This window comes from Gibbsiella dentisursi (genome assembly GCF_039539505.1).
GTDB classification, from domain to species: Bacteria; Pseudomonadota; Gammaproteobacteria; order Enterobacterales; family Enterobacteriaceae; genus Gibbsiella; species Gibbsiella quercinecans.
The window spans coordinates 1,263,843-1,321,513 of record NZ_BAABDG010000002.1 but is presented as its reverse complement, the minus strand read 5'-3'; the positions used below and the strand labels follow the sequence as shown (position 1 = coordinate 1,321,513).

Annotated in this window: 51 protein-coding genes, 2 tRNA genes and 1 pseudogene (2 of these 54 cut by a window edge); 18 read left to right on the top strand and 36 right to left on the bottom strand. The window is 58.9% G+C overall.

The window, feature by feature from the left end:
• On the top strand, positions 1-501 hold the 3' portion of the coding sequence (locus ABFX35_RS06405) for a ClpP family protease (RefSeq protein WP_279027612.1). The gene continues 165 nt to the left of window position 1, outside the view; only the last 501 of its 666 coding nucleotides appear in the window; the start codon falls outside the window, past its left edge; the stop codon is at positions 499-501.
• Positions 502-704: 203 nt separating this feature from the next.
• On the opposite strand, the gene ABFX35_RS06400 is transcribed toward ABFX35_RS06405, so the two are convergent.
• Positions 705-790: transfer RNA gene (locus ABFX35_RS06400), tRNA-Leu, on the bottom strand.
• Between the two features lie 10 nt (positions 791-800).
• Positions 801-874, bottom strand: a tRNA-Cys gene (locus ABFX35_RS06395).
• Between the two features lie 671 nt (positions 875-1,545).
• Between ABFX35_RS06395 and ABFX35_RS06390 the strand changes: the two genes are divergently transcribed.
• The 6 genes from ABFX35_RS06390 to ABFX35_RS06365 all read left to right on the top strand — a co-directional run bounded on the left by ABFX35_RS06390 (position 1,546) and on the right by ABFX35_RS06365 (position 8,744).
• A complete protein-coding gene (locus tag ABFX35_RS06390; protein ID WP_346079910.1) occupies positions 1,546-3,516 on the top strand; it encodes a sigma-54-dependent Fis family transcriptional regulator in 1,971 nt (656 codons plus the stop codon).
• Positions 3,517-3,659: 143 nt separating this feature from the next.
• The gene (locus ABFX35_RS06385) at positions 3,660-4,739 is read left to right on the top strand and encodes an ATP-NAD kinase family protein (RefSeq protein WP_346079908.1); all 1,080 of its coding nucleotides are present in this window, start codon (positions 3,660-3,662) and stop codon (positions 4,737-4,739) included.
• 26 nt (positions 4,740-4,765) lie between these two features.
• Positions 4,766-5,770, top strand: a complete 1,005-nt coding sequence (locus ABFX35_RS06380) for a thiamine pyrophosphate-dependent dehydrogenase E1 component subunit alpha (RefSeq protein WP_279027619.1) — start codon at positions 4,766-4,768, stop codon at positions 5,768-5,770.
• A gap of 29 nt (positions 5,771-5,799) precedes the next feature.
• Positions 5,800-6,819, top strand: a complete 1,020-nt coding sequence (locus ABFX35_RS06375; RefSeq protein ID WP_095844693.1) for an alpha-ketoacid dehydrogenase subunit beta — start codon at positions 5,800-5,802, stop codon at positions 6,817-6,819.
• The gene (locus tag ABFX35_RS06370; RefSeq protein ID WP_346079905.1) at positions 6,819-7,940 is read left to right on the top strand and encodes an acetoin dehydrogenase dihydrolipoyllysine-residue acetyltransferase subunit; all 1,122 of its coding nucleotides are present in this window, start codon (positions 6,819-6,821) and stop codon (positions 7,938-7,940) included. Before ABFX35_RS06375 ends, ABFX35_RS06370 begins: the two co-directional genes overlap by 1 nt.
• 18 nt (positions 7,941-7,958) lie before the next feature.
• A complete protein-coding gene (locus ABFX35_RS06365) occupies positions 7,959-8,744 on the top strand; it encodes a lipoyl protein ligase domain-containing protein (RefSeq protein WP_095844695.1) in 786 nt (261 codons plus the stop codon).
• Positions 8,745-8,753: 9 nt separating this feature from the next.
• Here the strand turns inward: ABFX35_RS06365 and ABFX35_RS06360 are convergent, their stop codons facing one another.
• The 7 genes and pseudogenes from ABFX35_RS06360 to ABFX35_RS06330 form a co-directional block, all read right to left on the bottom strand.
• On the bottom strand, positions 8,754-9,533 hold the full coding sequence (locus ABFX35_RS06360) for an acetoin reductase (protein ID WP_346079903.1): 780 nt from the start codon (positions 9,531-9,533) through the stop codon (positions 8,754-8,756).
• A 130-nt stretch (positions 9,534-9,663) separates the two neighbouring features.
• Positions 9,664-10,719 carry a 2,3-butanediol dehydrogenase gene (locus ABFX35_RS06355; RefSeq protein WP_346079901.1) on the bottom strand — a complete coding sequence of 352 codons (1,056 nt, stop codon included), beginning with the start codon at positions 10,717-10,719 and terminating at the stop codon, positions 9,664-9,666.
• 556 nt (positions 10,720-11,275) lie between these two features.
• Positions 11,276-12,706 (bottom strand): 6-phospho-beta-glucosidase, encoded by a 1,431-nt coding sequence (locus ABFX35_RS06350; RefSeq protein WP_346079899.1) that lies wholly within the window; start codon positions 12,704-12,706, stop codon positions 11,276-11,278.
• Positions 12,707-12,873: 167 nt separating this feature from the next.
• Positions 12,874-13,041: pseudogene (locus ABFX35_RS06345) on the bottom strand (carbohydrate porin); the annotation flags it as partial.
• 83 nt (positions 13,042-13,124) lie between these two features.
• Positions 13,125-13,436 carry a PTS lactose/cellobiose transporter subunit IIA gene (locus ABFX35_RS06340; RefSeq protein WP_279029120.1) on the bottom strand — a complete coding sequence of 104 codons (312 nt, stop codon included), beginning with the start codon at positions 13,434-13,436 and terminating at the stop codon, positions 13,125-13,127.
• Positions 13,437-13,461: 25 nt separating this feature from the next.
• Positions 13,462-14,784: a PTS sugar transporter subunit IIC gene (locus ABFX35_RS06335; RefSeq protein ID WP_346079898.1), complete on the bottom strand. Its 1,323-nt coding sequence runs from the start codon at positions 14,782-14,784 to the stop codon at positions 13,462-13,464.
• Positions 14,785-14,893: 109 nt separating this feature from the next.
• Positions 14,894-15,208 (bottom strand): PTS sugar transporter subunit IIB, encoded by a 315-nt coding sequence (locus tag ABFX35_RS06330; RefSeq protein ID WP_346079897.1) that lies wholly within the window; start codon positions 15,206-15,208, stop codon positions 14,894-14,896.
• Positions 15,209-15,403: 195 nt separating this feature from the next.
• Here ABFX35_RS06330 and ABFX35_RS06325 point away from each other — a divergent pair, with 195 nt between their 5' ends.
• Positions 15,404-16,141: a GntR family transcriptional regulator gene (locus ABFX35_RS06325; protein WP_279029126.1), complete on the top strand. Its 738-nt coding sequence runs from the start codon at positions 15,404-15,406 to the stop codon at positions 16,139-16,141.
• A 236-nt stretch (positions 16,142-16,377) separates the two neighbouring features.
• Here the strand turns inward: ABFX35_RS06325 and ABFX35_RS06320 are convergent, their stop codons facing one another.
• The 6 genes from ABFX35_RS06320 to ABFX35_RS06295 all read right to left on the bottom strand — a co-directional run bounded on the left by ABFX35_RS06320 (position 16,378) and on the right by ABFX35_RS06295 (position 24,093).
• A complete protein-coding gene (locus ABFX35_RS06320; RefSeq protein ID WP_121554388.1) occupies positions 16,378-16,965 on the bottom strand; it encodes a nitroreductase family protein in 588 nt (195 codons plus the stop codon).
• A gap of 117 nt (positions 16,966-17,082) precedes the next feature.
• Positions 17,083-19,104: a CocE/NonD family hydrolase gene (locus ABFX35_RS06315; RefSeq protein WP_346079895.1), complete on the bottom strand. Its 2,022-nt coding sequence runs from the start codon at positions 19,102-19,104 to the stop codon at positions 17,083-17,085.
• Positions 19,101-20,723 carry an ABC transporter ATP-binding protein gene (locus ABFX35_RS06310; RefSeq protein ID WP_346079893.1) on the bottom strand — a complete coding sequence of 541 codons (1,623 nt, stop codon included), beginning with the start codon at positions 20,721-20,723 and terminating at the stop codon, positions 19,101-19,103. Before ABFX35_RS06310 ends, ABFX35_RS06315 begins: the two co-directional genes overlap by 4 nt.
• Positions 20,720-21,550, bottom strand: a complete 831-nt coding sequence (locus ABFX35_RS06305; RefSeq protein WP_279028787.1) for an ABC transporter permease — start codon at positions 21,548-21,550, stop codon at positions 20,720-20,722. The genes ABFX35_RS06310 and ABFX35_RS06305 overlap by 4 nt, the downstream gene beginning before the upstream one ends.
• Before the next feature lie 3 nt (positions 21,551-21,553).
• Positions 21,554-22,501: an ABC transporter permease gene (locus ABFX35_RS06300; RefSeq protein ID WP_346080867.1), complete on the bottom strand. Its 948-nt coding sequence runs from the start codon at positions 22,499-22,501 to the stop codon at positions 21,554-21,556.
• The gene (locus ABFX35_RS06295) at positions 22,501-24,093 is read right to left on the bottom strand and encodes an ABC transporter substrate-binding protein (RefSeq protein ID WP_346079890.1); all 1,593 of its coding nucleotides are present in this window, start codon (positions 24,091-24,093) and stop codon (positions 22,501-22,503) included. The genes ABFX35_RS06300 and ABFX35_RS06295 overlap by 1 nt, the downstream gene beginning before the upstream one ends.
• Positions 24,094-24,291: 198 nt before the next feature.
• On the opposite strand from ABFX35_RS06295, the gene ABFX35_RS06290 reads away from it, so the two are divergent.
• Entirely contained in the window at positions 24,292-24,558 is a 267-nt protein-coding gene (locus ABFX35_RS06290; RefSeq protein WP_121554393.1) for a CBU_0592 family membrane protein, read from the top strand.
• Positions 24,559-24,719: 161 nt separating this feature from the next.
• Here the strand turns inward: ABFX35_RS06290 and ABFX35_RS06285 are convergent, their stop codons facing one another.
• Together ABFX35_RS06285 and ABFX35_RS06280 are read right to left on the bottom strand one after the other, a co-directional pair.
• A complete protein-coding gene (locus tag ABFX35_RS06285) occupies positions 24,720-25,619 on the bottom strand; it encodes a LysR substrate-binding domain-containing protein (protein WP_279028796.1) in 900 nt (299 codons plus the stop codon).
• Between the two features lie 86 nt (positions 25,620-25,705).
• Positions 25,706-26,716 (bottom strand): GntR family transcriptional regulator, encoded by a 1,011-nt coding sequence (locus ABFX35_RS06280; RefSeq protein WP_346079888.1) that lies wholly within the window; start codon positions 26,714-26,716, stop codon positions 25,706-25,708.
• 446 nt (positions 26,717-27,162) lie between these two features.
• Between ABFX35_RS06280 and ABFX35_RS06275 the strand changes: the two genes are divergently transcribed.
• The 7 genes from ABFX35_RS06275 to ABFX35_RS06245 are packed head-to-tail and all read left to right on the top strand — an operon-like array spanning position 27,163 to position 33,549.
• On the top strand, positions 27,163-28,044 hold the full coding sequence (locus ABFX35_RS06275) for a polysaccharide deacetylase family protein (protein WP_095844703.1): 882 nt from the start codon (positions 27,163-27,165) through the stop codon (positions 28,042-28,044).
• Positions 28,045-28,079: 35 nt separating this feature from the next.
• The gene (locus ABFX35_RS06270; protein ID WP_346079886.1) at positions 28,080-29,420 is read left to right on the top strand and encodes an MFS transporter; all 1,341 of its coding nucleotides are present in this window, start codon (positions 28,080-28,082) and stop codon (positions 29,418-29,420) included.
• A gap of 40 nt (positions 29,421-29,460) precedes the next feature.
• A complete protein-coding gene (locus ABFX35_RS06265; protein WP_346079884.1) occupies positions 29,461-30,234 on the top strand; it encodes an SDR family NAD(P)-dependent oxidoreductase in 774 nt (257 codons plus the stop codon).
• Positions 30,235-30,255: 21 nt separating this feature from the next.
• Positions 30,256-31,002 carry an SDR family NAD(P)-dependent oxidoreductase gene (locus ABFX35_RS06260; RefSeq protein ID WP_346079882.1) on the top strand — a complete coding sequence of 249 codons (747 nt, stop codon included), beginning with the start codon at positions 30,256-30,258 and terminating at the stop codon, positions 31,000-31,002.
• A gap of 16 nt (positions 31,003-31,018) precedes the next feature.
• Positions 31,019-31,339, top strand: a complete 321-nt coding sequence (locus tag ABFX35_RS06255; protein WP_346079880.1) for a hypothetical protein — start codon at positions 31,019-31,021, stop codon at positions 31,337-31,339.
• Positions 31,323-32,351, top strand: coding sequence for a CobW family GTP-binding protein (locus ABFX35_RS06250; RefSeq protein WP_346079878.1), 1,029 nt, complete (start codon positions 31,323-31,325; stop codon positions 32,349-32,351). Before ABFX35_RS06255 ends, ABFX35_RS06250 begins: the two co-directional genes overlap by 17 nt.
• 4 nt (positions 32,352-32,355) lie before the next feature.
• Entirely contained in the window at positions 32,356-33,549 is a 1,194-nt protein-coding gene (locus ABFX35_RS06245; protein ID WP_346079876.1) for an ABC transporter substrate-binding protein, read from the top strand.
• A gap of 17 nt (positions 33,550-33,566) precedes the next feature.
• Here the strand turns inward: ABFX35_RS06245 and ABFX35_RS06240 are convergent, their stop codons facing one another.
• The 10 genes from ABFX35_RS06240 to ssuD form a co-directional block, all read right to left on the bottom strand.
• Positions 33,567-34,493: a sugar glycosyltransferase gene (locus ABFX35_RS06240; protein ID WP_279028574.1), complete on the bottom strand. Its 927-nt coding sequence runs from the start codon at positions 34,491-34,493 to the stop codon at positions 33,567-33,569.
• A gap of 350 nt (positions 34,494-34,843) precedes the next feature.
• The gene (locus ABFX35_RS06235; RefSeq protein ID WP_346079874.1) at positions 34,844-36,067 is read right to left on the bottom strand and encodes an acyl-CoA dehydrogenase family protein; all 1,224 of its coding nucleotides are present in this window, start codon (positions 36,065-36,067) and stop codon (positions 34,844-34,846) included.
• A gap of 10 nt (positions 36,068-36,077) precedes the next feature.
• The gene (locus ABFX35_RS06230) at positions 36,078-37,532 is read right to left on the bottom strand and encodes an MFS transporter (RefSeq protein WP_095844712.1); all 1,455 of its coding nucleotides are present in this window, start codon (positions 37,530-37,532) and stop codon (positions 36,078-36,080) included.
• 264 nt (positions 37,533-37,796) lie between these two features.
• Complete coding sequence (locus ABFX35_RS06225) at positions 37,797-38,672, bottom strand: MetQ/NlpA family ABC transporter substrate-binding protein (RefSeq protein WP_346079871.1); 876 nt, start codon at positions 38,670-38,672, stop codon at positions 37,797-37,799.
• A gap of 2 nt (positions 38,673-38,674) precedes the next feature.
• A complete protein-coding gene (locus tag ABFX35_RS06220) occupies positions 38,675-39,379 on the bottom strand; it encodes a methionine ABC transporter permease (protein WP_279022455.1) in 705 nt (234 codons plus the stop codon).
• Positions 39,376-40,395, bottom strand: coding sequence for a methionine ABC transporter ATP-binding protein (locus ABFX35_RS06215; protein ID WP_346079869.1), 1,020 nt, complete (start codon positions 40,393-40,395; stop codon positions 39,376-39,378). The genes ABFX35_RS06220 and ABFX35_RS06215 overlap by 4 nt, the downstream gene beginning before the upstream one ends.
• A gap of 7 nt (positions 40,396-40,402) precedes the next feature.
• Positions 40,403-41,809, bottom strand: a complete 1,407-nt coding sequence (locus ABFX35_RS06210; RefSeq protein ID WP_346079867.1) for an LLM class flavin-dependent oxidoreductase — start codon at positions 41,807-41,809, stop codon at positions 40,403-40,405.
• A gap of 111 nt (positions 41,810-41,920) precedes the next feature.
• Positions 41,921-43,357 (bottom strand): FAD/NAD(P)-binding protein, encoded by a 1,437-nt coding sequence (locus ABFX35_RS06205; RefSeq protein WP_346079865.1) that lies wholly within the window; start codon positions 43,355-43,357, stop codon positions 41,921-41,923.
• The gene (sfnG, locus tag ABFX35_RS06200) at positions 43,350-44,453 is read right to left on the bottom strand and encodes a dimethylsulfone monooxygenase SfnG (protein ID WP_279022461.1); all 1,104 of its coding nucleotides are present in this window, start codon (positions 44,451-44,453) and stop codon (positions 43,350-43,352) included. Before sfnG ends, ABFX35_RS06205 begins: the two co-directional genes overlap by 8 nt.
• 24 nt (positions 44,454-44,477) lie before the next feature.
• Entirely contained in the window at positions 44,478-45,650 is a 1,173-nt protein-coding gene (gene ssuD / locus ABFX35_RS06195) for an FMNH2-dependent alkanesulfonate monooxygenase (protein WP_346079863.1), read from the bottom strand.
• Between the two features lie 285 nt (positions 45,651-45,935).
• On the opposite strand from ssuD, the gene ABFX35_RS06190 reads away from it, so the two are divergent.
• Positions 45,936-47,846 (top strand): aliphatic sulfonate ABC transporter substrate-binding protein, encoded by a 1,911-nt coding sequence (locus ABFX35_RS06190; protein ID WP_279022463.1) that lies wholly within the window; start codon positions 45,936-45,938, stop codon positions 47,844-47,846.
• Between the two features lie 14 nt (positions 47,847-47,860).
• Here ABFX35_RS06190 and ABFX35_RS06185 read toward each other — a convergent pair whose 3' ends face one another.
• The gene (locus ABFX35_RS06185) at positions 47,861-48,493 is read right to left on the bottom strand and encodes an alanyl-tRNA editing protein (RefSeq protein WP_346079861.1); all 633 of its coding nucleotides are present in this window, start codon (positions 48,491-48,493) and stop codon (positions 47,861-47,863) included.
• Between the two features lie 74 nt (positions 48,494-48,567).
• Here ABFX35_RS06185 and ABFX35_RS06180 point away from each other — a divergent pair, with 74 nt between their 5' ends.
• Entirely contained in the window at positions 48,568-49,524 is a 957-nt protein-coding gene (locus tag ABFX35_RS06180) for a LysR family transcriptional regulator (protein ID WP_346079859.1), read from the top strand.
• Here the strand turns inward: ABFX35_RS06180 and alkB are convergent.
• The 8 genes from alkB to citE all read right to left on the bottom strand — a co-directional run.
• A complete protein-coding gene (gene alkB, locus ABFX35_RS06175; protein ID WP_279022575.1) occupies positions 49,502-50,149 on the bottom strand; it encodes a DNA oxidative demethylase AlkB in 648 nt (215 codons plus the stop codon). The two genes, ABFX35_RS06180 and alkB, sit on opposite strands and share 23 nt — an antisense overlap.
• Positions 50,150-50,239: 90 nt before the next feature.
• Entirely contained in the window at positions 50,240-50,935 is a 696-nt protein-coding gene (locus ABFX35_RS06170) for a 4'-phosphopantetheinyl transferase family protein (RefSeq protein ID WP_279022467.1), read from the bottom strand.
• Positions 50,936-51,049: 114 nt separating this feature from the next.
• Complete coding sequence (gene agp, locus ABFX35_RS06165) at positions 51,050-52,276, bottom strand: bifunctional glucose-1-phosphatase/inositol phosphatase (RefSeq protein WP_279022468.1); 1,227 nt, start codon at positions 52,274-52,276, stop codon at positions 51,050-51,052.
• Between the two features lie 150 nt (positions 52,277-52,426).
• Positions 52,427-53,890, bottom strand: a complete 1,464-nt coding sequence (locus ABFX35_RS06160) for an anion permease (protein WP_279022469.1) — start codon at positions 53,888-53,890, stop codon at positions 52,427-52,429.
• A gap of 25 nt (positions 53,891-53,915) precedes the next feature.
• Positions 53,916-54,812, bottom strand: a complete 897-nt coding sequence (citG, locus tag ABFX35_RS06155; RefSeq protein WP_346079856.1) for a triphosphoribosyl-dephospho-CoA synthase CitG — start codon at positions 54,810-54,812, stop codon at positions 53,916-53,918.
• On the bottom strand, positions 54,790-55,338 hold the full coding sequence (gene citX / locus ABFX35_RS06150) for a citrate lyase holo-[acyl-carrier protein] synthase (RefSeq protein WP_346079854.1): 549 nt from the start codon (positions 55,336-55,338) through the stop codon (positions 54,790-54,792). The genes citG and citX overlap by 23 nt, the downstream gene beginning before the upstream one ends.
• A 2-nt stretch (positions 55,339-55,340) precedes the next feature.
• On the bottom strand, positions 55,341-56,846 hold the full coding sequence (citF, locus tag ABFX35_RS06145; protein WP_346079852.1) for a citrate lyase subunit alpha: 1,506 nt from the start codon (positions 56,844-56,846) through the stop codon (positions 55,341-55,343).
• Positions 56,843-57,671, bottom strand: the 3' portion of a protein-coding gene (gene citE / locus ABFX35_RS06140; RefSeq protein WP_095844727.1) for a citrate (pro-3S)-lyase subunit beta. It continues 92 nt past the right edge of the window; 829 of the gene's 921 nt are visible here — the last part of the coding sequence; its start codon lies beyond the right edge, outside the window; it ends in the stop codon at positions 56,843-56,845. Before citE ends, citF begins: the two co-directional genes overlap by 4 nt.

The following is a 57,671-nucleotide window of genomic DNA, read 5'->3' as shown; positions in this document are numbered from 1 at the left end:
GTAACCGAGATCGCCGATACCTTCCCACACGCAGAGAAAGTGGTGCTCTACATTAACAGCAGTGGCGGCGACATGGATGCCGGCTATACGATTTACGCCGCGCTCAAAAATTCACCGATAAAGCTTGAAACCGTTAATGCCGCCATGACGGGCTCTGCCGCCACCATGATCTATTGTGCGGCTGATGCGCGCTATGCAACCCCGCTCTCGCATTTTCTTCTTCACCCATCAGCCGCGGCAAATATTGGTAAAGACTACGTCAAACCAGACGAAGCAAGATTACTGGCTGAACAGAACGATATGTATAACCAGTTATTTTTCGATATCTATCGCAGTTGCACCCGGCTCCCAGCCTCCCAGATAAAAAACATCCTGTCGGCCGAAAACAACAGGCTGATGCCTGACGTTGTGAAAGCCACAGAGTATGGCCTTGTTACCAAAGGGATAAAAGAAAAGGAACGCTATGATGTCAGCTACTTCATTAGCGGCAAGGGAAACTAGTTCGGTTAGCAACCCATAATGGCGATAAAGCACGGCGGCTGCCAGCCTGGGCCGAGAACCGGCCCCGGTATCTTCATTGAAGAAAGCCGTTAACTGAACGCCGTCAACAGGGCCGGCACGCCAAATTCCAGGCATAAAAAAACCGCCTTGCGGCGGTTCAAACATTGCTTACATCGTTATGATTTTAATAAGCTTTTATTCCCTGGTACCCGGAGCGGGACTTGAACCCGCACAGCCATAAGCCGAGGGATTTTAAATCCCTTGTGTCTACCGATTCCACCACCCGGGCTCGGGAAAATTGGAGGCGCGTTCCGGAGTCGAACCGGACTAGACGGATTTGCAATCCGCTACATAACCGCTTTGTTAACGCGCCGTAATTCTGTTTGCCTTTCGGCTTAAAGCCGGTACAACCCGCTTTAATGTGATTCTCTTAGGACATTCGGCTAAGAACTTTAACGCCTAACCATTTGATTTAAATGATTTTTTGTCCGTTCCGTTTCAGGAATGGTCGCTATTATGTACCGGTTCGTGGTGCATGGCAAGCCCTTTCTGCCCCTTCCTGGCTCAACTGGTTACAATTGCCTCAAAGGCGTTAAAATCCGTTGAACAATTGAACTTAATGCACAAATTTTATCATACAACATTCACTTAGCGCTTGAAAAGCCGCCAAAAAAACTATGCTTTCCCACCCTGCTACTAACCTATTGCTTTAGTATTGTGCTGGTTTTGGCGTCAAACTGCGATTTACCGGCCGAAACGCCCCACACAGCCTGCACGGAGTGCTTCACCAGCCCCGCGCACGCGGTTAATCGTAGCATCCGCTTACCTGATTGCGTCAGGCGGAAAGCCCGGCGTAACGCCCTGCCCCCCAGTTCAATAGCCGCCTTTTGCATTCGATCACAGAAAAAACGGCGGCCATCTGCAATACTCGCAATGTTAATTTATTGTTAATAAAAAATAGATAAAGAGCAGCCACCAAGGACTGTTCGTCTTGCTAACCGTTTCTGGGCTTTGAGCAAAATGTCAATTCAGGAGTACACGACTGTGAATCAACACCAGCGCGACCACATTGACACGGTAGTCGAAACCATTAACGGAACCCCCGCCTCAGCCACCCTGCAGAGCTACGATCGGCTTATCCGCGATTCCTGGCAACGCTGCGTTAACGATCACGGGCTTGATCCCAGCCGCATGCAAGACGCGCGCATCCTCACCTGGCACGAACTGCGCGAACACCAGGAAAACCTGGAAGAGTTCAGGCGTATCGCCCATCAGGGCATGGAGCGCCTGTTTCAACACATTGCACCGGCGGGCTATGTGGTGCTGCTGAATAACGCCAAAGGCATTACCGTTGATTATCTGGGCGACGCCAATGCTGAAATCAGCCTGCGGCGCGCCGGGCTATTCCTAGGCGCCGAATGGTCAGAGGCCTGTGCCGGCACATGCGCCGTAGGCACCGCCCTGGCAACCGGTGAAGCGCTCACGGTGCACCAGGGCGATCACTTCGACGCCACTCACATCCCGCTGACCTGTACCGCCGTCCCGCTGTTCGATCCGCAAGGGCAACTGCACGCGATATTGGATATCTCCGCACTTAACTCGCCACAGCCCAAATCCAGCCAGCAGTTAGCGCTGCAAATCGCCCGCATTTATGCCAGCCAGATTGAAAACGCCTATTTTGAACACCTGCACCGCGGCGACTGGATGCTCAAGCTTAGCGCGTCATACCCGTTAGTTAACGTCAACCCGGACTATCTGCTGGCCTTTGACGCCGGCGGTAAAATCGTGGGGCATAACCACCCGGCCTTGCGCCTGTTGCAAAATGAACTTGGCCTGCCGGCGCCAACGCAGCATGCGGCCAGCCCGCTGTTAGGGCTGCGCTTTGAGCAGGTTTTCAACGCCAGCTTCGATAAACTGCCGAACTACCTGCATACCGAGGGCCTGCGGCCATGCACCATTAATCTGGCGAACAGCGATAACACGCTATTCGTTACCGCCCAACAGCCGATCAACCGCCGCGGCCGGCGTATGGCGGGCGCATCAGCCATCTTGCCCACCCCGTTAAAAGCCATCAGCGGCGGCGATCCGGCGTTACAGGTGCAGCTACAGCGCGCAATGAAGCTGGTGAATACCCCGGTGAACCTGTTTATCCACGGCGAAACCGGCTGTGGCAAGGAGTTCTTTGCCCGGGCGTTACACCAGGCGGGCAACCGCTGCCAGCGGCCGTTTATCGCCGTTAACTGCGCGGCGATCCCGCCCTCGCTGATTGAAAGCGAACTGTTCGGCGCCATGCCGGGCAGCTTTTCCGGCGCCGGTAATAAACCACGCCGCGGGCTCATTCAGGAAGCCGATGGCGGCAGCCTATTCCTGGATGAAATTGGCGATATGCCGCTGGAAATGCAGACGCGCCTGCTGCGCGTGCTGGCGGAGCGCGAAGTGTTGCCGGTGGGCGCCACCCGCCCGATACCGGTTGATATCCGGGTCATCTCTGCTTCCCACCGGTCGCTGGAACGGCTGATCGCCGCAGGCGCATTCCGTGAGGATCTCTATTACCGCCTGCTTGGCGCTCGTATCAGCCTGCCGCCATTGCGTGAGCGCAGCGATCTGGACTGGCTGATCGACAATATGCTGGCGGGCAAGCGTTGCACGCTCACCGCCAAAGCCAGGGCGCACCTGCACCGCCACCGCTGGCCGGGCAACCTGCGCGAACTGCGCAATGCGCTGGAATACGCCTGCGCCATCTGCGAAAACGCCTGTATTCACCCCGATGATCTGCCCGAAGAACTGCAACAGCCGGCCGCAGCACCGCCTGCCGAAACGGCTACGCCGGCCCGCCCAAACACTACCACCTCCGCCACCTGCCCCGAAGGCCAGGCGCTGATACAGCACCTGCGGGCGGCGCAGTGGAACCATAGCGCGGTCGCCCGCCAACTGGGGATCAGCCGCATGACGCTTTACCGCCGCATGCAGCGCTTGGGGATCCGCTCGCCAAACCAAACCGATACCCGCTGCTGATCTGTCTCAATTGGCCGGTGACACCTGTATCACACTCGCCGGCAACCGTCGAAAAAAACCAATAACACGCTGATTTTAAATCACAATAAAACCTGGCCCGGAATTTGCGATAGCGATTTGAGTTGATGACGAGAGGCGCTCCCATGTCTGATCCTGCAAATAGCTTCATTCGCCGCCGTGCCGTACCCGCCCCCTGGGTTGGCATTATCGCCAATCCGGTTTCGGCCCGTGATATCCGCCGTGTGGTCGGCCATGCCGGCAGCCTGACGTTGGCCGAACGCGCCAACCTGATTTTTCGGCTGCTGGCGGCGCTGGGCGCCGCGGGCATCGCCGATGTGCGCATGATGCCGGATCGTGAAGGGCTACAGGCGATCCTGACCCGTATGCTGGCACAGCGTCACGATATTCCCCTTCCACAACTAAGCTGGCTACCGCTTAGCGTCAGCGCCACGGTTAACGATAGCGTGCAGGCGGCACGCATGATGCAGGCCGACGGCGCCCGCGTCATCGTGGTGCTTGGCGGCGACGGCACCCATCGGGCGGTAGCAAAAGCATGCGGCACGGTGCCGATCGTCGGTATCTCCACCGGCACCAATAACGCCTGGCCGGAACTGCGCGAACCCACCATCGTTGGGCTGGCGGTGGGGCTGTATGCCAATGGTAAAGTCCCCGGCGCGCAGGCGCTTCAATGGAACAAACGGCTGGATATCGCCATCAATGTCGGCCGCCCACATGCCCGCCAGGATATTGCCATTGTTGACGCAGCCATCCTGGCCGAGCGGTTTGTCGGCGCCCGCTCGGTGTGGCGCCCCGAACAGTTGTCACAGCTCTACCTGTGCTTTGCCGAACCCCATACCGTGGGCCTGTCTTCTATCGGCGGCTTATTGATGCCGATCGGCCGCCATACGCCCGGCGGGCTGGGGGTTACTTTCGGCAACGGCGGCGGCACGCTACTGGCACCGCTGGCGCCAGGACTGGTACAGCGCATCCCTATCGCCCGTTGGCAACGCATCGAACACGGCGCCGCCAGCACCCCACACCTGCGCCAGGGCGTCATCGCCCTGGATGGCGAACGCGAAATAACGTTCGGCCCGCAGGACAGTGTGCAGATCACGCTGTGCGAGCACGCTTTTCGCTCACTCGATATCAACGCCTGCCTGCATTGCGCCGCGGAAAACCAATTATTGCGGGCCGCCACCAGTGGTAGCGGCGGCCTACTTTAATCACCACTCACTGTCTGGAGATGGCTATGAACAATACCGATAACAATCCACACTCTGCTTCCCTGCCGCTCACCCGCGAAGCTTTGCTGAGCGCCTATCGCAGTATGCGCACCATCCGTGATTTTGAAGAACGGCTACACGTCGATTTTTCACGCGGCGATATTCCCGGCTTTGTTCATCTATACGCCGGCGAGGAGGCGACGGCGGTCGGCATTTTATCCCACCTCACCGATGGCGATCGCATCGCCAGCACCCACCGCGGGCACGGGCACTGCATTGCCAAAGGCGTCGACGTTATCGCCATGATGAAAGAAATCTACGGTAAAACCGGCGGTGCCTGTAACGGCAAGGGCGGCTCAATGCACATCGCCGATCTGAGCAAAGGCATGATGGGCGCCAACGGCATTTTGGGGGCGGGCGCGCCGCTGGTGTGCGGCGCGGCGCTGGCGGCCAAATTCCGCGGCAAGGGTGAAATCGGCATTACCTTCGCCGGCGACGGCGCCGCCAACCAGGGCACGTTTCTCGAAAGCCTGAACCTGGCCGCGGTCTGGAACCTGCCGGTTCTGTTCGTAATTGAAAACAACGGCTACGCCGAAGCCACCTCGCGCCAGTATGCCACCGCGGTAGACAGCTATGTCGATCGCGCCGCCGGCTTTGGCATCCCCGGCGTGACCGTCGATGGCACCGACTTTTTCGCCGTCTATGAAACCGCCGGCGAACTGATCCGCCATGCCCGCGCCGGCGGCGGCCCCGCGCTGCTCGAATGCAAAATGGTGCGCTTCTACGGGCATTTTGAAGGGGACGCGCAAACCTACCGCGCCCCGGACGAACTGGAATCGATCCGCGAACACCAAGACTGCCTGAAGCACTTTATCAATCATGTGCAACAAAGCGGCGTCATTCATCTTGATGAGTTCCAGGCCATCGACCGCGAAGTGGCGGCGCTGATCGAGCAGGCGGTACAAGAAGCCAAAGCCGCGCCCGAACCCAGCGCCGATGATTTGTTAACCGACGTTTATGTCAGCTACTAGCGACAACTTCACCCGAAAGGAGAATGGACATGGCTCGTAAACTTAGTATGAAGCTCGCCATCAATGAAGCGATAGACCAGGAAATGGCACGCGATCCCAGTGTGATTATGCTCGGTGAGGATATCGTCGGTGGAATGGGCGCCGACGGGGAAAAAGACGCCTGGGGCGGCGTGCTGGGTGTCACTAAAGGGCTATACGCCAAGCATGGCGATCGCCTGCTGGACACCCCGCTATCGGAATCGGCCTACGTCGGCGCAGCCATCGGCGCCGCGGCCTGCGGTATGCGCCCGATCGCCGAACTGATGTTTATCGATTTCATGGGCGTCTGTTTCGATCAAATCTTCAACCAGGCCGCCAAGTTCCGCTATATGTTCGGCGGCAAGGCGCAAACGCCGGTGGTGATCCGCGCGATGGTCGGCGCCGGCTTCCGCGCCGCCGCACAGCACTCCCAAATGTTGACGCCGCTGTTTACCCATATTCCCGGGTTGAAGGTCGTCTGCCCCAGCACCCCATACGATACCAAGGGGCTGCTGATCCAGGCCATCCGCGATAACGATCCGGTGATCTTCTGCGAGCACAAAAACCTGTACGGCATCGAAGGCGATGTGCCCGAAAAGCCGTATGCCATCCCGTTTGGCGAAGCCAGCATCGTGCGCGACGGCAGCGATGTCTCCATCATCAGCTACGGGCTGATGGTGCACCGCGCTCTCGACGCCGCGGCGCAGTTGGCGAAACAGGGCATCAGCGTGGAGGTGGTTGATTTGCGTTCGCTGTCACCGCTGGATCTCGACACCGTTATCGAAACGGTAGAAAACACCGGCCGCCTGGTCGTGGTGGATGAAGCGCACCCCCGCTGCAACATTGCCACCGATATTATCGCCCAAGTGGTGCAGCATGCGTTCGGCGCGCTGAAAGCGCCGCCGCAGATGATCAGCGCGCCCCATACCCCCGTCCCCTTCTCGCCCGCGCTGGAAGACCGCTATCTGCCAAGCGTAGACAGCATTATCAGCGCCGTACAACGCACGCTCGGCCATAAGGGGGCACACTGATGAGCGATAACACCATTATTCCCGTTGTTATGCCCAAGTGGGGGCTGTCGATGCGTGAAGGCACAGTCAATGAGTGGCTGGTTGAGGAAGGCAGCGAGATCGCGCCGGGCATGGCAATTCTGAATGTGGAAACCGATAAAATTGCCAACGCGGTTGAAGCCACCGATGCCGGTATCCTGCGGCGCAAGGTCGCACAAGCGGGCGATATTCTGCCGGTGAAAGCTCTGCTGGGCGTGCTGGCACCGCCAGCGATTAGCGAAGCGGAGATAGATGCCTTTATCAGCGCCTGGGAAACCCCGGCCGACAGCGACGAAGAGAACGAAGACGAGCAGGCAAGCACCGCCTGGCTGACGGTGGACGGCCTGCAAATTCGCTACACCAGCCGCGGCGCCGGCGAAGAAACCGTGCTGTTTATCCACGGCTTCGGCGGCGATCTGGACAACTGGCTGTTCAATCTGGACGCGCTGGCCGAACGTTACCGGGTGGTGGCGCTCGATCTGCCCGGGCACGGGCAATCCGCCACCCCGTTGCCGGGCGCCCGCTTGAGCGATCTGGCGGATTTCATCGCCGCCTTTATGGATGTTCTCTCGCTGCCTGCCGCCCACCTGATCGGCCACTCACTGGGCGGCGCTGTCGCCGCCGAACTGGCGCTGCGCCAACCTGGGCGCGTGCGCTCACTGGCGCTGATCGGCAGCGCCGGCTTCGGCCAGGAGATCAATCAGCGCTATATCGAAGGCTTTATCAACGCCCAGGCGCGCAGGGAGTTGAAACCGGTGGTTGAGTTGCTGTTTGCCGATCCCGCCCTGGTCAGCCGGCAAATGCTCGACGATCTGCTCAGGTACAAACGGCTGGATGGCGTGGACGATGCACTCACGGCCCTGCAAAATAGCCTGTTTGCCGGAGGCGAGCAAAGCACGCTGCCGGGCCTGCAGTTGCATGATGCCGGCATACCGCTGCTGTTGATTTGGGGCGCGGAAGATCAGATTATCCCTGTTCAACACGCACAACAGGCGCCGGCGCATGCCCAGGTGGAAATCCTCAGCGCTGCCGGCCATATGCCGCAGATGGAAAAGGCCGCGGAAGTTAACTCGCTACTGCAGCAGCATCTGGGCGCCGTTTAACCGCTGGATGGTGAACACATGCCGCACACATCGGCCGCAACCGCGCGTTGCGGCCTGTTTCACTGGTTACACAACCAATTACAGCACTGCGACGATCCGACAACCGCCGAGGACGAGCTGTTTGGCTATGCCGCGGCGGGCACGGCGGTGGCGAAAATCTGGCAGGCGCCGCAAGCGCTGGTCGCCCCGCGAACTTACACACGCCATGCGCCCCTGGAACAGGTGCGCCAACGCTTTAGCGCTCAGGGTTGCCCGGTGTTCCTGCGCAAATCCGGCGGCGGCCTGGTGCCGCAGGGGCCGGGCATCATCAATCTTAGCCTGGCCTATCCGCTGCAACAAAGCCTGGGGGACGCGGCAACGCCGGTTTACCTGCATCTGTGCGAAATACTGCGCGACACGCTGCAAACATTCGGCATTGCCAGCCGCTTTCAGGCGGTGAGCGGCTCCTTTTGCGATGGCCGCTTTAACCTGGCCTGCGGCAACCCTGACGATGCGCGCAAGATCGCTGGCACGGCACAGTACTGGCAGCCACTGCCCGGCCAGACGGACGGCCAAGCCCGGCGCCACATCGTGCTGGCGCACGCGGTGCTGCTGGTGGCGGTGGATTTGCCACGGGTGCATCAGTGGGCGAATTCGTTTGAACAGCAGATTGGCAGCGGCCGCCATTACGATGCGGCGAAAACCGTGGATATGGCGGCGTTGATGAATGCCGGCCCCGAACGGCAGCAGGCGTTATGCCAGCAGGTAAGCACGGCGCTGGGGGAAAGTGTGCGCCAGCGGGCAGCGCCGTTTGCCACCCGCTAGCGCCTTGTTTTAACGGTAAACCAGCCCGCCGTCGGTCAGGATCGACTGGCCGGTGATGTAATCCGAATCTTCACTGGCGAGGAACGTCACCAGTGCGGCCACGTCCTCTGGCGTTTGCGCGCGGCCGAGCGCAATACCGTCGACGAATTTCTTATAGGTTTCGCCCACCGGCGTGCCGGTCAGATCGGCAAAACGCTGGTCGATCTCAACCCACATATCGGTGCCGACCACCCCCGGGCAATAAGCATTCACCGTAATGCCCGCGCTGGCATATTCTTTGGCCGCCGCCTGCGTGAGTGCGCGCACGGCAAACTTGGTGGCGGAATACACCCCGAGCATAGCGAAGCCTTCATGCCCGGCGATGGAAGAGGCGCTGATGATTTTGCCCTTATGCCCCAGCGCCTTGAATTTAGCCGCCGCGGCCTGAATGCCCCACAGCACGCCGTTAACGTTGATACTGAAAATGCGCGCCACTTCGGCTTCGCTGACATCGGCCAGTGGGTTAACCTGCGCGATGCCGGCATTGTTCACCATGATATCAAACCCACCCAGTTCACCTGCGGCATGTTCGATGGCGGCATACACCTCGTCACGGCGGCTGATATCGGCAACAAAGGTTGTGGCTTCACGCCCTAAAGCCCGGATTTCGCCGGCAACTTGCGCCAATTTTTCTTCATTAAGGTCCACCAGGGCGATATTGGCGCCGTCAGTTGCCAACCGCAGGGCGATGGCCCGGCCAATCCCTTGTGCACCACCCGTAACCAAAGCCACTTTCTGTTGTAATTTCACTTGAACAACCTCCTGATTTGAGTTTCGACATCCAACAACACATCAGGCACCGCCGGCGGCGGTGCGCACATCAATAGCGCTTATGATTAAGCATAGGTAATGCAGCCCGCAGCGAGGGCTAAAACGTGCGCTATACCGGCGGCTGCACCAGAATTTTGACCTGTTGCTTTTCGCGCACTAGCGTTTCAAACCCCTGCTCGACAATGTCGTCTAACAGGATCTTCTTGCTCACCAGCTTATCGGCCTGAAAATAGCCGCGGGTCATCAGTTCCATTACCGCCGGGAATATATGCCGATAGGCGATGATGCCTTTCACCGAGCGCTCATGCAGCACCAGCGTATTGGGCTGAAACGAGGCTTCTTTTTCCCAGATGGAAACCACAACGGTTTCCCCTTCGTAATGGGTGCTGCTGATACACTGCGCCAGCACCGCCGGCACGCCGGTGACTTCAAACGCCACATCCACCCCGCCGTCGCTCAGCGCCTGTAAGCGGGCAACCGCATCTTCTTTGCCGGGATCGAACACTGCCCTGGCGCCCAATTCCGTTGCTTTGGCCGCCCGCTGCGGAGAAAGCTCAACGGCATAGATCTCACTGGCGCCCGCCGCACGCAGCGCCTCAATAATCAGCAGGCCGATTGGCCCGGCACCAAACACCGCCGCCTTGTCGCCGGCCTTCAACCGGCTCATGCGCACCGCATGCAGCGCCACCGCCGCCGGTTCCACCAGCGCCCCTTGTTCAAAGGACAGCGCATCCGGCATCTTGTGCACCCGCTGCTCCTGCACCACGGTATAGCTGGCAAACCCGCCGCCGCCGCCCGACAGGCCGTGGAAGCCAAGCTGGCTGCACAGATTGTACTTATCTTGCTTGCAGGCGGCGCAGTGGCCGCAGGCCAGAATCGGTTCCACCACCACCCGATCGCCCGGTTGGCAGTGCGTCACGCCGCTGCCCACGGCCACCACCTCACCGGAAAACTCATGGCCAAGCACGATCGGCGCGCGATCGTGGCTGAGCGGGTGTGGCGCATTAACCGGAATAAAAATCGGCCCGGCGATGTATTCGTGCAGATCGCTACCGCAAATGCCAGTCCACGCCACTTTGATCTTCACCTGCCCGGCAGAGACGGTAGGTTCTGCAATGTCTTCAACCCGGATATCGCGGGCCTTGTACCAACGCGCTGCTTTCACAAATACCTCCAGTCAAGAGTCGGAAGAATGAACCCCAGTTCACCGGTTTATACCGTGCGAGATCTCAGCCTGCGGCCGACCGCCGAGAGCTGAAAACACCGAGAGCTTGCCGAAGCGGCATGCCAGCAGATAAGCGAAAGCCGTGCCAACGGCTGAAAATAATTAATGGTTGTTAAATCAAGGTGATAAAAAGCGAAGGATGTCATTGAGGAAAAAGGACGAGGGAAGATGCTACAGGTGTCACAGGTGACAACCGCAACGGGAATGTCAAAAAAGCGATGATCCGCCGTCTGCTGATGGATGAGAGATAACCAGCAGGTATTTTTTATCAGGCCAACTGCCGAATTTGAGTTGCAGCGCTTCGAACATATCATCAATACCACAATGAAACGCTGCCACGTTGCAGCGAAACCGACCGCAAATATAATTGAATGGCGGCGACGAGGCCGCCGACAGCGTGAGATTTTACTGGTGGCAAGACAAATAGCGGATTATTCCCACGCTGAACATCCGCTGGAGCAAGCTGCAAGCAGGCATAAACGTGCCGTTTTAATCTTTACAGCGTGTCGCCATTACTCGCGATAACGTTCTGGAACCAGGTAAAAGATTTCTTAGGGCTACGCGCCAAGGAGCCATTGCCTTCATTATCTTTATCGACATAAATAAAACCATAGCGCTTTTTCATTTCGCCGGTGCCAGCGGAAACAAGGTCGATGCAGCCCCATGGGGTGTAACCCATCAGATCGACACCGTCTTCCACCACCGCTTTTTTCATTTCCGCAATATGCGCAGAGAGATAATCGATACGGTACTGGTCGTTCACCATACCGTCGTTCTCCAACACATCAATAGCACCAAAACCATTCTCTACGATAAACATCGGCAGTTGATAGTGATCCCAAAACCAGTTCAGGGAATAACGCAGCCCCACCGGATCAATCTGCCAGCCCCACTGCGACTTCTGCACATAGGGGTTAGAAACCAGGCTCTTCGTTTCATGGTAATCCAACTGCGGATTGTCATCGGTGGCTTTAGTGGCAAACGACATATAGTAGCTAAAACCGATATAGTCGACGCGCCCCTGGCCCAGCGCTTGACAGTCGTCTGCCGTAATATCCAAAGCAAAACCGCGACGTTTAAAGTAGTTCAGCAGATGCGGGGGATACTTGCCGCGCACATGAACATCGGTAAACCAATAACGACGGTGCATAGCGTTCATCGCCATCATCATGTCATTCGGCGCACAGCTCAACGGGTAAATCGGGCACATCGCTATCATACAACCTACCCGTAGCGACGAATTAATTTCGCGAGCAACTTTCACCGCTAACGCGCTGGCAACCAGCTCATAATGCGCAGCCTGGTACATTAGCCGCTCGCGATCCTCACCTGGTTGGTATTTCAAACCGGAGTTAGTGAACGGCGCAAAATCCTCATGGAAATTCGCCTGGTTGTTAATCTCGTTAAAGGTCATCCAGTATTTCACTTTGTGCTGATAACGGGTAAATACCACCTGGGCAAAACGCACAAAGAAGTCGATCAGTTTACGGTTACGCCAGCCACCATATTCAGTAACCAGATAGTAAGGCATTTCGAAGTGAGAGAGGGTTATCACAGGTTCAATGCCGAACTTCAGGCATTCATCAAACAGGTCATCATAGAACTGCAGGCCGGCTTCGTTGGGTTCCAGTTCGTCGCCCAATGGGAAAATACGCGCCCAGGCAATCGAAGTGCGGAAACATTTAAACCCCATCTCGGCGAAAAGCTGAATGTCATCCTTATAACGGTGATAAAAATCAATGGCTTCATGGTTAGGATAATTTTTACCCGGCAGCACGCCGTCGGTGATTTCGCGCGGCATGCCATGCGCGCCAGCCGTCATCACATCGGCGATGCTCACTCCCTTACCGCCTTCTTTCCAACCGCCTTCTAACTGATGTGCAGCGACCGCTCCGCCCCACAGAAAACCTTCTTTAAATCCAGACATACTTTCTCCTCATAAGCGCTCGCTTATTCAGCGAGCTATATTTTTTATTGACGTGATAAACCGCACTAATAATCTCGGACGTTCGACGATATCGCAGCCAATTAATATCGACAGCAGTTCGAATATATTGACATGTTTATAAATGCAGGCACCGAAAGGGATAACAGTTACCACCAGACCTCTGCCTGCACGCAAAGCATAAATTCATCTTTGCTATCCTGACTAAAATTAAACCGGGACAATTCGTTGTCGAGAATATTAATATACGTTCCGTAAAAACGAATTTCAGGACGAGATTCTAATAAGGTTTCCCCAACTTTTAGCGCATGTAATCCAACCTTTAATTTATTTGGATTCATAGGGTATCTTTACGTATTATTATAATTTTCGTTCAGCCGTGAGGCCAAAGCAAATAGCTTCAGGTAGTCATTTCTTTACGTAGGGCAATAATTTCTTTGGCTAAATCCTGGCACAGCATAGCGGTCATTAAATGATCCTGTGCATGAACAAGGATCAGGTTAACATTAATTTTTCCGCATCCTTCATCCTGCCCGATAAGTATCGTTTGTATACGATGCGCTTCGCGGCAAGCGGCTTCTGAACTGGCCATCAACGCCTCCGCGCGCGGCCACTCATGGCAACGCGAAGCGGCTATCGCCTCCATTGCATCCGAGCGCGCCTGCCCCGCATGGATAAGCAGTTCCATAATCGTGCTTTCATCAGCAAACATATTCATCTCTCCTGGAAATATTGAATTATTCAGTGGCCACAGCGGCATTCACCTTATTAGCGGCAATCACAAACGGTAAATAAATCAGGGTAGAAACACCCAGGCATAGGAAACCGACACACAGCGCTAACCAGTTGCCGCCGGTGCCGAAGAAGGCGATAAGTGGGCCCGGCGTCGTCCACGGCACGGCATAAGCGACAGGTGGAATAAACTCCATGCTGATAAAGAAATAACCGATCAGTGCGTTAACAAAAGGCACTAAGATAAACGGAATAACCAGAATCGGGTTCAGCACAATCGGCAGACCAAACATCACGGGTTCATTAATATTAAACAGGCCGGGTACGAAAGACATTTTCGCCAGGCTACGGTAATCTTGGCGCCGGGAGGCGATAAAGATCGCCAGCAACAGGCCCAGCGTCATTCCCGACCCGCCGCAGTTGGCGAAGGCATCGTTGATACTACTCCAGGTTATCGGATACGGCGCTCCCCAGGTGGTGCCGTGCGAAGCGGTGTAGGCGAGGTTTTCCAGGTTAGCTTCCGAGAAAATCATTTCACGAATTGTGGCAATCGTATTTGGCCCATGAATTCCCAGGATCCAAAGGAAGTTAGTCACTACACCAAGAATCAATACCGTGACGATATTGGTTCCCATCTCTTTTAACGGCGCCTGGATCAAGGAGTAGATCAGATCGTTAAGCCCATTAGGTGAAATCTTCGTCAACAGGTAGTTGGCGATAGAAAAGAAAACCATCACACAGAAAATCGGCAAAAGCACTTTGAACGACCGCGTCACCGCAGGTGGCACTGCGGCCGGCATGTTAATCGTAACCCTTGGATTACGTGCCAGGCGGCAAAAGACTTCGCTGGCGATCAGCGCGACGATGATGGCAACAAACAGCCCTTGTGGCCCAAGGTATTTGGTGGTCAGATAGGCTTGGCCGTCAATAATGGTGTAAGGCGTATACACCACGAAGAATGCGCCAATCGCCGTCAGGCCGCAGAGCAAATCGTCTTGCTGATAGCTAATCGCGATATTTCGCGCCACCAGGAAAGCAATTAATAGCGCCATGATATTGACTGAACCGTTCATTACCGGGGTAAAAACTTGCTGCGCATCGGCCAGATGCGGAAATATCTCCCCTAAATGTAGGATACTGGCGATAAAACCATCAGGGGATAAAATAGCAAAATTGATGAGAATAATCAGAGAACTGGCCATGACAATCGGAAAAGATAAAATAAACGCATCCCGAATTGCCGATACATGGATCTGCGAATTTAATTTTATTGCGATGGGAACAAGGATTTTTTCCATGCCTCGTTCAAAAGCGCCCATAAAACTCATGATAAATCCCTATATTCAATCATTAAATATAATTTATTCAGGAAACGTACATAGACTAATAGCGCCAGCAATAAGACCTTTCATTGCAACCTGAAAATCAATTGAAGGATTATTTTTTCGCCAGTAACGCCAGCGCAAATTCCAACACTGCCTTGCCATTCATTTCTCCATAAGACTTCATATCAATAACCGCTACTGGCAGCAAACCTTGCGCCACATCCTCTATTTCTTTTTTCTGAAAACGCACCTGTGGCCCAAGCAGAACAACATCAACTTCATTTTTTTTGATTTTTTCCTTGGCTTCCGAAATAGCCAGCGCATTGATATTCACCGAAATATTTTCACCTTGAGCGTACACTTTCATTCGATTAACCAGCATGCTGGTCGACATCCCAGCCGCACATACTAATAATATAGTAGTCACGCCATTCATCCTTTTCATTTAACGACATTAATTGACAGGTACTTTAATAAGTATAAATATGTGCAACTGTGAAGCAGATCACAGTTAGAAATTGTAAAGTCGTTCAAAAAAAGCCTAAAATATGAACCTATTTTTTTAGAAATTAATGGATTAATGATAACATCATGTTCTATAAAGCCCCCAAGAGGTTCATAAATGATCTATAAGAACATAATCAATATGCTTAAAATAGAAATCAATGGTTCTAATTATAACATTGGGGATTTCCTTCCATCGGAGAAAGAGCTGGCCAAGCAGTACACCATCTCACGTAACACGCTACGTAAGGCACTGAAAGAATTAGAAGATGATGGATGGATTGAACGACGTCATGGTTCAGGAAGCCGGATCAAGAAAAAATACTTTCAGACAGCAACCAACCGTTCAGATAGCTTTAGCTTTACACAGATCGTTAATAGTGAAAATAAAACGCCGTCTAGCCAGGTGCTTAAATTCGAGTTACAGCATGCCTCTGAGGAAATCTCGAAGATGCTTCAACTTCTCCCTGGGGAACCGGTCTACTACGTGAAAAGATTACGGCTGATCAACAATATTCCCATACAGTTAGAAGAAAGCTGGATGTCAGCAACCCGTTTTCCTGAACTGTCATTTTCGCATGTCTTACAATCAAAATATTCATACATAGAGGATAAATGCGGGGTAAAAATAAAAGGGAGTTATCAATCTGTGTTAGCCATCAATCCTTCTGTAGAATTAGCCACTATTTTAAGGACTAGCACGCAAGATCCGATTATAAAAATGTATACTCAAGCCGTTGATGAGGAAGACCACCCCATTGACTACTCAATTCTTTATACCAATATGTATGAATTCCAGATAAAATATTACTTCCCACGAAACTTTAGCGCTGTGGGGAATACCTTCATAGAATGACATGTTGAGACTGTTTCCTTTATTTATACGGTTTGCATCCACAACGATAAAAGCCAAGCGGGCTTAACCTTCGCGCCCAAACGGCCTCTGCTACAGTTTTTTGTCGTTTACCGGGGCTCATCGTGCTGTTTCGCCATATTTATTCCCCAACAGTGTAAAAAGCAGCAGGCCGGGCATCATCCCCTGCCCGGCCTGCTGGTCGTTAATACCATTGCGCCGCGCAAACGCGGCATGGCTTACAGCTTAACGTTCAACCCTTCGGCGACCGTATCCCCCACCGCCAGGCGGCCGCTTTGGGCTTCCTTCTGCTGCAGGAAGTCCGGCAGCAGCCCCTTATCGCCGGGCTTGCCGATGGCGATCATGCCGTGCACCGCATAGTTGTCCGGCAGCTTTAACGCCGCTTTGATCTTGTCATGGTGCACACCGCCCATGCAGTGGGTCTGCCAGCCTTTGAGATGCGCCTGCAGCGCCAGGTTGGCCCAGGCGGCGCCGGTATCAAACGCATGGCTCGGGTTGCTGACTTCGCGCTCGCCATTTTGGCTGGTGGTCTTCGACACCACCACCACCAGCGCCGAGGCGTGCTGCGCCCAGCCCCGATTGAAATCAATCAGAAAATCCAGGTAATCGCCCCAGCTGGCGGAGCCGTTTTTGCTATAGCTAAAGCGCCAAGGCTGCAGATTGTAAGCGGAAGGCGCCCAGCGCGCGGCTTCAAACAGACTCAGCAGGGTTTCATCATCGATCGCATCATTCTTCAACGCGCGCGGCGACCAACGTTCAACAAACTGTGCATCTATCGGGTAATCCGGGATTCTTGTCTGGCTCATAAGCATCTCTCATGATGTAAACAGAAGGTAAACCGCTTGATATTCCCATATGTCAGGTGAAAAAAATTTCGATTTTGTGCCATCCCGCACAAAACAGGATGGCACACCGGCAACGGATCAGCGTGGGATGCGCCGCTGCCAGTTCTTGTCGGCCACAGGCTGGCCGTTAAACGTTACCGCCATCCTGGCGTCCAGGATGAAATGCGTCAGATCGCTGCGCAACTCCAGCACCACGTCCGCCTCAGTCCACCAGCCCTCGCGGCCGATTTTCATCGTTTGCGTCAGCAGGTAATGCGCGGAAAGCGGATCGCGGCTGCGGATCGTCAGTTGGCGACGCAGGCTATGATCGACCACGGTACCGATATCGTCAAAGCGGTACACGCCTTCACCGAATACCCCGCCGATGCCTTCGGTTACGCTGGTCCAGGTATCCGTCAGGACATCGTAATGCAGATGACGCTCCACACGCCCGGGCGAAAGTACGGTCAACGGAGTGTCGGCAGCCGTCATCGGCTGTGGCGCTGGGCCAGCGATCGGCAGCGGCTTGTCGCAAACCGGCAGAGCCAGGCGTGCGCTGGCCAGATCCAGCGAGAGCGTCGCCTCTTCCGCCATCGGCCAGATCATCGGCCAGAAGGTGGTGGCCAGCGAAACACGGATCCGGTGCCCGGCGGCAAATCGCCAGGCGATGGCGTCAAGTTGCACATCTACCGTCACCGGTTCCCCCGGCGTCAACGGCACGTGCCGATCCTGGCCCTGCAAATGAGCCAGGTTTACCCAGCCGTGCGTAACCCGATTGACGGCGCCATCGGGCGCCACGTCCGAGAGGCGCACATACAACATCGCCGCCGGTTTATCACTTTTGAGCACCACGGAAAACACCGGGAAGCCAAACAGGGCCAGCGGCTCCGCCAAAGGCTCGCCGTCAAAAACCACCGCCTGGCCATCGTCAATCCGCTGATCCGCCGGGCTTTCCCCCAGCACCCCGGCCCCCATCCATTCGCCGCCCATCAGGCCATGGGTTTGCGGCGAACAGACATCGATCCAGCCGGCAGAGCCTTTCGGTTGCGTATTCAACTGGCCGCGCGCCAGATACCACGTGCGCGCGTCCACGTTATCCGCCGTGCCGCTGTTGAAGCCGACCCACTCGCCTTTGGCCGCCGGGCGTTGTGATGATGGCGGCTGGCTGTCGCAAAGCCAGGCCTGCACGCGAGGCCCGGCCATCACATCGTTGTCTTCGCCTTTCAACCAGTGATCCCACCAGCGCATGCCCTCTTGCAAAAAGCCGATGGCCGGCGCCGGCGTACCGTCCTGTGGGTAGACATGCGCCCACGGGCCGAGAATGGCGCGGCTTGGCACCTGCAGGTTATCCATCAGGCGGAAAACGGCGTTACTGTAGGAGTCCGCCCAGCCGCCCACCGCCATCACCGGGCACTGGATCGCCGCCCAGTCCTCACACACAGAACCATGCCGCCAGTAGTCGTCACGCAGGGGGTGCTCCATCCAGAGCGCGGGGAACAGCGGCATGTTTTCCAACCGCGCCAGCCACGCCTGGTGGCCCTCTTCCCCCACTAATTCGGGATCCAGCGGCCGGCTCTGGTAGGCCATCATAATGCCGCCCCACCACAGGTTGTCGTTGAGTAGGCAGCCGCCCTTATAGTGGATATCGTCATTGTAGCGATCGTCGGTTGAACACACGGTAATGATCGCCTTCAGCGCCGGCGGCCGACGAGCGGCCAACTGCAGACAGTTGAAGCCCCCCCAGGATTTGCCCATCATGCCTACCGCGCCGCTGCACCAGGGTTGGCGGCTAATCCAATCGATCACCTCGAGCGCGTCTTCCTGTTCCTGCAACAGATATTCATCCGCCAGATGGCCGTCGGAATCGCCGCTGCCGCGCATATCCACCCGTAAAACGGCATAGCCGTGGCCGGAAAAATAGCCGTGCATCGGTTCATCACGGGTTCGGGTGCCGTCACGTTTGCGGTAGGGAATGTATTCCAGGATCGCCGGCACCGGCGCTTGCGCCGCCGAATCCGGCAGCCACATGCGTGCGGCAAGGCGGGTGCCGTCGCGAAGTGGGATCCACAGGTGTTCGGTTACGGTCACCGCATGGGGAAAATCACAGACGATCTGTTTCATATAGCTCCTGTTGATAAGGTTTGTTCCCGTTTGCCCAGCACCTCATCCAGCCAGGATGTGCGCATTTCCGGCACGGAATTGAGCAGCGCCTCGGTATAGCTGTGCATCGGCGGGCTGAACACCTGTTCGGTCGCCCCCTGCGCGACGATATCGCCACGGTACATCACCGCCACATCGTGTGCGATGCGCCGCACGGTGCCAAGATCGTGGGTGATGAACAGGTAGGAAAGCCCCAGTCGCTGCTGCAGGCGGCGCAACAGGTTCAACACCCCTTCCGCCACCAGTGGGTCAAGCGCCGACGTCGCCTCGTCGCAGATGATCAGATCCGGGTTGGCGGCCAGCGCACGGGCGATGCAAACACGCTGTTTTTGGCCGCCGGACAGTTCGCCGGGATAACGGTCCATCAGGCTAAGCGGCAATTCGGTTAACTGCAGCAGTTCCTCCACCCGCTGCCGTACCTGTTGCCGCCCAAGGCCGAAGTAAAACGCCACCGGGCGCCCAATCAGTTCCAACAGCGTCTGGCGCGGATTGAGGGCCACATCCGGTAACTGATAAATCATTTGCATGCGGCGCAGCGTTTCCTTGCCGCGCCGTTGATAGCGGTTGTCCAACGGTTGCCCATCAAACACAACGTCACCCTCGGTATCGGGCAACAGGCCGGTCAGCGCCCTGGCCAACGTGCTTTTCCCACTGCCGGATTCGCCGATCACCGCCAGCGTTTGGCCGCGGCGCAGCGCCAGACTCACGCCATGCACCACGCGCTGGCCGTTATAGCCGGTCGAGAGATTTTTCACCGTCAGCAGCGCTTCGCCATCCTCTGCGCTCTGCTCATCCCGTGCGAAGAGATGGGAACGCTCGGCAACCAGGCGGCAGGTGTAATCTTGCTGAGGGTTCTGCAAGATGGCCTGTGTGGTGCCGGTTTCCACCTCCCGGCCCTGGCGCAGCACCATGATCCGATCGGCAATCTGCGCGACCACGGCCAGATCGTGGGTGATATACAGCGCGGCGGTATTGAATTCACGCACCAGATTGCGCAGCATCACCAGCACTTCGATCTGGGTCGTCACGTCAAGCGCGGTGGTCGGCTCATCCATCACCAGCAAATCCGGCCGGCAAGACATCGCCATCGCCGCCATCGCGCGCTGCAACTGGCCGCCGGAGAGCTGATGCGGATAGCGCTTACCGATATTTTCCGGATCCGGCAGATCCAGCGCTTTAAACAGCGTCACCGCCCAGGCATGGGCCTGCGCCTTGTTCATCAAGCCATGGCGCAACGGCCCTTCACAAACCTGTTTGCCGATGGTCAACGCGGGGTTGAAGGCCGCCGCGGCGCTTTGCGCCACGTAAGCGACCCGTTTGCCGCGTAAATCACGCCGCTGCGCCGCCGGTAACCGCAGAATATCCTCGCCCGCCAGCAACACTTCGCCGGCGCTGAAACGGCAGCCCTGGCGCGCATAGCCGAGCGCCGCCAGGCCGATGGTCGATTTACCGGCGCCGGATTCGCCGATCAGCCCCAGCACTTCTCCCCGCCGCAGCGTCAAAGAAATGTCTTGCACCAGAGGCATACCATTGACGGTTTCAATGCCCAGATGACGCATTTCAAGAATGTTGTCGCTCATGCTCCGTCCCCCAATGACACGTTATTGCGCGCCAATAGCCAATCCACCACCAGGTTCACACCGATGGTCAGCAGGGCAATGGCCGCCGCCGGGTACAACGGCGCCAGTTGGCCAAAATTAATCGCCTGCGCATTGTCGCGCACCATACTGCCCCAGTCGGCATAAGGCGGTTGGATACCAAGGCCAAGGAAACTCAGGCCGGCAATAAACAGGAAGGTAAAGCAGAAGCGCATGCCAAACTCCGCTAACAGCGGGGGAATGGCATTGGGCAGGATCTCTTTGCGCAGCACCCAAAACAGCCCTTCGCCGCGCAGGCGTGCCACCTCGACGTACTCCTGGCAAACAATCCCCTGCGCCACCAGGCGGGCCAGACGAAACACCCGCGTGGCGTCCAACAAGGCGATGGTCGCCACCAGCACCGGAATTGACGTCCCCATCACCGAGAGCACGATCAGCGCCAAAATCAGCACCGGGATCGACATCAGGGTATCCACAACGCGCGTCAGCACCATATCCACCCATTTCCCGCAAATCGCCGCCATAAAGCCGGTAATGATACCGATCACAAATGAGCTGAAGGTAATCGCCAGCGCAATGGCGATGGTGGTACGGGCGCCGAACAGAATACGCGACAGCATGTCACGCCCCAGATTATCGGTGCCCAGCGGCATCTGCAGCGAAGGCAGCATCCAAATATCCCCGATCGAATCGGTTTCCGTATGCGGCGCAATCCAGGGCGCAAACAACGCGCCGAAGAGATTAACCCCAATGATAAACAAGCCGATCATAGCCGAGAGCGGCAGCGATATTCCTTTGATTCGTTTCATGATTTACCTCGCATGCCGCAACCGCGGATTACACCAGATCGCCAACAGATCGGCGGCGGTATTCAACAGGATATAAGTGCCGCCAAACAACAGGCCGCAGGCCTGCACTACCGGCAAATCCCGTTTGGTCACGGCATCGACCATCAGTTGCCCAATCCCCGGATAGACGAACACCACCTCGACCAATATCACCCCGACGATCAGATAAGCCAGGTTGAAGGCGATAACGTTGATGATCGGCGCCAACGCATTCGGCAACGCGTGGCCCAGCACGATGCGCCAGCGCGGAATGCCTTTCAGCACCGCCGTTTCGATATAGCTGCTGGACATCACCGCCCCCACCGACGCGCGCGTCATGCGCAGCATATGGGCCAACACCACCAGCACCAGCGTCAACATCGGCAACGTGCAGGTATACAGCCGCTCCCACAAGGTGGCGTCGGGATCCACCATCGCCAGGCTAGGGAACCAGGCCAGCCGAATAGCGAAAAAAATCACCAACAGGTAACCGACGAAAAACTCTGGCACCGAAATGCTGAGCAGCGTCAACGTGTTGGCCAGCCGATCGAACCAGGAACCGCGCCAAATGGCGGAGGCAATGCCCAGCATCACCGCCAGCGGGATGGCGATCAGCGCCGCATACGCCGCCAGGAACAGGGTATTACCCAGGCGCGGCAGCAACTCTTCGCTAATCGGCCGGCCATTGGTGAGCGAATGCCCCAGATCGCCGTGCAATACGCCAAACAGCCAGTGTAAATAACGCTGTAGCGCCGGCTGATCCAGCCCTAACTGGTGCCGTAATGCGGCGATGGTTTCCGGCGTGCCGTTTTGCCCAAGGATCGCGCTGGCGACATCGCCAGGCAGCATTTCTGTCCCGGCAAAAATCAGCAGCGACACCAGGAATAACGTCAGCAGCCCCAACAACAGGCGATGCAGGATATGTTTTCTCATCATGACGTCAACCAGACACGCTCAGCCAGGCGCCCCCCCATGAAGTTAAACAGCGGATGGGGTTTGATACCGCCAACCTTGTTGCTGGCGGCATCCAGATAATCGCCAAACAGTGGGATCATGGCGCCGCCATCGTCGCGGACGATGCTCTGCATTTCGCCGTAGAGCTGCGCGCGTTGGTTTTCATCCAACAACGAGCGGGCCTGCAGCAGCAACGCATCGAATTTGTCGTTTTTCCAATGGGTGTCGTTCCATTTGGCGCTGGACATATAAGTGGTTGAGAACATCTGGTCCGCCGTCGGCCGGCCGCCCCAGTAGCCCATACAGAACGGGGCTTTCATCCACACGTCTTCCCAGTAGCTGTCCGCCGGCTGGCGTTTGATATTGACCTGCATCCCCGCATTGCCGGCCTGGCCCTGATACAGCGCGGCCGCGTCCAGCGCGCCGGTGAACGCCGCATCGGAAGAAGCCAGCTCCAGCGACAGTTTTTCCAGGCCGGCTTTCTTCAGATAGAAACGGGCCTTATCGGGATCGTACATGCGCTGCGGCAGATCATGATTGAAGAACCGGTCGGTTTTCGGGATCGGATGATCGTTGCCCAGGGAGCCGTAGCCGCGCAGCACCGTGTTCAGGATTTTCTCGCGATCGATGCCATGTTTGATCGCCATCCGAACATCGTTGTTGTTGAACGGGGCGACGCGGCAGTCCATCAGGAAGGTAAAGTGCTGGCCGCCCGAAGCGCGGATAATCTGTAGCATCGGGCTGCGTTTGAGGAAATCGACGGTTTTGAAATCCACCCGGTTGATGGCGTGTACCTGGCCGGATATCAATGCATTCGTGCGGGCGGTCGGATCGTTGATGACCAGGACTTCCACCGCATCGACCCAGGCGCTATCCGGCTTCCAATAATGGGGGTTGCGTTTAAACAGCGAACGCACGCCGGGCTCATAGCGTTCGAACACAAAACCGCCGGTGCCGATCGGATGTGCCCAATCGGTAAAGCCGTTCGGCACCACGACCAGGTGATAATCCGCCAGCAGATAAGGCAAGTCTGCATTGCCGCTGTCGAGGGTCAGCGTGATCTGATCTGCACCGGTTTTTTCCAACGCCGTGATGCTGGCAAGCTGGGTTTTTATCGCGCTGCGGGATTGCTCGCCGCGGTGCAGATTAATGGAGTAGATAATATCGTCGGCATCCAGCGTTTTGCCGTTATGGAAGGTCACGCCCTGGCGAACTTTCAGCACCCACTCTTTCGCGCCCGGCCGTGCTTCCCAGCTTTCCAGCAGTTCAGGCACCGCCTTATTGTGTTCATCGATCTCCACCAGGCCGTTCATCAGCATATAGGCCTGATTAAGCGATACCCAATCGCTGAACAAGGTGGGGTCCAATGTGTCGCTGGTGTTGCCGCCGGACATGCCAAGGCGCAGCGTCCCCCCTTTTTTCGGGGCTGGGGCCGGCGCCGCCAGCGCAGAAAATGGTGATAATGATACGGCAGAGGAAATACCTAATAACGCCGCAGAACTGATAAACCCACGCCGACTCAGTTGCGCCCCCTGGAATAATACTCTATCTGGTGCTTTATCATTTTTCATATATTTCTCCATAGTGTCAGACCTGCTTTTGGCAGGTAATTCACAGGCATACCGCAGCACGATGAACCTGATTTATATCAAAACAATTTGTTGTGTTTGTATGAATATTTAGCATGCTAGTATGCAAAAAAAGCGTGGGTAAAACAGCCCTGAAAGCGATATTTTCCCCTATATCAACTTTCAGCAAGGAAATAACGCGTGGAATTGCACACTTTTGTGGGCTTAATTGGCGTGTTCTGCTACCTGTTGGCCTATGCTCTGGTGCAGGTAAGAAAACTATTAATAAGCTCAAATACTTATGCCATCCTTAATATTATTGGGGGGGCATGTAGCCTATATTCTCTTAGCCACGATTTCAACCTGGCCGCTTTTGTTTCACAAACGATGTGGTTGCTTTTTACCCTGTTGGGGATGCATAGCTCCAGAAAACGCCGTTATTCTGAGAAAAACACCCCTTATCTTTAAATGGATAAATGCGCATGAATAAGCGGCCTGCCACGACCATAAATACGATATTCTTATTACCCAGCGAATAAGAATATCTTTATATTATGATAGGAATATAGGATCACGCCACATTGACAATCGGTAATAAACGACTTTTCCAGCAGAATACACCACAAAACTCATTCAATGACAGATAACTGCAGCCATTGGATCACGCGGCGAATCACCGGGCGGATAAAGCGATCCTGCGGAATTAATAAATAACACTTTCCCGCAACCGCCAGCTTGCCGACATGCGCAGGCACCAGTTCCCCTCGGTTAAGATGATCCTGCACCAGCCCTTCCCAACCGAGCAAAATGCCATCGCCCTGTAGCGCCGCCTGTACTAAAAATGGGTAATTATTCGCTCGCCACGTGGCCTGCGGGGAAAAACCGGCGACGCCCTGCGCGGCAAACCAATCGCGCCAGCCGGTCCACTCGCGCTGCGGATCGTCTTGTATCAGCAACGTATGCGCCAACAGCTGCTCCGCCGTCTGGCACGCCCCCATGCGGGCAAGATAGTCCGGCGAACACATCGGGTAACAGATTTCATCGAAAAGCGGGATCGCCTGATAATCCGGCGGCGTTTCCCGCAGGTAGTAGATGGCCAAATCAAACTCGGAAGGCTTCAGATGCGCAAAACCGTCGGAAATCTTCATCCTGATTTGCAAACCGGGCATTTGCTGGCGCAAAGCGGATAAACGCCGGGACAACCACAACGATCCCATAGCGCTGGTGCAGGCCAGGGTCACCTGCGGCAGGCCGTTCCACCCCATCACCTCGGCGGTAGCCTGCGACATCTCCGCCAGCTGTTTGCGGATCTGTTCGGCGTAAATTTCTCCGCGCGGCGTCAGTATCACCCGGCGCTGTTCCCGCAAGAACAGTTTGCAGCCCAACATCGCCTCTAACTGAATGATCTGGCGGCTGACCGCGCTTTGGGTCAGGCTAAGCTCGTCGGCGGCCTGCGAGAAACTGCAATAGCGAGCGACACTTTCAAATGCAATCAGGGTGTTCAACGGCGGCAACGGTTCTATCGGCATGAATGTGGCACTCTGGCGGCAAACGATTGGGCAGACATCATGGCGCGAGCCGAACGAGGTTGACAAGCCCCAACGCTCAACATTGTCTAGCTCAGGCGCAGCAGGTAAGGCGGTAGATCCGGCTCGGGCAGGACGGAAAGCACCTTCAGGCGCTGCAAGGTTCGTGTCTGGGCACGATTGAGGTGTTCCTGCAGGCCAAGCGCGGCGGAGTCATACGCCCCCTGCAGCAACAGTTGCAGCACCAGCAGGTGCTCATTGAGCATCGCCGCCTCCACGTTAACCCCGAGCGTGTCATAGAAGATACGCGTGACGATCAGCGGTGATTGGCTTTGGCGCAACATCGCCAGCAGGGTTTTGTTGCCGGCCGGCGCCAGGCAAAGAATATGCAGATCCTCTTCTACCTGTTCCAGCAGCGCCAGGCTAAAACGGCCCTGCTCTAGCTGTTCCAGGCGCGCTAGCGCCGCCAGCAGTTGCTCGCGCGCCACGCCCGGAGCGGCTTTGCGCAGCGCAATTGGCTCCAGGCTGGCGCGAATTTCATAGTGATCGGCGATCTGGCGCGCCGTCAACGGCCCGACCAGCCACTGCGAGTAGGGTTCCTTTTCCACCAGGCCGCGATCGCGCAGCCGCATCAGCGCTTCACGGATAATGCTGCGGCTGACGTTGTAAAACGCCGCGGCGTGCCCTTCATTCACCTGATAATGGCCAAACACCATACAGGTAGAGAGCGCTTCTTGCAGATCGCTAAACACCTTTTCACCGGTGCTGCGCGTATCCACCAGGGCTTCCTGTTGATCCAGCCCCAGCACGGCGCGGTTAAGCGGCAAGCGCTGCGGCTCCACCGTTTGCCCAGCGCCGGCGACCATAAAGCCACGCCCTTCAAACCGGGTTATCAGCCCTTCTTCATGCAGCAGCCCCAGCGCACGGCGCACCGGCACCCGGCTGGTGCCGAAGACCTCCGCCAGCGGCCCTTCCAGCAGCACCAGCCCGGCCGGCACCGCACCACTGCGGATTGCGTCATCCAGCACCTGACGGATCGTCTCATAACGCGCCGCCGCCCGCGTTTCCCCGCCGTTTTTTTCCGCTATGGCTTTTTCCATCCGTTTGTAACCCAGCAACCGTCCTCAGGTGAATGACAGGCATTATGGCACACTCCTGCCGCCAGTTGGCGCGCCCGATACCTTGCCCCCGGATCGCACAACGCTCTCATGCCGCGCACAATAATGGATCGTTAATGCAAACATTCATTTTATCACCATGGGTCGTCAGGTGCCGGCTCACGCTTGGAACAGACAAATCGTCGAATTTTAACGCCATAAATAACATTAGGTTAGCCACTATCCCGGCGCTCAGCGCCATTTTTAGCCCTTTGTTCCGCCGACTTGGCATTTTGCTTGCTTGCATAAAATGTACATTTATATAAAAGATACATTTTAAAGATCATTAAATGAACAATTTTCTGCCGCAGGCGGCGTGAGCAACGATTTTCAACCGGCGGCCACGGCTGCCGATACCCGCGATAACTCGCAAACCAGGAGAAAACACCATGGCTAAAGACATACTGTGTGCATTTGGCGTTGACGTGGATGCCGTCGCCGGCTGGCTGGGCTCTTACGGTGGGGAAGACTCCCCGGATGATATCTCACGCGGCTTGTTTGCCGGGGAAGTGGGCGCCCCGCGCCTGCTGAAGTTGTTTGCCGATCACAATCTGCGCACCACTTGGTTTATCCCAGGGCATTCCATCGAAACCTTCCCGCAACAAATGAAAGCGGTGGCGGAGGCCGGGCACGAAATCGGCGTGCATGGCTACAGCCATGAAAACCCGATCGCCATGACGCCGGTGCAAGAAGAAGCCGTGCTGGATCGCTGTATCGAGTTGGTGACGCAACTGGCCGGCAAACGCCCGACCGGCTACGTCGCCCCGTGGTGGGAATTTAGCAACGTCACCAACGAACTGCTGCTCAAAAAGGGCATCAAGTACGATCACAGCCTGATGCACAACGATTTCCACCCTTATTATGTGCGCGTAGGCGACAGTTGGACACGCATCGACTATAGCCAGCAGCCCGACAGTTGGATGAAACCGCTCCAGCGCGGCGAGGAAACCGATCTGGTCGAGATCCCCGCCAATTGGTACCTGGACGATCTGCCGCCGATGATGTTCATCAAGAAATCCCCCAACAGCCACGGCTTCGTCAACCCGCGCCACCTGGAAGAAATGTGGCGCGATCAGTTCGACTGGGTGTACCGCGAAAATGACTACGCGGTGTTCACCATGACGATCCACCCCGACGTTTCCGGCCGCCCGCAGGTGCTGCTGATGCTGGAACGGCTGATCAAGCACATCCAGAGCCATGAAGGCGTGCGCTTCGTGACCTTCGATGAAATTGCCGATGACTTCCTGCGCCGCAAACCGCGCACGGTCTGAGCCTGATTCACCCTATTGAATGAGTGACAGCAAACATGAACATCTACACAAAAACCACGGTCAACGGCTGGCAACCCCAGCAACTCACCATCAGGGATGTCAAATTCGCCACCTGGATCGCGTTCTTTGCCTGGGTATTCGCCGTCTATGATTTTATTCTGTTCGGCACCCTGCTGCCGGAAATCGGCGCGCATTTCGGCTGGAACGAAGTGGAACAGGCAGAGCTGGCCACCTGGGTCGCGGTGGGCGGTGCGGTGATCGCGCTGGCTATCGGCCCATTGGTCGACAGGCTTGGGCGGCGGCTGGGCATTGTCTTCACCGTCGGCGGCGCCGCCGTATGTTCGTTGCTGACCGCCTTCGGCGGCGGCTGGAGCAAAGGCGCGCTGATCGGCATCCGCTCGGTCGCCGGGCTGGGCTATGCCGAACAGACGGTAAATGCCACTTACCTTACCGAAATGTATGCTGCCATCAACGATCCAAAACTGAACCGCCGCAAAGGCTTTATCTACAGCCTGGTGCAGGGCGGCTGGCCCATTGGCGCGTTGGTCGCTTCAGCATTGACGGCGCTGTTGATGCCGCTCATTGGCTGGCAGGGCAGCTTTATCTTCGCCGCCCTGCCGTCGTTTGTCATCGCGTTGCTAGCGCTGAAGCTGAAAGAAACCCCACAGTTCCAAATCCACCGCCATATCCACCAGTTGCACAAGGCCGGCGAGGCGCAACAGGCCCGGCAGGTCGCCGACGACTACCAGGTGGATTACGACACCCACCAGAACGCCGGCCTGGCCGCCGCGTTCCGTGGGGCATCGCTGCGCGCCACGTTGGTGCTGGGCGGCGCATTTCTTCTCAACTGGTTTGCCATTCAGATCTTCAGCGTGCTGGGCACCACGGTGATCACCAAGGTGCATAACGTCTCGTTCGCCAACTCGCTGCTGATTTTGGTGCTCTCCAATCTGGTGGGCTATTGCGGCTACCTGACGCACGGCTGGCTGGGCGATCGCTTCGGGCGCCGCAACACCATCGCCGTCGGTTGGATGCTCGGCGGGCTGGCGTTTACCGCCATGCTCTATTGCCCAAGCGATTTCACCACCATCGTTGCGCTGTACAGCGTCGGCCTGTTCTTCCTGATCGGCCCTTATGCCGCCGCGCTGTTTTTCATCAGCGAAAGCTTCCCCACCGCCATTCGCGCCACCGCCGGCGCGTTGATCGCCGCGATGGGGCCGGTCGGGGCGATCATTGCCGGCATTGGCGCCACCACCGTACTTGGCGACGGCGGCCACTGGCAAACGGCGGCGCTGCTGTTTGGCGCGATACCCTGTTTTATCTCCGGCATCATTATGCTGTTCGCCCGCCACGTGGCCCCGCACAGCGTGAAATAAACCGCGCCGGGGCAACCCCGGCGCCAGGAGAATCGAGCTTATGACTGAATTCAACGGTTCACCGGTCGCGCTGATCAGCGGCGCGGCCAGCGGCATCGGGCTGGCGCTGGCGCAGGCCTATGCCCGCAACGGCGTACGCGTCGCCGGCGGCTATTATCCGGCCGATCCGCACGATCCGCGCCAGGCGGCCGCGTTGGTTGATGCCGCCGGCGGCGGCGCGCTATGGCTGGAACTTGACGTCACCGCGACGGCGTCGGTAGACGCCTTCGCCCAGCGCGCGCTGGAACATTTCGGCCGGATTGATTACGTGGTGGCCAACGCCGGCCTGCTGTACCGCTCGCCCATCGGCGAAATGAGCGATGCCGAGTGGCACAAAATGCTGGATGTCGATCTTAGCGGGGTGATGCGCCTGTTTCGCGCGGCGGCCAATCGTATGACGGGCCCCGGCAGTATGGTGGCGATTTCGTCGATCGCCGGCGCGTTCTACGGCTGGCAGGAGCACGCGCATTACGCGGCGGCCAAGGCCGGGGTACCCGGCATCTGCCGTTCAATGGCCGTGGAGCTGGCGCCGCGGGGGATTCGCTGCAACGCGGTGATCCCAGGGCTTATCGAAACCCCGCAGTCGCTGGATAAGGTCAATTCGCTGGGGCCAGAAGGGCTGTCGAAGGCGGCGCGCGCTATCCCGTTGGGGCGCGTGGGCCAGCCGCAAGACGTCGCCGGCCTGATTCGTTTCCTCACCAGCGATGACGCGGCCTACATCACCGGGCAAAGCATCATCATTGACGGCGGGCTGACGGTCCGCTGGCCTGATTAACCGCCATCAAGGAGCTACGCTATGTTATTGCAACACCGCCGCGCGCTGGTTACCGGCGCGGCCAGCGGCATCGGCGCCGCCATCGCCAGTGCCTTCGCCGCTGAAGCCGCCGCGCTGGTGCTCAGCGATCGTAACCCTGCCGGGCTTGCGGCAACGGTTGAGCATTGCCGTGCGCTGGGCGCCGCCTGCCACGGCGTGATCGCCGACGTCGCCGAACCGGCGGGCGCGCAAAGGGGCGTTGATGAATGCGTGCGCCTGCTCGGCGGCATCGACATTCTGGTCAATAACGCCGGTATGCTGACGCAGGCGCCCTGCACGGAACTGACGCTGGCCATGTGGGACGAGATGATGGCCGTCGATTTGCGCAGCGTATTTTTGGCCTCGCAGCGTGCGCTGCCGCATATGCTGCAACAGCGTTGGGGGCGCATCATCAATATCGCTTCGCAATTGGGCATCAAGGGCGGCGCTGAACTGTGCCATTACGCCGCCGCCAAAGCGGGGGTGATTGGCTTTACCAAATCGCTGGCGCTGGAAACCGCCGGGCAAAACGTGCTGGTGAACGCCATCGCTCCCGGCCCGATAGAAACCCCGCTGGTCGCCGGCATCAGCAGCGCCTGGAAAAGCGCCAAAGCCCGCGAGCTGCCGCTCGGGCGGTTTGGCCGCGCCGAAGAGGTCGCCCCGGCGGCGCTGCTGTTAGCCAGCGATCCCGGCGGTAATCTGTTTGTCGGCCAGACGCTGGGGCCAAACTCGGGCGACGTGATGCCATGAAGACAGGAGAACAGCAATGTGCGGGCTATGTGGTTTACTTTCTGAAGGGCCGCAGTGGAGCGATCCGCTGCGCCAACAACACCTGCCGCCGCGCCAGCAGCGCCTGCAACAGTTGGCGCTGCTGAACCGCACGCTGGCGCCGTGGCGCCTGACGCTGCGCGATCTGCACGGCAGTGCCTGGCTGTTGGCCAGCCCGACCGGGCAACAGGCCATCGTAACCGGCCTTGAGCAACTGTGGGACGAGGTTGAACGGTTGATCAGGCGCCCGGCCGATCCGCTCGAACCGGGCTATCTGGCGGCGTTATCGGACGGAGGCGCGGATGGCGGCAATGTTTAAGATACCGGTACACGTGCTCAGCGGGTTTCTCGGCAGCGGCAAAACTACCTTGCTGCGCCGTTTGCTGCAGGGCCAGGATCAGCGAGATACCGCCCTGCTGGTAAACGAATTCGGCGCCGTGGGCATCGATCATCTGCTATTGGCCGAAGTGGCGCCGGATACAGTGCTGCTGCCCAGCGGCTGCGTGTGCTGCGCCATGCGCGGCGAGCTGCAACAGGCGTTGTTGGCGTTGTTTGAGCGCCGCCAACGTGGCGAGGTGCCGGCGTTCAGCCAGGTGATCCTGGAAACCACCGGGTTGGCAGATCCGGCGCCGATCTTCGCCACCCTGCTGCACGATCGCCAGCTCCAGCACCATTTCCGCCAGGGCGCGATGATTACCCTGGTCGACAGCGAACACGCCTGGCAGCAAGCGCAGCATCAGCCGGAATGGCTGGAACAGGTCACCGCGGCCGATTGGCTGCTGCTCAGCAAAACCGATCGGGTGGCGGCCGGCGCGCTCGCGCCGCTACAGGATTACCTGCAACGGCTGAATCCGCTGGCGCATATCGCCCCGACCAGCGCCCTGGCGGATGGCGATCTTAGCCTGTTCAGCGGCGAGCCGGACACGCACGCTTTCCAGCGCCTGCGCCCGTTACCCACCGCCACGCCGCAGCCCGACGGCGTGCGACACCCGGCGACGCAAACCTGCACGATCGAATTTGATCGGCAGATCAACTGGTCGGCTTTCGCCGTTTGGCTTTCAATGCTATTACATTGCCACGGGCAATCAATATTGCGCATCAAAGGGATATTGAAGGTGGCGGAAAGCGCCACGCCGGTGGTGATCCAGGGCGTGCAGCACAGCCTGCACCCACCGCTGCACCTCACCGCCTGGCCGCCAGGCGCGCAGCGTTCGCAAGTGGTGTTGATTATGCGTGGCATTGACCCCGCGCGGGTGCAAGATGCCTTTCACCGTTTTATGCTGTCGGTTGCTGCAACCACGCCGGTGGCTCCACCGCTTACGGAGACCTAACCGCATGCCCCGCTCCTCCATCGCCAGCGCGCCAGCCACCTTGCGGGTGCTGGGCACCTCGGTCACCCTGTTGGAAATTTTGCGTCAACGCGCCGAGCAAGATCTGGGCCTGCACATCGAATACCAGATCCATGATGTACAGGACGCGCAGCGCATCGCCGTGATGCACCCCGAGCGCTACGATCTTTACGATCAATGGTTCCACAATGTGGATTTCGTCTGGCCGGCCCGGGCGGTTCAGCCGCTGGATATCAACCGCCTGCGTTACTGGGATGAAATCAACGATCTGCCCAAACGGGGTACCCTGTTCCCCGGCGGCCGGCTGGGCGACGGCAGCGTGCCGGTCAAGCGGCTCTATGTGCAGCACGATCACAGCCTCGGTAGCACGCCCACCGAGCGGATCAGCATGCTACCGCTGACCCACAACGCCGACAGCTTCGCCTACCATCGGGATCGGCTACCCAGGATCCTGCGGGATGAAGAAGAGAGCTGGGGCTGGCTGCTGCACCCGGCGTTCAGCGGCCAGGTGGCGTTGCAGAACGACGCGGCGATGGGCGGGCTGGATGCCGCGCTGGCGGCGCAGGGCGCAGGGCTGGCGCGTTTTGCCAACATCGGCAATCTAAGCCTGGAAGAGATCGACCGCCTGACAAGCGTGTTGTCCGAACTGCACCGCCACGGGCATTTCGCCGCGTTCTGGGCCAGCCAGGACGAAGCCTGCCGGCTGATTGACGACCGGCGCGTCGGGATCCAAAGCCTGTGGGCGCCCACCTATTTTCGTCACCATTTCCAGCAGCGCGGCTATACGCTGGCGACGCCGCGTGAGGGCTACCGCGCCTGGTACGGCGGGCTGTCGATCTCGCGCTGCGCCAGCGGCCGCGTGCTGGACGCCGCCTATGATTACCTCAACTGGTGGCAATCCGGCTGGCCGGGGGCAGTGATGGCCAAACAGGGCTACTACATCTCTAACCCGCAGCGCAGCCGCCCCTACCTATCCCGCGCAGAGTGGGATTATTGGTACGCCGGCAAACCGGCCAGCGAAGATTTGCCGGATGCCTATGGCAATGGTTTGATCCCTCACGGCGAGCAGCGCGACGGCGGCAGTTACGAACAGCGGATGAGCCATATTGCGGTGTGGAATTCGGTGATGGACGAACATAACTATCTGGTGCGGCGCTGGCATGATTTTCTGCGCGCCTGAAGGCCCAGGCGCGGCTGTTATTCGCCGGCCGCCATCGCCGGTTGGATGAACAGTTCGTTACTGCCCACTTTTTCAAAAATATCGCTGCTGATGGCGCTGGTCGGCGACAGGTTTTTAACCGCAATATTATTGAGCTTCATCTGGTGGCTGGCATGTGTGAAAGCCGGGATAATCAAATCATCCACTTTATCGGCCAGAAATGTCGGCAGCTTATTGGCGGCGGTTTCATAAAAGCGCGGCAGGTGGAAATTGTTCATATCCAGGCCGGCGATCAGCAATTGTTCAAACCCGAGGTAAGAAATAATCTGGAATGCCCAATACACCACGGTGCCGGCGTCGAAAATACCGCTGCGAATATCATGGTTAAACGCGATGGCGGGATTTTCCGGGCAAAAACTGACGCTGGCGGCATGGCAATAATGCGGGCGCAGCGCCTGGGTAGGAATTCGCGGTTGATAGGTTTTGTAGGCGGCGTCTTCAATAACGGCGAAGCGGCATTTCACATTGGCTAATGTGGCTTTATCAATGATTTTGGCGACGCCTTGCACGGTGGTGAACAATAAAATATTTTCGTCGCGGATAATACCTTCCACAATATCCGGCCGGCGGTCAATAAACCCCATATCGACAATCACGTAGAAACGGAAATCTACCTCGTTATGCAAGAAATAGGCGCCGTTCACGCCAATCGCCGGCATCGGCGGCAAGGCGTCGAATTGCATACTGTTGATTGAAGGCCCAGTGGCGGTCAACAGCACGTCGCCGTGGCAACTGCCCTTCAGCATCGCCAGATCGGCTATCGGTACCGGCTGTTTTTTATAACGCAGTGCAATGATTTCCCCACTGGCGGCGCGCTCAATCTTTACATGGGGCCAGAGATTCTCATTATGGCGATAGGGACGTGGATGAGAATAACGGTATATCTGTTTAAAAAACGATCCCATAAGGCCAATTTCCTGTTATCGCTACGATCTATCACCGCACCTGGCTGGATTTATTTGAATTATTTTCACGCTATGGCCGGAAATGACGCCCCCGAAAACCGGGAGTATCGCTACCACACCGCTGCGCCACCGGGCTGCATATTGCTGTAGGCCAAGTATTAAGGGATTTGGTGATCGAGGCAATTTAGTGAACTTGAATTCTTTAGCAGGTTAACAATAAGAGATGTAATAAAATATTACGCAAGCATTTGTTTTGTGATCAACCTCGAAACTTGGTCGATTATTTCACCGCACGGCCTGGGCGCTATAGCAAAAACCCCGCAGGAATGCGGGGTTTCTGTGCCTGCGGATTACACCTGTGGGCTACTGCCAATTTGCCAGATGAACGTCGGCTCGCTGCCGTTGATCTCCCAGGCGCCGACGTTGCGCGCCTTGTAGATCACCGGGTTGTGTGACGACAGCGTGCGGGCATTGCGCCAATGGCGATCCAGCGCCTTGCTTACCCGGGTGTCGGAAGCCCCCAGCGCATTAAATAGCTCACTGGCGGCGCGCTGCACCCATTCGCTGGCGATCACCTGCGCCTTGGCGGCATCCACTTCAGCGGCAATATTCTCTGCCTGTATCTGCGCCTCATCCTGCGATACATGCGCCTCATAGGCGCGCTGCAAAGATGCCGTCGCCTTCAGCACCGTGGCCTCCACCGCATAGGCCCAGGAAGCAATCTGCCCCACCACCTGCTGGATCTGCACATCGTCTTTCACCAGCGTGGCATTGCCGTGGCTGTAGATACGCCGCCGGTTGCGCACGCCTGCGGCGGCGTCACGCTGCACCGCGCGGCCAACGCCGGCTAAACTGGCCAGCAAAACGTGCTGATAAAACGCCGTCTGATATCGGAAACGATCGGCAAAGTCATACAGGTGTTCCGCTTCCACATGGGCATTGTTAAAGCGCGTGGTGCCGCTGCCGGTGGTGCGCTGGCCGAAGCCATCCCAGTCGTCGTCACGTGCTACCGCATCCTGGTTGACATTCACGATGGCGATCACGGCGCCGCCGTTGTCGCTGCGTTCGGCATACACATCAATCCAGTCGCTGAACAGGCTGCCGGTGCTGTAAAACTTCTCGCCGTTCAGCCGCCAGGCGCCGTCGTGCGGCGTAACCTTGGTGATCACCTGGCCAAGCTGCACCGCGCCGATTTCTGTCCAACCGCTGCCGACCAACTCGCCATCCAGAAAGCGGCTGAACCAGCGATCGCGCTGCGGGCTATCCGGCTGATTAAGCCGGTCTTCCACAAAGGCAAAGTGCGCACGCAGCGCCTGCGGCAGATTGGAATCGGCTTCGGCCAACTCCGTCAGCAATTCAAACAACTGCGGCAGCGAAGCGCCATATCCGCCTTTTTCCCGCGGAATGCGCAAGGTGCCAAAGCCCGCCTCTTTCAGCCAGCGTATCGGTTCATACGGCAGCGTGCGCGTCAGTTCGCGCTCCAACGCACCGGCGGCGATGCGGGCAAAAATCGGGCGGAAGCGCTGCGCCAGTTGGGCATAATCGGCGCCGGTCGATAACAGATGTTGGCTCATGGCAAATTCCTCACAGTGACGTGTCCGCGGCGGTTTGTTCACCCCGGTCATCAATATCATTACGGGTGGGTTCAAAACGGATCGCCAGCAAAAAGACGATCGGGATGAACGCCGCCAGCGAAACAATCCAGAACATATCGGTGCCGAAACGCGCCTGCAGAATAGGCAGGATGAACAGCGCCAGCGCGCTGCCGATGCCGGACAGCGAGCGGCCGAAGCCCACCCCGGTGGCGCGAATCGATGTTGGATAAGAGAGCGCCGGGTAAATCATCATTTGCGCGCCCGGGCCGAAGCCTTCGGCAAACAGCCACAGGCCCAGCATCAGCAGCGCCAGCCCGATGCCGAGCGCCGCGTGCGGTTGGCCGATTAATGCCAGCGCAATCAGCGCGATGAACTGCAGGGCAAAACCGGCGATCGCCACGTGGCGCGAAGGGTATTTCCACGCCAGGCGCATGCCGAGCAGGCCGCCGGTAAAGGCGAACAGCACGTTCAGGCCAAGCGAAGCGGAGATGGTTTCAAACACGCCGGCGCCGAGGAACTGCGCCAGGATCGACGGCAGGAAAAACGCGATCGCGGTGTATTCAAACGAGATACAGACGTTCATCACGCTAGCCACTATCGTGCGCTCGCGATACGGCTTTTGAAACAGCACCCGGAAGCTGACTTTAGGTGGCTGCGGTTTTTCCCGGCCGGCGGCGCTGGGCTCTTCATGGGCATCAATGCCGTACGATTCACGCAGAATGCGCGCCGCACCTTTGAAATCGCCCTGATTGGCGGCCCACAGCGGCGATTCGTTCATAAAGCGCCGGCGCACCATGATAATCAGCAGTGCCGGCACCGCGCCGAACAAGAGTGACGCACGCCAGAGCCAATCGATATGCTGCGCGGGCAACAAAAAGTAGAGCGCAAAGATAATCAGGAAGCACACCGAAGAAGCCGCGTACCACATCGGGCACCAGGCGGCCAGCCGCGCCGCCTTGTTGCCCTGGCCGGTAAACTTGGAAAACTCCGCCAGGTAGGCCATGGCGACCGGCAGATCGATCCCCACCCCGATCCCCATCAGGAAGCGAGCGCCGATCAGCACCCAAACGTTGGGCGCCAACCCGGCGGCAATCGCCGACACCACGAAAAACAGCATATCCGCCATAAAGACCTGATAGCGGCCGTACTTATCGGTCAGCCAGCCGCCGACCAGGTTACCGATGATGGTTCCCACCATAATCGAAGACGTCACCACGCCGGTCAACAGCGGGCTAAGGCTGAACTCGCGCACCACGTCATCAATGCCGTAAGACAGCGTGGTCAGGTCATAGGCGTCAAGAAAAACGCCGCCCAACGCCAGCAGAACAATCATACGCGCGTGGCTGTTCTTATCACTGCGTTGATTGATTAAGCGCGCCACATCGCTCACCGAACCAATCGGTGTAGACAGCGGCGCTGCCGTATCGATATTCAACGTACTCATAACGACCTCTAATTATTTTGTGCAGGTGTTCTTGTTATAGAACCAACCCGCGCGCTGCACAAACAACAAAAATCGCTATAAAAATATTAAATATCAATAAGTTAATTAAAAAAATACCACGTAACGCAAGCACCGGGTTAACCTGGGTTAATCCGGTGCTGTTAGCCACATTGATTGGGCCGGCCAAACGCTTTCAGGTGCAGCGCCGTGGCCGCCGGCGGCGCTCACGCACGCTGGCGTGACACCACCTGGGTGAATACAGGGTTACTCCGCCGATACCGGTACCAAAACCCCTTTCACCAACGGATCGTCCGTTTGTTGCAAGTATTGCTGCACGCGCGGATCGGCAAAGGCCTGCTGCAGTTTCTTGATGTTGGCGTCTTCCAGGTACGGCGTGCCAATCACCAACTGCGAGGCGAAGGTCTTCGGCGCCGGTGGGAACAAAATCCCCTTCTCGCGCGGCACCTTGCCCGCGTCAAACTGCGAAACATAACCAATGGCGGCATCCACCGAATTCAGCGCACGCGGCATCGTCAGCAGATCCAGCTCTTTAAAGTTGAAGTTGCGCTTATTGACGGTGATGTCTTTCAGCTTGGCGGTGCGGGGTTCGATGGTAGGATCCAGCCCAATCAGCCCAATACGCTGCAGCAGCCACAGCGCCTGGCCCTGGTTGGCGCCGTCGTTCGGCACCACAATTTCGGCGCCATCGGGCAGCGCGTCTACCGAAGGGTAACGATCCGAATAAATGCCGAACGCCCATTGGAACACCGGCTGCGTTGGCGTCAATTTGAAGCCGTTGGCATCCACCACCTGTTTCAGCCACCACTGGTGTTGGTAAAGGGTAGCGGCATATTGCCCTTGCGCCACCGCCCGGTCCGCCTGCACCGGGTCTTGCAAGCCAACCGCTTCCAGCTTGATGCCGTAATCCGGTGCAATATGCTCGCCGACGTATTGAATCACGCGCTGTTCCCCGGCCATCGCCGGTTCATAATGTACCTTCAGCGTAGTGCCGAACTGCACCGCCTGGTTCTTGCCGGCGGTGAAGTGCCACACTGCCGCCGCCGCAATCAGCAGTACCACAATCGCCAGCGGCAACGGCCAGCGCTTTTTCTTCCGAATCTCAAACTCGTGATTTGACATAGTTAACGGGTTTCCTGATGGGGACGTAACGCAGCGACCAGGCGATCGCCGATAAATTGAATCAGTTGGATAGTGGCAATCAGCACCACAATGGTGGCGATCATGATGTGGTTATCGAAACGCTGATAGCCGTAGACCACGGCCAGATAGCCGATGCCGCCTGCGCCGATGGTGCCGGCGATCGCCGAGTACTCAATCATCGAAATCACATTCAACGTGATGGCGGCGACAATCGCCGGCAGGGCCTCGCTCAATTGGGCATGCACGATGATCTGCCAGTGGGAGCCACCGGACACCAGCCCCACCGCGGTGACATCCGCAGGCAGCTCACGCAGGGCGTTTTCCACCAGCCGGCCAAAAAACGGCACGCCGGCGACAATCATCGGGATCACCGCCGCCGGGATGCCGATGGTGGTGCCGGTCAGCCAGTAGGTGAACGGAATGATCGCCGCCATCAGCACCAGAAACGGCAGCGAGCGGCCCATGTTCACCAGCCAGCTTAGCGTGCGGTGCAGCGCCGGCCTGGGGAACAAGCCGCGCGGGGCAGTGTTGAACAGCACCACCCCCACCAGCCCGCCGAGTGTCACCACAAACAGCATAACGATGCCCACCATCAACCAGGTTTCCCCGTAGGCGGGCAGCAACAAATGGTGAATCTGGTTCCAGGGCGTGTCCTGGCTCAGTACGCTATCGTCAACGCTTTTCATACCGCCTCCTGCAGCGCCGCCGACTGTTGCAACACCGTGGTAATCACCCCAAGCCGCAGCAGCGCCGCACGCAGTTCATCCAGCGCCGGCTGGCCCGCGCCATAGCGCACGGCGATCTCCAACCGCCCGGCCAGTTGGCCGCCCACCATCTCCACGTGGCCGCCGAGCAGATCGATGTGCAAGTTGAATTGCTGGCTGATGCGGCTTATCCAGTCGGTGGCCGCCGCCTGCTCGGCGGAATAGGTCACCTGCAGACGCAGCGCATCCGCTACCGGCAGCGCCTGCAGCGGGAACAGTTGGCTGCCCAACAATGAATCCGGCGAAGCCAAAAGCTCGCGCACCGGCCCCTGCTGCACAATGGTGCCGTTGCGGATCTCCGCCACCGCATCGGCGGCGTTGCGCACCGCATCCATTTCATGGGTGATCAGGATAATCGACAGGCCGTACTCGTCACGCAGTTGCTTAAGCAGGTTCAGAATGGCCGCCGTGGCTTCAGGATCCAGCCCCGAGGTTGCCTCATCGGCCAACAGTACCGAAGGCCGCAGCGCCAGCGCCCGCGCGATGCCCACCCGTTGGCGTTGCCCGCCGGAAAGCTGCGCTGGGTAGAAATTGGCTTTATCCGCCAGCCCCACCGCCGCCAGCAGCGTCTTGACGCGTTTGTCGATATCACGCGGCACCACGCCAAGATATGCCAGCGGCAGAGCGATGTTCTGCCAGGCCGTTTTGCGTTGCAGCAGCGCCGAAGACTGGAATACCGTGCCGATCGCCCGCCGCTCGCGGCGCAACGCTTCCCCCGACAGGCGCGACAGATCCTGGCCGTTAACCCGGATACTGCCAGCGCTGGGCTTTTCCAACAGGCTGATGCACTTGGCCAGCGTTGATTTGCCGGCGCCGCTGGGGCCGACCACCGCCGTAATGGAGCCCGCCGGCACCTGCAGCGAGATGCCCTTTAGTACCGGGATCTGCTCACCATTCGGGGCGCGGTAGTGCTTATGTAAATCGTCAATTTCGATCATCGGCCCCTCACTTGCCGGCAACGGCGGCCAGAGGGGATTCCGCCTGCGCCCAACGGTAGCCGGCCCCCGGATGCGGCAATGCCAGGCGTGGCCCCTGGTGGAACAATTTTTCGCGCAGCGTGCCGGGGGCATAGTCCTGCTTGAATACGCCGCGCTTTTGCAGCTCAGGGATCAACAGTTCCACCACATCGGTAAAGGTTTCGTGGGTGACCGCATAGGCCAGGTTAAAGCCGTCGACGTCGGTTTCCTCTACCCATGCCTGCAACTCATCGGCGACCGTCTGCGCGCTGCCCACCAGCAGCGGGCCAAAACCACCGATCCCTACCCAGTCGGCCAGCGCTTCCACCGTCCATTGGCGATCGGGATCGGCCGTGGAGAAGGTTTCCACCGCCGACTGAATGGCGTTGGTGTGCAAATGCTTCAGCACCTGATTCGGCTGGTATTGGCCAAAATCGATGCCGGTCCAGCCGGAAACCAGCGCCAGCGCGCCTTCATAACTGACGTATGACTTGTACTCCTGCCACTTGGCCTGCGCCTGGCGATCGGTTTCACCCACGATCACCGTCTGCAGGTTGAAGATCAGGACGCTGCGTGGATCGCGCCCGGCCTCGGCGGTGCGGCGGCGAATGTCCGCCACGGTCTTTTTCAGCAACACCTTCGACGGTGACGCGACGAATACGCACTCGGCATGCTCGGCGGCAAATTGCTTGCCGCGGCTGGAGGCGCCGGCCTGATACAGCACCGGCGTGCGCTGCGGCGAAGGCTCGCACAGGTGAATGCCCGGCACCTGGAAAAACTGCCCTTGATGGTTGATCGGGTGCACTTTGGCCGGATCGCTGAAAATCCCCCGCTCGCGATCGCGCAGGATCGCCCCGTCTTCCCAACTGCCTTCCAGCAGCTTGTAAATCACTTGCAGATATTCATCGGCGTAGTCATAGCGCGCATCGTGGTCGGCCTGCGCCTGCTGGCCGATATTGCGCGCGCCGCTCTCCAGATAGGAGGTGACAATGTTCCAGCCAACGCGCCCTTTGGTCAGATGGTCCAGCGTCGACAGGCGGCGGGCGAACGGATACGGGTGCTCAAAAGACAGCGAGGCGGTCAACCCAAAGCCCAAATGTTCGGTGACCAGCGCCATCGGCGTTACCAGCGCCAGCGGATCGTTAACCGGCACCTGCGTTGCCTGGCGAATGGCGGCATCGCCGTTGCCATCCAACACATCGTAGATCCCCAACACGTCGGCGATGAACAGCCCGTCGAATTTGCCGCGTTCCAGCAAGCGCGCCAGATCGGTCCAGTACTCCAAATCTTTATACTGCCAGGAGCGATCGCGCGGGTGCGCCCATAGCCCCGGCGATTGGTGTCCAACACAGTTCATATCAAATGCATTCAGACGAATTTCACGTTGCGATGACATAGCGCTCTCCAATGCGATGGCGCGCCGGAACCAAGCCCGGCGGCTTATCACACTTATCTCGTTATCTATTGGGGTATGGGGGCGGGCGGAACCGTGCAGGCAAAGCCCGGCCTAATCCGTATTCAGCATCAAAGGGGGACATCGCGCCGCGGCGGGGGATGCGGCCAACACCGTGGCCAATAGCTGGCCGGCGACGGCCTGTGCGTGATCGGCCACCTGCGGCAGGCCCATCAGTTCGCCAAAACGCCCGCGTGCGGCAGGCCCCACCACCCGCAGGCGCGGGTTGGCGTTACCGTCGGCGCCCAGCGCCGCCGAATCGGCGTTCACCAGAATGCCCAGCCCGAGCGAATCGGCCTGTAGCGCACCGCTGGCGGCCAGTTGCTGCAACAGCGGCTGACTCTCCAGCAACCCGGCATGCGCCGGGCCGGTCGTGACGATCAGCCGATCCACCGTGACGGCTTCCTGCGTGCCGTCACGCCGCGCCAAGCGCAGCGCCAGGGTATCGCCCTGGCTCTCGACCGCCTGCAAACGGGCGGCGATCACCCGTAACTCACCGCGCTGGCTTTTTTCATCCAGTACCTGGTGCACCTGGGGGGCGATACGGTAGCGGTGTACATCCCACCAACTGCGCAAATGGCGCAGGAAGCGCCGCTGTTCGGCCTGCGGCAACTGCTGCCACAGCCGTTGACCATTGGCGCGAACATCGTCCAACACCGCTTGCCAGGGCACCTGCTGGCGCGCGGCTGCTGCCACGGCCTGGCGCACGCGGCCCAGCCAGTAGCGCAACGAGCCGGGGTTGTCTCTTTCATAGTCCAGCGGCCAAGGGGCATACTCGCCGGTGACGTTCGGCCGCGGCAATAACCCACGGCGTGAGAACGCCAGCAGCGGCCCGCGGTGCCCCTGGGCATGCAGCGTGGCCACGGCGTCCGCCATGGTCAGCCCGGTGCCCATGATCGCCACGCGTTCCATTGCCCCCACCTGCGCGAAAGCGCCGGCCTGCCAGGGGTTGGCGATCAGCGCCGGGTGCCGGGCCAGTTCGCCGGTCAATAAACCCGGCAGCGCCGGCGGCGGATGGCTCACCGCCAGCGCCACCGCATCGGCGCGCAAACGGGCGCCATTGGCGGTCGTTACCACGCCGTCCACCAACGCCACAGCGCGATCGCGCACATGCCGTAGCTGCGCCGGGCCATGCTGCGCGGCTTCGGCAAACCTGGTGGCGATATAGCGGCCAAACGCGCCGCGTTGTGGGTACACCTGCCCGTCAATCCATTGCGCGGCGCGATCTTGCTCAAACTCGGGCTGCCGGCGATACCAGCGGTCAAAATCCCCCGCCTCATCGCCAGACAATTGCATCCGCACGGCCGGCACATTGATGCGGTGCGCCGGTTCGGTGGTGGAATAAGCCACCCCCTGCGCCAGTTGCGCGCGCGGCTCAATCACCGTAACCCGCAACGGCGCGCTGGCCTGGCGCGCCAAATGGATCGCCAGCGCGGTGCCGCTAAAGCCGCCGCCGATGATCACCACATGCGGGATCTGTGGTTCAGCCATGGGTCAACTCCGGCGTTTGCTGCTGCTCCAGCTCGCGCACCAGCGGGATGATTTCCCGGCCGAAATACTCCACCTCTTCCTGGAAGTGCAGGAAGCCAAGCAGCATCAGATCCACACCGGCCTGTTTATAGGCGATAATGCGTTCGGCAATCTGCTGCGGGGTGCCGATCAGGTTGGTTTTAAAGCCGTCGTTGTATTGCACCAGGTCTTCGAACGTAGATTGCGCCCAGTTGCCCTGTTTCTCCGGTGACGCATTGCCGGCGTTCTGCACTTCGTGGTGGAAGCCTTTTACCGCCTCCGGATCGGCCTGTTGCAGAATATCCTGCAACACCGCTTTGGCCTGCTGTTCACTGTCGCGGGCAATCACAAAGCCGTTAACGCCGATCCGCACCCGGTGCTGGTTGGCCGCCGCCTTGTGCTGAATATCCGCTACCTGTTCGCGGATGCCTTCCACCGTATTGCCGTTGGTGAAGTACCAATCGGAAACGCGCGCCGCCATATCGCGGGCCGCGCGGGAACTGCCGCCCTGGAAGATCTCCGGCAGCGGATCGAGCGGTTTGGGCTTTAACGAATAGTCGCGGAAACGGTAAAAATCGCCGGCGAAGGTAAAGCTCGGCTCACGCCAGATCCCCTGCAGGCAGCGGATAAACTCTTCAGAACGCAGATAGCGCTCTTCGTGGTCCAGCCACGGCTCGCCCACCGCCTTGAACTCCCCGCGGAACCAACCGCTGACGATGTTCACCGCGATGCGCGCATCCGAAAGGTGGCTGATGGTGGCGATCTGTTTAGCCGCAAGCGTCGGGTTCCACGGGCCAGGCAACAGTGCGGCGATCACTTTCAGGCGCTCGGTGGCCGCGAGCAAATCCTGGGAAAACGATACCGACTCATGCTGGTTGTCTGCGCCATAGCCCGCCGTAAAGCGGATCTGCGTCAGGGCATAATCAAAGCCGGCGCGTTCGGCAATCTGCGCCAGCTTGCGGTTGTAATGCTGATCCCAATGGGTGCGTTGGGGGATTTTGCTGACTACCAGCCCGCCGGATACGTTGGGAACCCAGTAGGCAAATTGAATCGGTTGGCGTGCTTGTTGTGACGTCATGGTGACCTCCGGTTGCTGTTGGATTTAGCTGGCGCTAGCCGCTTTGCCTGGGCGACGATCGCCGCCGATGGTTTCGCCAAACGGGCCGGTATTCACCGTATTGGCGCCGTAGCCTGCCGGGTGCGCCAGCGGCAACAGCGGCATCACCAGTTCGGCAAAGCGATGGGCTTCTTCCAGATGCGGGTAGCCGGAGAAGATAAAGTTAGTGATACCGAGCGCCTGGTATTCGCGAATGCGTTCGGCCACCTGCTGTGGGTTGCCAACCAGCGCGGTGCCGGCGCCGCCGCGCACCAGCCCAACGCCGGCCCATAGGTTTGGCCCAATGCGCAGGGCGTCGCGCGAACCGCCGTGCAGCGCGCTCATGCGTTGCTGGCCGGTGGAATCCATGCGGGAGAAAATCTTCTGCGCGGCGGCGATAGTGTCATCGTCCAGGTGGGCGATCAGTCGATCGGCCGCCGCCCAGGCCTCCTCTTCGGTTTCACGCACAATCACGTGCAGGCGAATACCGTAATCCAGGCGGCGCCCGGCCTGTTCGGCACGCTGACGCACCACCGCCAGTTTTTCCGCCACCAGATCCACCGGTTCCCCCCAGGTGAGATAGGTGTCAATCTGTTGCGCCGCGATATCAATGGCCTCTGGCGACGAGCCGCCGAAATAGAGCGGCGGCCCATTTTCCTGCACCGGCGGGAACAGCACTTCGGCGCCTTCCACATGAATATGCTCGCCGATGAAATCGACCTTTTCACCCGCCAACAGGCGCTGGTACACCTGCAGGAATTCCTGGGTGACGGCATAACGCTCGGCATGGCTAAGGAAAATGCCGTCGCCCTTGTTTTCCACCGGATCGCCGCCGGTGACCACATTGATCAGCAAGCGCCCTTCCGACAGGCGATCCAACGTGGCCGCCATGCGCGCGGCCAGGCTTGGCGGCTGCAACCCAGGGCGCACCGCCACCAGGAAACGCAGGCGCCGGGTCAACGGCGCCAGCGCTGCCGCCACTAACCAGGAATCCTCACAGCTTTTGCCGGTGGGGATCAGCACACCGTAATAGCCCAGGTTGTCGGCGGCCAGCGCCACCTGTTGCAAATAAGCCAAATCAACCGGCCGGCCCCCTTTCGCGGTGCCCAGATAGCGGCCATCGCCATGGGTGGGCAAAAACCAGAAGACGTTGATATTTTCCTGTTTGGCGTCACTCATTATGCGTTTCCTATATAACTATTATCATTTTTTATCTATAGAAAGATATCGTTTGGTTATAAACCTGTTAGCAGAATGCGTGCCAATGTGCGGAAAGGTTAAATACATTAATTATCAATTAATTAGATAAATACGTGTTGAGTAAAACTGCTGCAAATGCAACAGTTGCTGTGGGCGCATCGTTGCAAATGCAACACAGCGGCGCCTGGGCCCTATCGTCACCCTGCCGCCGCCACGCTAAGATAGCGGCGTTTGCCACGCCACTGGGAAGACCGGAGTACCCCCATGCATAATCCACAGCCTTACGCTTCTGACAGCCCGATCCTGATTGACCCGGCCTCCATCGCGTTCCAGAGCGTGCTGGACCGCCTGGCGCCCACGGACGCCACGGTGCTGATCATCGGCGAAACCGGCACCGGTAAAGAAGTGGTGGCGCGCTATCTGCACCATAACAGCCCACGGCGGCACCAACCTTTCCTGGCGGTGAACTGCGGCGCGCTGACCGAAAGCCTGGCGGAAGCTGAACTGTTCGGCCATGAAAAAGGCGCCTTTACCGGCGCCACACAAACCCACCAGGGTTGGTTCGAAGCGGCCGAAGGGGGCACGCTGTTGCTTGATGAGATCGGCGAATTGAGCCTGCAATTGCAGGTGAAACTGCTGCGCGTGCTGCAGGAGCGGGAAATTACCCGCGTCGGCTCACGCAAGGCGATCAAGGTGGACGTTCGGGTGATCGCCGCCACCCATGTCGATCTGGCCAACGCGATCCGTGAGCGCCAGTTCCGCGAAGATCTCTACTACCGGCTCAACGTGGCGGCTGTGACGCTGCCGCCGCTGCGCCAGCGGCGGGATGACATCCCGGTGTTGGCCAACCACTTCCTTTCGCTGTATGCACGGCGCCTGGGGCGCCCACAGTTGAAGCTGGCGCCGGAAACACTGCAGGCCTTGCTGGATTATCACTGGCCCGGCAATGTGCGCGAACTGGAAAACACGCTGCACAACGCGGTGCTATTGAGCAAAGAGCCGTTGATTCGCCCGCAGCAACTGCGGCTGACGCAAAACCTGCAGGAAGGCGGCGCCTTTGGCGATGACGCGCTGGAAACCTTTTTGCGCCAGCAGTTACAGGCCAATACGCCGCAGCTGTACCAGCGGGTTATCGATTCGTTGGTGCGCAGCGCCTTTGAAGCCAGCGCCGGTAACCAGATGCAGGCGGCCGCCCTGCTCGGCATTAGCCGCAACACCCTGCGCACCCATTTGGCGCATCAGGGGCTGATTAAGGGCCGGCGGCGTGAAGCGCAGGCCATCAGCCGGCAGCCGGGTGCACAGGCCACAGCGCTGGAACGGGAGATCCGCATTGGTTACCAGAAGTTCGGCAATCTGGGCATCCTCAAGGCGCGGCAAAGCCTGGAGCAACAGTTCGCCAATCAGAAAATCAGCATTTTGTGGAGCGAGTTCCCCGCCGGGCCGCAGTTGCTGCACGCGTTGAACAACGATGAAATTGATTTTGGCACCACCGGCGAGGTGCCGCCGCTGTTTGCCCAGGCGCAGAGCAACACCATGGTGTATGTGGCCTATGAACCGCCGGCGCCACAAAGCGTGGCGATGGTGGTGACCAACGACAGCCCGATCCACAGCGCGGCCGATCTGCTCGGCAAACGTATTGCAGTGAACAAAGGATCGAACGTCCACTACCTGCTGCTGCAAATACTTGATGAGCATGGGCTAAACAGCAGTGATGTGCGCATTGTCTATGCGCCGCCCAAATATCCGCTGGCCGCCACCGACCATCTGGCGGTCGATGCCTGGATGATGTGGGATCCGCTGCTTAGCGATGCCCAGCGCTCCGGCACCATGCGCGTGATCGCCGACGGCAGCCAGCGCGTGCTGAACCAACAGTTTTATCTGGCGCGGCGCGACTTTGCGCAGCATAGCGGCGATCTGCTGCGGCAGATTATCGAGGCGCTGCAAAGCACCGGGCGATACATCGCCGCGCAGCCCGAAGAGGCGGCGCGTTATCTCTCCAGCGAATTGGGATTGCCGCCGGCGTCACTGGCGCAGGCGCTGGCACGCCGCAACCATGAAACCCGGGGTATGGATTGGCAAGTGATCCGTGAACAGCAGGTCATCGCCGATCGTTTTTATGCGCTCGGCCTGCTGCCGAGGGCGATTAACGTGCGTGAGGCCGTGTGGCAGTTGTAGCGAATGCCGTGCCGCTACGCCATGCCATAGTGCACCACCAGTTGGCCCTTCTTCATTTTTACCGCACTGATGTGCACGCCCACCAGTTCCGCCAGCGAGCGGACGTGGGTACCGCCGCAGCTATAGGCCGGCAGGTCACCAAAACCCACCTGCCGTATCCCCTGTTCCAGCACCTGTACGCGTGATAAATCGGCGGCAATCAGGCCCGCCAGCGACGCCTGCAAGAAATCAGCCCCGACGGTTTGCGCCGCGGCGCCAGGTGCGAACGTAATACGCCCTTCTCCCGGCCAGTGATGCGCCTTGACCGGCCGCCAGCCGCGGCTCTCCCCCAGCCAGCCAATCAAATGACCGGCCGAGTGCCAGCGGCTGTGCAGAAGGCGCGTTGCTCCGTCCACCTGCATTTCAACCAGCCCCAGCGGCAGCGGTTCGGCCAGCAGATGTACTACCTCATCCCCACACGAGCTAACGTGCAGCACTGTTTTTCCGCCAAGTATGCCGGCATCTGCGCGTTGCCCGCCGCCCTGCGGGTGGAACAAGGTGGCGGCCAATACCACGGCGTAACGGCCATCTTCGGTTGCGTCGCAAGCCAGCACTTGCGCCTGCCGCTGTAGATCATCGCTGGCGTAATAGAGCCGTTCAGTCTTCATGTTTTTCTCCTGTTTACCCGTACGGCACCCATTATATTCATGTCATAATCAGGTGATAATCCGCCATCATCACAATGGACTTTTGCATCGTGCGCACAAATAACGCCTATTCATTGCTGGCTGAAATGGCCGTTTTCGTTCAGGTGGTAGAAAGCGGCAGCTTCTCCGCCACCGCCCGCCGCTTAGGCATGACGCCATCAGCCGTAAGCCGCAGCGTTGCCCGGCTGGAGCAGGCGCTGGCGATGCGATTATTGCATCGCACCACGCGCAAGCTGCGCCTGAGTGAACAGGGTGAAGAGGCGTTTGTGCGTTGCCGCCAGATGCTGGATGCGGCCGAGGCGGTTATCGGGCTGAGCGGCCAAAACGGCGCCGAACCCGAAGGAGTAGTCAGCGTCAGCGTGCCAAAGGCGGTGGGCTATCGGGTGTTGCACCCGTACATGCCGGAGTTCCTGCGCCGTTACCCGAAGGTGGACGTGCGGTTGCGGCTGGAGGATCGGTATATGGATCTGATTGATGACCGGGTGGATCTGGCGCTGCGCATCACCGATCGGCCGTCCCCGGGCCTGATTGGCCGCCAGTTGATGACCATTGATCACCTGCTGTGCGCCACCCCACACTATCTGGCGCACCACGGCACGCCAGAACACCCGCGTGATTTGGCGCAGCACAGTTGCATTTATCTGGGGGAAACGCCGGACGATGCGCGCTGGAGATTTCGCCGCAGCGGCAAAACGGTGGCCGTCAACGTGCGCGGCCGCTATGCCGCCAACCATACCGGCGTACGGCTGGACGCCGTGAAACAACATATTGGCATCGGCAGCTTGCCCTATTTCACCGTACGCCAGGCGTTGGCAAGCGGTGAAGTGATCCAGGTGCTGCCGCAGTGGGATTTCCTCAGCAGCTATCACGGCGGGCTATGGCTGCTGTATGCGCCAACTCAGCATCTGCCGCCTAAGCTACGGGTGTTTATCGATTATATCGTTGCCTGCCTGGCAAAAGAGCCCCGGCTCAAAGCGCCTTGCGCAACGTAATGTTGATGCGGTGCGGCCCCACCAGGGAATGGTAGCCTTCCTTGATCGGCTGAATGCCATGAAAGTTCAGCCGCGAAGGCCCGCCCCATACCACCACATCGCCGTGCGCCAACGGGATACGTTGCGCTCTGTCGCTGCGCTGCAGGCCGCCGAATAAAAACACCGCCGGCAGCCCGAGCGACACAGAAACGATCGGCGCATTGAAATCGCGCTCGTCCTTATCCTGATGCAACGACAATTTGCTGCCCGGATCGTAGCGGTTCATCAGGCAGGAATCCGGCACATAATGGCCAAACCCGGCCTGCAACGCGGCTTCATCCGCCAGCGCCATCAGGATGGCCGGGATCGGCGGCCACTGTTTGCCGCTACGGGAATCTCGCTCTGAATAGCGGTAGCCGCGGCTGTCACTGCTCCAGCCGTTGCCGCACCAGCTCATCGCCACCGACATGGTATAGCCGCCCGGCGTGGTCATATGGCGCCACGGCACCTGCGCCACCACGCTGTGCACCGCCGCCAGCAGTTCGGGGCCGTGTTCGCGCACAAAGCCGTGCAGCACCACGGCGCCGGGAGCAATCTCTTCGCGCCACGGCGGCGGCAAGGCATCTTCAAAAAGATCGATGGTCATCATCAACACCTGTTTATTTAAACAGTGGTTATTGTAGCCATCGTTCACGGTTTGTCCAGTCATGAGCAAACAACCGTGTTATCTATTGATTTATAAATGAATAAATGTAGTTACGTTGTCACTATTAATAAAAAAATGCCCGGCGAAGCGCCGCCCGGCACGGCAGTGCGCGGTCAGCGTCTCCAGCAGCTCAAGCTCAAAGCGCTGCCCGGCGCAATCGAGCGCCACCAGCCGGGCGGCGTGGAAATCAAAATAGCGGCGCACCTGCGGGTATAGCGCTTTGAACAGGCTTTCCTTGGCGGAAAACACCAGCGTCAGCAGCGCATTGAAAGCCATGGGCTGCTCACCAAGCCAGGCATACTCCGCGCCCCCAACGATGCCTTCCCACAGCGCTTCGGCCCGTTCGGGCGCCAGCAGCGTTTCCACATCCAGCCCCACGCCGCCTAACCCCGGCTCGTGATGCGCGGCGCACAACACGGTATCGCTATTGTGGCTCAACGCCCCGGCGACGCCGGGCGGCCAGATCGGCGCCCGATCGTCGCCGCGCGCCACAATGACCCCATCGTGCCCCAGCGCCGCCAGCACCTGGCGCGCCAGGTGGCGCCCGGCCAGAAATTCGGCGCGGCGCTTTGGCACCGCCGGGGTTAAATGTTCGGGAAACGGGATCGCCGCAGCGCTAAACAAGGCATCCTGATAACGGTGAAGCTCAAAACGGCAGCGGCCGATGCGCCCCGGGTAGCCGCCGATGGCAAGCCATTCAATAGGTGTCAGAAATTCAGAGAGCACGTAACGTCCAATATGGGTTGGCGGTTGGCAATCAGGAAAGTGTATAGGATTGGCCGGCCTTGTCGCCAGCGCGGAAATGTTCACCCAACGCGGCCTTCCCTGGCCGCAGGCTGATTACAGCCGTTCACGCATCAATTTTTCAAAATCCTGCCACGGGCAAAAACCGTTTTGATCCGCCGGGCAGCCTTCAATCGCCAGCGTAACGCGTTGTGGCGGGTTGGCCAGCGTCAGCACATCCGTATTGCGCAACTGCTCGGTGGAGGGGTAAACGTATTCCACCTTCAGCCAGTCCTGCCCTTTTTCAGCGTCATGCCAGCGCTGAAATACCACTTTGCCGCCGATCGGGGTTTTCTCGTACTGCTGTGGCAATTGATAAGGTTTGAACTTCAACGCCGACAGCAGCGAAGCGATGTTGGAATCATGGCCGACCAATACGGTCAGTTTAGCGCTGGCTGCGCCAGGCTCCACCAGCGCCTGATTGATGTAGCGCAGTAGCGGCTTAGCCACGTTTTGCGCCACCACCGCCGGCGTGAAGAGCACGTCCTGATAGCCTTCCTTCAACTGGGTTAATTGCTGCCACTGCTGCGGGGTGGTGATCTTGCCCCAGGCCACATCCTGTAACGGAAACCCCTGATAATACTGCAGCATAAAGGCATCCACCAGCGAGTTACCCACCCGCAACGGCCCGGCGACGCCCGGCTCTTTGCCCGGCACTGCGCTCATCACGTTATCGCCTTTCGCCAGATCGCATTGTTTATCCGTTTTGCAGGCGGCGGAATCGCGGTAGTGGATCAGTTCGGCCAACTGTTGGTAAGCCGGGGTGAGCTGCAACGCCGCCAGCCGGGTATGCATGGCAGCCAGCGCCTGGCGATTAAATTCCGGGCTGCTATCGGTGATGATCGGGTTGAAGACCGGATCCATCTCCCCCAACGGTTCGCGGTGATGAACGGCCACGTCACAACCAGGGAAGGCGCCGTTAGTGAAAAACTGCGCGGTGGCAACCGTGCGTTGCAGGCTGTTGGCATAGACATAAACGCTGCCCTTATCCGGGCACCCCTGCTGGGGCAGCAAGCCGGCCTGCTGCAGCCAGGCGTTGAAGTAGTGCCCCATGTACACTTCCAACACCCCGCCTTTGGTGGTCAGAAAGCCGCCCGGCGTTTCCCATTGCGGCCAGGCGAGCGGCGTGGCCTGCGCCAGCACGCTGCCGTTATTGGCCAACGGCGCCCGCAGGTTGTGCCGGCTCACGACCAGCACCTGCTGCAACTGGTAGCCATTGGGGGCCGCCAGCACCGTGCCGCTGAACAGTAACGGCAAACACAACGATAAAACTTTCGCTCTCATACCCTTATCTCCTTGAATCGGGTGACATCACAGGTTAACGCATATCGTTTTGGGGAATAGCCTACTATGGCAAGAAATCACGAAGGAAAAGTGACAGGGTTCACTTTATCGGAATGAGAAACGGCCCGGAACCGGGCCGCTGAATCAGGATTAATACCACAGGCTAATAATCGGCCAGCCCACCAGCAGCAACGCCGCGATATAGACCACGCCGAGAATACCGCCCAGGCGCCAATAGTCTTTCGACTTCACGTAGCCGCAGCCATAGATGATCACCCCCGGCCCGGTGGCATACGGCGTGAGCACGCCCATGATGCCGATCGACAGCACCAACAGAATGGCAAGCTGTTCCATCGGCACGCCGGGCAGCCCTTTCCCCACGGCCAGGATCACCGGCAGCAAGGTGGCGGTGTGCGCCGACAGGCTGGCGAACAGGTAGTGCGCGAAGTAAAACACCAGCACCAACGCCGCCACGGTCATTTTGGGTGAAAAACCATCCAGGTGCGTGCTCATGGTGCCGGCGAACCAATCGATAAAGCCAGAACGCGTCAGGCCGTTGGCCATCACCACCAGCGTTGCCAGGTTCACCAGGGTATTCCAGGCGCTGGAGTATTTGGTGATGTCCTTCCAGGAAACCACGTGCAGCGCCAGCATTAACGACACCGCCAACAGGCAGACGGTGGTGGCATCCAGCACCGAGCCGCCAAACACCCACAGGCACAGGCTAAGCAGCACCAGGCCGATCAAGGTGCGTTCTTTGGTGCTTAGGGCGCCCATTTCACTCAACGCCACCTTGGCCCAGGCGGCCACTTCGCTGCTGTGGGTTACGCCCGGTTTATACAGGTAATAAGAGAGCAACGGCGCGACAATCAACAGCAACAGGCCCACCGGCAGAAAGGCCAGGAACCATTGCATCCAACTGATATGAATGCCGGCTATCTTGCTGACAAACTCGATGCCCAACACGTTGGGCGCGGCGCCGGTGACAAACATCGAAGAACTGATACTGGTGCCCACGATCATCATCCACATCAAATAGCCACCGATACGGCGGGCGGAAGGATCGTTCGGGAAGGAATCGAACAGCGGCGGCAGGTTTTTCACCACCGGGAACACGGTGCCGCCGGTGCGCGCGGTGTTGGACGGCGTAAACGGCGCCAGCAGGATATCGATAATCACCACGGCGTAGCCGAGCGTCAGGGTGCGCTTGCCCATAAACTTCACCAGAAATAGCGCAATCCGCCGCCCCAGCCCGGTGGCCTCGTAGCCCAGCGCGAAGATGAACGCCCCGAACACTAACCAAACGGTGGTGCTGGAAAAACCGGCCAGCCCCCATTTGAGCGCTTCTTTGCCAGAGTTAAAACTGGGGTTGGCCAATTCATTGGCGCCGAACAAGACCCAGTCGGCGCTGAGCACGCTGACGGTGACGGCGATAAAACTGATCGCTGTCGCCGGGATCGGCTCCAGGATCATGCCGACAATCATGGCGACGAAAATAGCAAAATAATGCCAGGCTTGCGGCGGCATCCCGTCGGGCACAGGGATCAATAACAGGATGGCGAGCACCGCAAGCGGCGCAATCGCTTTCCAGATCTTTTCTTGAACTTCAGACATGGGTACTCTCCTAAAAACTACGTTATTATTCTTTTGTTTCCAACCGCGGCAGTTGCGCCAGCAGCCAAGTCATTATCAGTAGATCGGCGCTGCCGCCGGGGCTGAGGTTGCGTGCGATGCAGGCCGCATCAAACTGCCGGAGCCGTTCCATCCCGTGCGCGGCGCCGGCGCCCCCTTGTGCCAGCAAATCAGCGGCGTAATCTTGCAGCCAGCGCAGCGCCGCTACCCCACCGCGTGCGGCGACGTTGGTATCGCCGTTATGCGCCATCAGCCACAGCAGGCTGTCTAACAGCGCGATCTGCTCGCCGCAGCCACTGCGGAGCCGTTGATGAAAAAGCGGCAACGCGCCGTTAATCACCAGCGGAAACCCCGCTTCCGCTTCACCGCGCGCGCCGCTCATACCGTGGGCGCTAAACAGCCGTTGCCCAGCGGTTTTCCCACGGTTGTTGCACTGGAGTTCACGCGCCACCAGCCCACTGCACATCGCCGCCACTTCGCCGCCCAGGGTTTGGGCGCTGATGGGCCGCTGTTGCTGCTGCAAACGGCCAAAGGCACTGCACAGCAGCCCCAGTGAAAACACGCTGCCTTTATGGGTATTGATGCCGCCGGTAGCGCGAAACATGTGGCTTTCGCATGCCATGCCCAGCGGGCGAATGCGGGCCAGCAGCGCCGTGGCCGGCAGTGCGGCATCTTCGCGCCCCTGGTTGATGAAACGCGGCAGCCAGATGCCGATCGCCCTGGCGCTGCGGTAGAAATGGCCGATAGCCATATCACGGTGTGCGCCGTTGTTGGCACGGTCCACCAGCCCGGGTTTGGGCGTGAGGTTGACTTCAACCAGCAGCGCCCGAAAGGCGGCGCGGGCAAACGGGTTGGCAGGGGGCGGCTGGTAACGCGGCCGGCTAGCGGGTTGCAAGCGCATCATTAAGTAACCTCTCCATTTCAGCCAGCAGTTCATCCGTACTGTGCGAGCGCTGGCGGGCGCACAGCTTGGCCGGTTGAGCGCACAGCAGGCAGCGCCGCGCCGGCAGGCCGATATCGGCCCGCGACAAGATCGTCCCCTCTGGGGTTAACACGTCGATATCCCACAGGCGGCCGATCGGCTGCCGCACCTCCAACTGCATGGCGCAATCCTTGACCCGCAACGCATCGGCGTTGATCGCCAGGTAGCCCTCGCAGCCGGTGGGCAGCGCCAGGGTTTCCGCCTGCGGGCATAGCCAGTCTTGCTGTCGGCACAGCTGCAACAGCGCCTGCCAGCCCAGATTGAATATGCGCCGCGACAATGGGTTATCTTTCACCGCGCCGGGCATGACCAGCGTCAGCACCAGCAGTGTGGTGTGATGGCGAGCCAACCATGCCTGCTGCCGAGCCTGCCGGCATTCACGGCTGGTAAGCAGTTCCGGTAGCAAAACGGCTCGGTTGGCCGCCAATTCTGGCGCGACGGCGTGCATGGCTATTCCGCCACCTGGTGTACCACGTCGATCACCGAGCCATCGCGGTAGCGCACCACGGCGACTACGTTGTCGGTAAAGGCAATCGACTCCGGCTCGCCGGTGAGCAACAACGCCCGTTGGTATAGCCATTCGATGCTGACCACGTTCAGCCCGCCATCGCGCAGGCGCTGCGCCAGCTCCGGCCGCGCCGGGTTAACGGCAATACCGTGATCGGTAACCAAAATGTCGATACTGGCGCCCGGCGTCACGCAGGTGGTGACTTCTTCGACCAGCGTTGGGATACGCCCGCGCACCAATGGCGCAACGATAATCGCCAATCGCGCAGCGGCGGCGGTGTCGCAGTGGCCACCCGAAGCGCCGCGGATCACGCCATCGGAGCCGGTCAGCACGTTCACGTTGAAGCCGGTGTCGATTTCAAGCGCACTGAGCACCACCACATCCAGACGATCGACCGCGGCGCCTTTCGAACTAACGTTGGCGTACTGATTCGCGCTGATTTCAATATGGTTTGGGTTGCGCGCCAGCGAGGTGGCGGCGGCGCGATCGAAACTCTGCACATCCAGCAGCTTGCCGATCAGCCCTTTTTCATGCAGCGCCACCATGGTGGACGTAATGCCGCCCAACGCGAAGGCCGCGTGCACACCGCGCGCGCGCATTTTGTCTTCCAGGAAGCGCGTCACCGCCAGCGAGGCGCCGCCGGTGCCGGTTTGCAGCGAGAAACCGGCGGTAAAGTAACCGGAAGCGGCGATCACTTCCGCTGCGCGGCGGGCGATCAACAGCTCGCGCGGGTTAGAGGTCATGCGCGTGGCATCGGCCCCAATCTTGTCGGCATCACCCACGTGTTCCAGTTGCACGATCAGATCCACCTGGTCCTGCAGCAGGCTGGCGGGATGATGCGGGTAAGGCACGATGGCTTCGGTCAGCAGCACCACTTTATCGGCGCTTTCGGCATCGACGCGCGCGTAACCCAGCGAGCCGCAGCAGGCCTCACCGCTGTAACCATTGGCGTTGCCGAATTCGTCACAGCTCGGCACCCCAAGAAAGGCAACGTCTATTTTCAACTCACCGGACGTGATCAGGTTGACCCGACCGCCGTGGGAGTGGATCTGTACCGGTTGTTTCAACAGGCCGCGCGAAATCTCTTCCGCCAACGGGCCACGCAGGCCGGAGGTATAAATACGGCTCACCACCCCGTGGCGGATGTGTTCCACCAACGGCGCATGGCAATCGCTGAGCGAGCTGGATGCCAGCGTCAGGTTGCGGAACCCCATCTCGGCAATCGCTGCCATCACCTGGTTCAACGTCAGATCGCCGCCGCGGAATGCGTGGTGGAAGGAAATGGTCATACCGTCTTGCAGGCCGCTGCGGCGGATGGCTTCCTGCAGCGAATCACAGCGTTTGATACCGCGCGGTTTCGCCGCCTGTAGGTTAGCCTTTGAGGCTTCCTGATACAGCCGAACATCGGCGTTATTGTTCCAGTTTGCCAGGCGTTGTTGCTGTTTCATTGGGCCTCCTCCGTGTGGTTGGTTTCTTCACGCACCCCGGAAAGGGCCGCGCGTTCCAGCACCAGCCGCGCACGTTCAATAACCGGGCTATCCACCATTTTGCCGTTCAGCGATACCACGCCGCGCCCTTCTTTCTCGGCCGCTTCGGCCGCGTCCACCACCCGCTGCGCATGCGCCACTTCTTTCGCAGTTGGCGCATACAGGTTGTGCAACAGCTCAATCTGGCGCGGGTTGATCAGCGATTTGCCGTCGAAGCCCAACTGTTTGATCAACTGAGCTTCCTGCAGAAAACCGGCTTCGTTATTCGCATCGGAATAGACGGTATCGAAGGCCTGAATACCGGCGGCGCGCGCCGCCTGTAGCAGCGAGCAACGGGCAAACAGCAGTTCCACGCCGCCGGGCGAACGCTCGGTGCGCAGATTACGCACGTAGTCTTCCGCCCCCAGCGCAATGCCGATCAGACGCGGCGAAGCATGGGCGATCGCAATCGCGTTGGTGATGCCGGCGGCGGACTCTATCGCCGCCAACAGGCCGGTGCTGCCCAGCGGGCGGCCGCACGCTTTTTCGATGGCGGCGATTTCCCGCTCCATGTCGATCACATCCTGGGCGCTGTCGGTTTTCGGCAGGCGCACGATATCCGCCCCGCCGCGCACCACGGCCTGCAAATCGTCCAGGCCATAGGCCGAATCCAGCGCATTCACGCGCACGATGGTTTCCACTTCCTGATACAGCGGGTGCTGCAAGGCGTGATAAACCAGCCGGCGGGCGGCGTCCTTTTCACGCAGGATCACCGAGTCTTCCAGATCGAACATCAGCGAGTCGGCC

Coding starts and splice junctions, on each gene's coding strand:
- ABFX35_RS06215 (WP_346079869.1), bottom strand. CDS start 40,395: ATGATCGAAATTGACGATTTACATAAGCACTACCGCGCCCCGAATGGT.
- agp (WP_279022468.1), bottom strand. CDS start 52,276: ATGAGAGCGAAAGTTTTATCGTTGTGTTTGCCGTTACTGTTCAGCGGC.
- ABFX35_RS06365 (WP_095844695.1), top strand. CDS start 7,959: ATGCCGCACACATCGGCCGCAACCGCGCGTTGCGGCCTGTTTCACTGG.
- citG (WP_346079856.1), bottom strand. CDS start 54,812: ATGATGCGCTTGCAACCCGCTAGCCGGCCGCGTTACCAGCCGCCCCCT.
- ABFX35_RS06380 (WP_279027619.1), top strand. CDS start 4,766: ATGAACAATACCGATAACAATCCACACTCTGCTTCCCTGCCGCTCACC.
- ABFX35_RS06300 (WP_346080867.1), bottom strand. CDS start 22,501: ATGAGAAAACATATCCTGCATCGCCTGTTGTTGGGGCTGCTGACGTTA.
- ABFX35_RS06275 (WP_095844703.1), top strand. CDS start 27,163: ATGGCTAAAGACATACTGTGTGCATTTGGCGTTGACGTGGATGCCGTC.
- ABFX35_RS06205 (WP_346079865.1), bottom strand. CDS start 43,357: ATGGCTGAACCACAGATCCCGCATGTGGTGATCATCGGCGGCGGCTTT.
- ABFX35_RS06295 (WP_346079890.1), bottom strand. CDS start 24,093: ATGAAAAATGATAAAGCACCAGATAGAGTATTATTCCAGGGGGCGCAA.
- ABFX35_RS06220 (WP_279022455.1), bottom strand. CDS start 39,379: ATGAAAAGCGTTGACGATAGCGTACTGAGCCAGGACACGCCCTGGAAC.
- ABFX35_RS06375 (WP_095844693.1), top strand. CDS start 5,800: ATGGCTCGTAAACTTAGTATGAAGCTCGCCATCAATGAAGCGATAGAC.
- ABFX35_RS06280 (WP_346079888.1), bottom strand. CDS start 26,716: ATGGAAAAAGCCATAGCGGAAAAAAACGGCGGGGAAACGCGGGCGGCG.
- ABFX35_RS06270 (WP_346079886.1), top strand. CDS start 28,080: ATGAACATCTACACAAAAACCACGGTCAACGGCTGGCAACCCCAGCAA.
- ABFX35_RS06210 (WP_346079867.1), bottom strand. CDS start 41,809: ATGTCATCGCAACGTGAAATTCGTCTGAATGCATTTGATATGAACTGT.
- ABFX35_RS06350 (WP_346079899.1), bottom strand. CDS start 12,706: ATGTCTGGATTTAAAGAAGGTTTTCTGTGGGGCGGAGCGGTCGCTGCA.
- citF (WP_346079852.1), bottom strand. CDS start 56,846: ATGAAACAGCAACAACGCCTGGCAAACTGGAACAATAACGCCGATGTT.
- ABFX35_RS06160 (WP_279022469.1), bottom strand. CDS start 53,890: ATGTCTGAAGTTCAAGAAAAGATCTGGAAAGCGATTGCGCCGCTTGCG.
- ABFX35_RS06335 (WP_346079898.1), bottom strand. CDS start 14,784: ATGAGTTTTATGGGCGCTTTTGAACGAGGCATGGAAAAAATCCTTGTT.
- citX (WP_346079854.1), bottom strand. CDS start 55,338: ATGCACGCCGTCGCGCCAGAATTGGCGGCCAACCGAGCCGTTTTGCTA.
- ABFX35_RS06250 (WP_346079878.1), top strand. CDS start 31,323: ATGGCGGCAATGTTTAAGATACCGGTACACGTGCTCAGCGGGTTTCTC.
- ABFX35_RS06180 (WP_346079859.1), top strand. CDS start 48,568: ATGGACTTTTGCATCGTGCGCACAAATAACGCCTATTCATTGCTGGCT.
- ABFX35_RS06310 (WP_346079893.1), bottom strand. CDS start 20,723: ATGAGCGACAACATTCTTGAAATGCGTCATCTGGGCATTGAAACCGTC.
- ABFX35_RS06230 (WP_095844712.1), bottom strand. CDS start 37,532: ATGAGTACGTTGAATATCGATACGGCAGCGCCGCTGTCTACACCGATT.
- ABFX35_RS06185 (WP_346079861.1), bottom strand. CDS start 48,493: ATGAAGACTGAACGGCTCTATTACGCCAGCGATGATCTACAGCGGCAG.
- alkB (WP_279022575.1), bottom strand. CDS start 50,149: ATGACCATCGATCTTTTTGAAGATGCCTTGCCGCCGCCGTGGCGCGAA.
- ABFX35_RS06240 (WP_279028574.1), bottom strand. CDS start 34,493: ATGGGATCGTTTTTTAAACAGATATACCGTTATTCTCATCCACGTCCC.
- ABFX35_RS06305 (WP_279028787.1), bottom strand. CDS start 21,550: ATGAAACGAATCAAAGGAATATCGCTGCCGCTCTCGGCTATGATCGGC.
- ABFX35_RS06255 (WP_346079880.1), top strand. CDS start 31,019: ATGTGCGGGCTATGTGGTTTACTTTCTGAAGGGCCGCAGTGGAGCGAT.
- ABFX35_RS06325 (WP_279029126.1), top strand. CDS start 15,404: ATGATCTATAAGAACATAATCAATATGCTTAAAATAGAAATCAATGGT.
- ABFX35_RS06245 (WP_346079876.1), top strand. CDS start 32,356: ATGCCCCGCTCCTCCATCGCCAGCGCGCCAGCCACCTTGCGGGTGCTG.
- ABFX35_RS06285 (WP_279028796.1), bottom strand. CDS start 25,619: ATGCCGATAGAACCGTTGCCGCCGTTGAACACCCTGATTGCATTTGAA.
- ABFX35_RS06190 (WP_279022463.1), top strand. CDS start 45,936: ATGCATAATCCACAGCCTTACGCTTCTGACAGCCCGATCCTGATTGAC.
- ABFX35_RS06265 (WP_346079884.1), top strand. CDS start 29,461: ATGACTGAATTCAACGGTTCACCGGTCGCGCTGATCAGCGGCGCGGCC.
- ABFX35_RS06370 (WP_346079905.1), top strand. CDS start 6,819: ATGAGCGATAACACCATTATTCCCGTTGTTATGCCCAAGTGGGGGCTG.
- ABFX35_RS06315 (WP_346079895.1), bottom strand. CDS start 19,104: ATGAAACAGATCGTCTGTGATTTTCCCCATGCGGTGACCGTAACCGAA.
- ABFX35_RS06235 (WP_346079874.1), bottom strand. CDS start 36,067: ATGAGCCAACATCTGTTATCGACCGGCGCCGATTATGCCCAACTGGCG.
- ABFX35_RS06385 (WP_346079908.1), top strand. CDS start 3,660: ATGTCTGATCCTGCAAATAGCTTCATTCGCCGCCGTGCCGTACCCGCC.
- ABFX35_RS06340 (WP_279029120.1), bottom strand. CDS start 13,436: ATGTTTGCTGATGAAAGCACGATTATGGAACTGCTTATCCATGCGGGG.
- ABFX35_RS06320 (WP_121554388.1), bottom strand. CDS start 16,965: ATGAGCCAGACAAGAATCCCGGATTACCCGATAGATGCACAGTTTGTT.
- sfnG (WP_279022461.1), bottom strand. CDS start 44,453: ATGACGTCACAACAAGCACGCCAACCGATTCAATTTGCCTACTGGGTT.
- ABFX35_RS06260 (WP_346079882.1), top strand. CDS start 30,256: ATGTTATTGCAACACCGCCGCGCGCTGGTTACCGGCGCGGCCAGCGGC.
- ABFX35_RS06225 (WP_346079871.1), bottom strand. CDS start 38,672: ATGTCAAATCACGAGTTTGAGATTCGGAAGAAAAAGCGCTGGCCGTTG.
- ssuD (WP_346079863.1), bottom strand. CDS start 45,650: ATGAGTGACGCCAAACAGGAAAATATCAACGTCTTCTGGTTTTTGCCC.